This is a genomic window from Mesorhizobium sp. M0854 (assembly GCF_040319815.1).
Taxonomy (GTDB): Bacteria; Pseudomonadota; Alphaproteobacteria; order Rhizobiales; family Rhizobiaceae; genus Mesorhizobium.
Genome location: NZ_JAMYOL010000024.1, coordinates 1 through 57,671, shown reverse-complemented (window position 1 = coordinate 57,671; position 57,671 = coordinate 1). Strand labels below are relative to the sequence as shown.

Sequence of the window (57,671 nt, the reverse complement as noted above, 5' to 3'; positions counted from 1 at the left end):
GACACGGCCCTCGCTCGAGCCGAACACTTCGCTGCCACCGACCTTGTAGTACTTCCGGAGGTCTTCGATCTGGAGCACCGGCGCACCGGGTACCACCCGCTCGTTGACCTTCTTGGCGCCGGGTGGCAGCGCCTCCCAGTCGATCTCGTTGAAGCGCACACAGCGCGAGAAATGCCCGTCATGGCCTTCGACCGCGATCATCGGAATTTCGGCGGCGTTGCAGACGCCCTCGACGAAATGGTGGCAGCGCGGGCCGAAATTGCAGCCCTTCGGCCGCTCGTGCGGTAGCGGCAACTGCCCCGGGATGGATATCAGCGGCCGCGAATTCTTGTCGGCGCCCGGCAACGGGATCGAGCGGAACAGGCCTTGCGTGTAGGGATGGCGCATCCGGTCGAAGACGTCCTTGATCTTGCCGGTCTCCACCGCTTCGCCCGAATACATCACCGTGATGCGGTCGCAGGTCTCCAGGATCAGGCCGAGGTTGTGCGACACGAAGATCATCGAGGTGCCGAACTTCTCGCCCAGCCCCTTGACCAAGTCGACGATGCCGGCCTCAACCGTCACGTCGAGCGCTGTCGTCGGCTCGTCGAGCAGAAGCAGCGCCGGCTTCGACAGCAGCGCCATGGCAATGACGATGCGCTGCTGCTGACCGCCGGAAAGCTGGTGCGGGTAGGAACGCATCATGCGCTCGGGATCCGGCAGCTTCACCGCGCGCACCATTTCCAAGGCGCGTTTGTAAGCTTCGTCCTTCGACACCTTGTCGTGGATCAGTGGCACTTCCATCAGCTGCTGGCCGACCTTCATCGCCGGGTTAAGACTGGCCATCGGCTCCTGGTAGATCATCGCGATCTTGTTGCCGCGGATAGCTCGCAGTTCCTCGTCGGACAGTTCTCCCATGTCCTTGCCCTGGAATTTGATCTTTCCGCCGACGATCTTTCCGATGTTGGAGAGGTCGCGCATGATGCCCAGCGACACGGTCGACTTGCCGCAGCCGGATTCGCCGACAATACCCATCGCCTCGCCAGGCATGACCGTGCAGGAAAAATCCATGACCGCCGGGATTTCGCCCTTGCGGGTGAAGAAGGAGATCGACAGGTTCTCGATCTCGATGATCGGCCCATTGGTCGGCTTGGCGGGATTTCGAACTGCCTCGTTCATGGGTCGCTCCAATCCTTGTTCTTCAGGCATGTCGGGCCGAACCCGGCATCGATCTTCCCGGCATCAATCTTTCATAGACTGTTCACGCAACGAATCCGCCAGGAGGTTGAGGCCGAGCACGAACGACATCAATGCGATCGTCGGCGGCAGCGCCGGGTGGATGAAGGAGCGCAGCAGCCGGCTTGCATCCTTGATCGCCGTGCCCCAGTCCGGGCTTTCCGGCGCCAGTCCCAGCCCGAAATAGCCGAGCGTACCGAGCAGGATCGTGGTGTAGCCGATGCGCAGGCAGGCGTCGACGATAAGCGGCCCGCGCGCATTGGGCAATATCTCCCACAGCATGATGTACCAGGGCGATTCACCGCGCGTTTGTGCCGCCGCAACATAGTCGCGCGTTTTGATATCCATGACCAGGCCGCGCACGATGCGGAACACGCCGGGGCTGGAGGCGAACACCACCGCCACGAAGATGTTGAGCTGGTTGGGATCGATGTGGATGATCTTGAACGGATCGGCATCGAAGACAAGGCCTGCATAGATCCAGCCGCCAAGTACCAACGTCAGGCCAAGCAGGATATAGAGGCGGTCGGGGCGGTTCTTGTAGCGCGTCCAGAACAGCACACTGAAGAAGATGATCGGAAACAGGAAGAACAGCCCTGCCATCGCGTAGGGGATCGGCGTGTCCATGATACCCGGCGTCACCAGCAGGTAAAACAGGAGGATCACCGGGAAGGCCAGCACAAGGTTGGCGAGGAAGGACAGCACCGTATCGATCTTGCCGCCATAATAGCCGGCCGGCAGGCCGAGCGTAATGCCGACCATCAGCGCAAAACCGGTCGCCGCCGGCGCGATGATCAGCACGATCTGGCTGCCATAGACCATGCGGGAGAACACGTCCCGGGCGAGCTTGTCGCCGCCGAAATAGTATACAAGTTTCGACGCCGGCTCGATTGCGCCCGGCAGCGCGTCCTTCATGATCGGCACTTGGGCGAGCGGATCGAAGGGCGAGATGGTCGACGCGAAGATCGCCGTAAACAGCCAGAACAGGCAGATGCCGACGCCGACGATGCCGACGCCGCTGTCGAAAAGCTGGCCGTAAAGCCCTAGCTTCTTCTTGTAGCCGAAGCTCGCCCCCATCACCAGGGCGAGAGCGATCCAGACCGGCCAGAAGCGGGCAAGCACGCCGAGTACGACGTTGAAGGCGCTGAGATATTCGACCTGCATCCGCCCGGTCTCCTATTGAACTCTGATGCGCGGATTGAGGAACGCGTAGCCGACATCGGAGATGAGCTGTGTGATCAGGACGATAAACACCGAGACCAGCGAGCAGCCGAGCAGAAGATCGATGTCGTTGTTGCCGGCGGCCTCGACCAGGGTGTAGCCGAACCCCTGGTAGCGGAACATCACCTCGACGATGACGACGCCGGTGAGCAGCCAGGGAAACTGCAGCATGATGACCGTGAACGGTGCGATCAGGGCGTTGCGCAGAGCGTGCTTTACCACCACGCTGCCGAAGGAGAGGCCCTTCAGCCGGGCGGTGCGGATATATTGCTGTGTCATTACCTCGACCATCGACGCGCGGGTCATGCGAGCGATGTAGCCGATGCCGTATATCGCCAGCGTCATCACCGGCAAGGTGAAATTATAGAAGGTGATGCCCTGGCTGGCCGAGGCCGCCGAACCGTTCAGCACGCCGAGCCAGGAGGCAAAGATCACGGTGAAGATGACGCCCGAAACATATTCGGGCGTCGCCGTCGAGGCGATCGAAGCCACCGACAATGTGCGGTCGGTGCGTGAACCCTCGCGCATGCCGGCGAGAATACCGATCAAAAGCGAGATCGGCACCATTACGGCCAGCACGCAGAGCATCAGGATGCCGGTGGCGCTGAGCGCCGGAAAGAGTTTCGAAGCGACCGTCGTCTTGAACTTGGTCGAGCAACCGAAATCGCCTTGCAGGATGCCGGAGAATGTCGGCACGACCGGATCGTTGCAGAAGGAGAAACGCTGTGCGGGCTTGCCGGTCGCCGGGTCGGTCACCGGCTGCTTGGGCATGATGCCCAGCCATTGACCGTAGCGGATAAAGAAATTCTGCCGATAGCCATGGTTGACCAGCCAAGCCTCAAGCTGCTCGGCGGATGTGTGCATTTCGGTCTGGCTGATCGCGAGCTTCTTCAGATTAGGCCCGAGATTGACCAGGAAGAAGACGATCATCGTCAGGCACAGCATCGTCACTGCCATGGTGCCGAGACGCCTGATAACGAAAGAAAGCATGGCGGTCCCCTGCCGGTCGGGTTGGGGGGTGGAACCGGTTTGCAAGCCGTGCGCTGCCGCCAGCGGCAGAACAAGCCTTCAGACCAGTCCCAGATGCAATACCCTTTTTATTGCAGACCCAGGCCGAAGAGTCCGCAACTTTTTGCCGCGCCGACTTTCGGACCAAGGACCATGCAAAGAGCGAGGGAAAGGGGCGACACGCCCCTTTCCGGATCGTCCGGTCAGGCCTGGTCGAGCCAGACCTTGCCGTAGTCGCGCTCGAAGGTCGGGTGCATCTTGTAGTTCTGCACCGCCTTGACCGAATGGCTGTAGAGCTTGCGCCAATAAGGCTGGATGATAATGCCGGAATCCTGCAGGATCTGCTCGATATCCTTCATCATTTCCTTGCGCTTGGCGGCGTCGGCAACTGCCAGCGCAGCGTTGAGCTTGGCATCCCACTCCGGATTCGACCAGGCCGTCTCGTTCCAGGCCTCACCTGTGCGATAGCCGATCGCCAGAACCTGGACGCCGAGCGGCCGCATGTTCCAGTTGGTCATCGACAGCGGATACTTCGTCCAGTCGTTCCAGAAGGTCGAACCCGGCAGCACCGTACGCTTGACCTTGATGCCGGCGTCGCGCATCTGCGCGGCGATCGCATCCCCTGTGTTCTTGTGCCAATCCTCGTCGACCGTGATCAGCTCGTGCTCGAAATCGGCCTGGCCGGCTTCCGCCATTAGCGCCTTCGCCTTGGCCGGGTCGCGAGCAATCTTCGGCAATTCGTAGTATTCCGGATGGATCGGGGCGACATGGTGGTTTTCGGCAACCGTGCCGGCATTGCCGTAGCCGAGCTGGAGGACGACATTGTTGTCGACCGCGAGCTGCAGGGCGTTGCGAACCTTCTGGTCGCCGTAAGGCTTGTTGGTCACATTGGTACGGCAGACGATCGTCGAGGCGGTGACGATCTCCGACTTCACCAAATCCATGCCGTCGAGGATCGACACATAGTCGGCCGACGTCTCGAAGTTGGTGTGCACCTCGCCTGCCTCGAAAGCGCTGACCATCGCCGCCGGATCGGTGCCGTAGTCGATGAACTCGATGCCGTCGAGGAAGACGTCACCATCCCACCATTTGTTGTCTTCGCGGCGCTTGTAGACCACTTTCTGGCCGACATCGTAGGAGACCAACTCGAACGGGCCGGTTCCGATCGGGCAGGACTTGAAGTCGCCGCCCTTCTCGTCGAAGGTCTTGTGGACGATAAGGCCGGGATAGTCGCACACGTTGGGAATGAGGGCGATATCCGGCTTGCTGAGCGTCAGCTTGACCGTGTGATCGTCGACCTTGGTAACCGCGCTCTCATCCAGCTTGTCATCCTTGACCAGCGAACCGAGGCGACCGGGCATGGAATTGCCTTCGGCTTTCTTGTCGGCCCAACGCTTGAGGTTGAAGATGACGTCGTCTGCGGAGAACGGATCGCCGTTGTTCCAGGTGACGCCCTTGCGCACATGCAGCGTGTATTCGGTAGCGTCGTCATTCACGTCCCAGCTCTCCAGCAGATAGGGGCGGAACGTGTATTCGGTGGTGTATTTGACCAGCGGCTCGAGCGCCTGGCGCTCGGCATTGGCGATTTCCGACCAGTCGGCCTTGCGCGGATCCTTCGGATCCTTGATCCATTGCGCGACCTTCAATACGCCGCCTTTTTTGCCCTGGACCTCTTCCGCCTTGGCCGGCGTCGGGTCTGCAAGGCCAAGCATGCCATAGGCCATCGCCGTCGACGCGCCGAAGACGCTGGCGAGAGCTAGAAATTCACGACGATCCATCTTGCCTGCCTTGGCGTCTTCGGCCATGGCCAGGATGTGATCGGGAACGCGGTCGCCGTTACTCTTGTAGATCGTCATGACTTACTCCCATTGTTGGCTTTCTGCCTTTTAACATTCCGCATCCTCGCCATGATGTCAAAGACGGCAGGGATTGGGAACATGCCAAGGAATGTGCAACTTTGAAAGCAGGGCGGTTCGCGCGATAACGACAGTCTTGGCGCAAATTTGCTACTGCGCCAGGGATTTCGTCCGAAATCCCCACAGGCAATTAAACTGGGACATTCGCCGCTGCGCCACTCGTTCTCAGGCAACCAGTTGTTCTGCGCGAACGGCCGGTTTCAATATTCCCGTTCGTAGAAAACACCGCCTTTTGCTTCGCCGGCGTCGGTTGCCTCGCCACGCAGCTTGACGCCGCGCCCAACGTCGAGATCGACGGTTGCCTTGCCCGAGCCCGGCCTGTCGCCCTTCTGGATCGTCACATAGGTACGGTCGTTGAGATACTTGCCCGCCGAGACGGCGGTGCCACCCTGTTCATCGGTGATTACGTCGAGATCGTCGACGCCGATTGCGCTGCGCAGGTTCTGCAGCAGTGAGGTCGAGCCGCCGACGCCGGCCAGTTGTCCGGCAGCCTCGGCAAGCTGCGCGATCTGCAGCGGCGACAGGTTCGACATCGAACGGCCGAAGATCAGCTGCGCCAGCACCTCATCCTCCGGCAGCGCGGGTACCGAGGAGAAGGTGAATTTCGGGTTGTTCGCCTCGCCTGACACCACGATAGTCACGGTGGCGCTGGTCGTCTTCGATTGCGCCGTGAGATTGAGGTAGGGCACCAGAGAGCCGGAAAAGCCGACGGTGCCTTCCGTGAAGGTCAGCCGCTTGGCAAGGATCGTCAACCGTCCGCGCCGCAAGGTGAAGGTGCCGACCGCCTGGGGTGACGATGCCGGGCCGGTCAGCCGCAGCGAACCGCCGAGCTCGGCGTCGACACCCCTGCCCTGGATGAAGATCTGGCTCGGCGCATTGACTGTGACGTCGAGATTGAGGCCGCTGCCGCCGCCACCGCTGCTTGCAGCGGCCGGGCGCAACGCCTTGTCCTGCGCACGCACGGCTGCCGGCGCATTCTTGTGCTTGACGTTGAGCTCGGCCAGCGAGCCGGGCAGCTTTTCGGGTACGGTGATGACGGTCTTGGCCAGGTTGACCGTACCGGAAATCACCGGCGCGGAGGTGAGCGGTCCCTTGACGGTCAGGTCGCCGCCAAGATTGGCGGTGACCACCTTGCCGTCGGTATAGCGGCCATCGACGAGCTTGACCGACAGGTCGGCCGGAAAACCTTTTGCCGGATCGATGCCGACGGTGCCGCTGGCCGAAAGGCTGCCGCGTGTCGACAGCGTGCCGGTCAGGCGGTTGATCCTGGCCACGCCATTGCCGATAGCGACATCGGCAGTGATGTCGTTGATCGCAAGCCCCGATCGCGCATCGACCAGACGGGCGCCCGACGTGCGGACCGTGCCTGAGATCACCGGCGACGTCGCCGGGCCGCGCACCTGCACATCGACGTCGGCCGTGCCGCTGAGGGACAGGCCTTGCGCGGCAAGTGTCCTGGTGAGGAAGGCGAACGGCACCTTGCCGGAAAAGTTGAGATCAAGGGTGGGCGCGCCTGATGTCGTCATCGTGCCGCCGCCCTTGAGGCCGAGGCCGGCGGCATCGCTCATGTTGGCGTCGAAGGTCAGTCTGTTGCCCGAATACGTACCTGAGGATGAAACGCCAATGCCGCCGAAACCTGCACCACGGGTCTGCGACGTCTGAACGCCTGCGGCGTCGATCTTGAAGGCAACGGCCGGATTGGCCGGCGCGCCCGTCACCTTCACCGTGCCCGAGATGGAACCGGCGGCATCGAGGCCCGGCGAAAAACTGTTGGCTATCGAGATCGGGACGCGGGCCAGCGTCGCGTTGAGGTCGAACGCCTGCCCAGCCTTGCCCGTGACCGTCGCCGTGCCGCCGCCGAGGTTGAGCACCAGCCTGTCGAGGCTGGTCACTCCATTGGCGATGTTGATGGTCGAGGCCTGGGCGATGGCCGCCTTGATGCCGCGGATGGTCGCCTCGCCGGAGGCAAGTTCGACCGTCGTCGTGCCCTTGACCGCCTTGACCCGGCCGGCCGCCCTCAGCGGAATATCCTTGACGGTGGCGCCACCGGAAAAGCCGGTCCATTCGCCGTCGCGCTTGAGATCGACGTTGACGCCCCGAATAGCCGTTCCGCCGGAAGTTACGCTGTCGGCACGGATTTTGCCCGAGATCACCGGTGCCGCCAGATAGTTGGCGATCAGCGCATCGATGCTCACGGCCTTGGCCGAGACATCGCCGCGCGAGATCGAGGCCGTCGTCGCCTTGACGGCGACTTGCGGCACGGTACCCGCCTTGGAGAAGGCGATCGTGCCGCGCACATCGCCATCGGCCTTTTCCAGTGCCAGGGCCGCAAGCGGACCGATATCGGGCAGGTCGAGCGCCACGGTGCCGGCCGGAACGAAGGCATCGTCGAGCGCCAGGTCGCCGGAGATACGGTTCTTGCCGAGCGACAGCAAAAGCCCGTTGATGGCGCGTCTGCCGTCCGATGTCGCCAGCACGGCGCTGCCCTGCAGCGGTTGGCCGCCGACATTTCCGGTGAGTCGCACATTCGCAGCCGGGTTGGCGGCATCAGCCTTGCCGGTGGCAGTAAGCTTCAGACCGGTGATCTCGCGCGCCGCGACCGAAAGCCTGTCGCTGTTGACAGTCAGCGACAGATCCGGCGCGATGCTGGCGCCTTGCGCATTCAGCGCGAAAGAGATGGCGCCTTTGGCGTCCTTGGATAGCAGCGAGACGTCGCCTAGCGCGCCTTTGACGTCGGCGCTGAGCTTGTTGTCGGCAAGGCTCGCCTGGCCGTCTGCCGTCAGCGAACCGGACGACAGCCTGACGGTATTGGCGGTGACACTGCCATTGGCGTCCCGCTTCAGCGCGGCACTGAATTGCGTTCGCTCGGCGAGCACGCCACGTACCGCCCCCGGCAGTGCCGCCGAGGCGGCGTCCGCCTTGACATTGAGGTCGATGGCGCCGTCGGCCAGCGAGACCCGCCCGTTGAAGCCGCTGTTCAACGCGTCGCTGGTCACCGTGCCGCTATCGATGACGATGGCATCGGCGGCAAGGCTGCCGGCGAGTTTGGCGGTGACCTTGCCGGCGATCAGCGGCGCGATAGTCGGATTGTCGATGCCGATTTTTTCGGCAGTCACGGTGCCGGAGATCGGCCCGCTCCGGGCTTTCACGTCAAAGCGATCGGAGTGCAGCGCAAGCGTGATGCCCTCGATCATAGCTAGATTGGTGGCGGCCGATGGCAGCGTCGCGGAAATGTCGAGCTTCGGCTGGGCGCCCTGCCCGGCCGCCGTTAGCGATATCGCCTGTAGCTCGAGCTTGATCGGGCTCTCCTTGCTGGCAAGCGACAACGGCAGGCTCGGACCGGTAGAGGCCAGGTCGAGCGAAAAATCGCTGGCACCGTTCGGATTGATGGTGCCGGCTGCCTTGCCGGAGATTTTCTCGCCGGCAAGCGTCGCCTGCTCGATGGCCAGGCCGCTGGCCGACGAGAAACGGCCTGCCGCGTCGAGATCCAGCGGCCCGAGCCCAGCCTGCCGGGTCTGGCTAGTTTCGGCGCCGCTGAGCCGGGCGGTGAAGCGAATATCTGGGGCAGTCGACGATCCGGTGACCTGCGCGGTGCCGCTAAGCGCGCCCACGGCATCGAGACCCGGTGAAAAATCATTGGCAAGCGCTGCCGGCACCGCCGACAAGGTGGCAGCGAGATCAAGCGTCTGGCCGGCCGTACCCGACACGGCAACCGAACCACCGCCGACACCGAGCGCCAATTTCTCTATGCTCACCCTGCCATTGGCGATTGTCAGCGCTGATGGCTGCGCGACAGCTGCCTTGATGCCGCGGATGGTCGCCTCGCCCGAGGCAAGCTCGATGCTGGTGGTGCCGTTCGCAACCCTGACCCGCCCGGAAGCGCTGGCCGGAATGCCGGCGACCGTGGCGTCGCCGCTAAAGCCGGTCCAGTCGCCATCGCGCTTCAGGTCGACATCGATGCCGCTGATCACCGTGGTTCCGGAGGTGATCGTGTCGGCCTTGATCTTGCCGGCGATTGCCGGTGCTTTGAGATAATTGGCGACCAGCGCGTTGACGGCGATTGTCTTCGCCGCCAGTTCGCCGCGCGAAATCACGGCGCTCGTCGCATCGATCGCGACCGTCGGCGCTCCGTTGTCGTTCGCAAAGCGGATGGTGCCGCGCACGTCGCCGGCTACCGACTGGCCTGCGAGTGCGGCCAGCGGAGCAATATCGGCGGCATCGAGGGTCAACGTGCCGAGCGGCAGCAGGTTGTCGTCGAGCCCGAGGTCGCCGGAGACCTTGTTGTCGGCTAACGAGACGGCAAGTCCATTGATGGAGCGCTTGCCGTCGGTTGTGACCAGCGATGCCTTGAGGTCGAGCGGCTGGTCGTCGACCGAGCCGGTCAGCGAGACATCGGCGGCGGGACTGGCGATATCGGCCTTGCCGCTCGCGCTCAGCTTGATCTGCTTCACCGCATGGCCGGACGCCGTCAGGCTGTCGCTGTTGGCCGAAATCGAGAAATCCGGTGCGCTGCGCGCGCCGCTTGCGGTAAGCCCGAAACCGACGGCGCCGCCGACGTTGGCGCCGACCAGCGGCGACAGCACCGACACGTCGCCCAGCGTACCCTTGATATCGGCCCGGATATCGGTGCCTTGCGCACTAGCGGTGCCGCTGGCGCTAAGTGTGCCGGAGGTGAGTTGCAATGCGTTGGCGGCGAACGCACCGTCCGGGTCGCGTGTCGCGGTTGCGGAAAACTGCACGCGCTCGCCGAGAACCGAGCTGATTTGCGGCGGCAGCGCCGTCGAAGCCGCGTCGGCATTCATCTTGAGCGTCATCGACAGATCGGCAAGCGCCACTGTGGCTGTTACGGACGCATTGAGCGCGTCGCTGCGTAGCGTGCCTTCGTCGACGACAATCTGTTCTTTGCTGACGGAGCCGGCGAGACCGGCGCTGACCCTGCCCGTTATCAGCGGCGCCAAAGTCGCGACGTCGGTGTTCAGGCCGGCCGCCGTCAGCTTGATGGTGACCGCCCCGCTACGGTTCTGGATGTCGAAACCATCGGAATGCACTTGCCCGATCAGGTCGTCCACCCGCGTGCCGCCCGCCACCACCGAGACCAGCGACGCGCCGATATCCATCATCGGCGCCTTGCCATCGCCGAAAGCGCGGGCCGTGGCATCCTTGATTGCCACGGTTATCGGTTGCGCCTCGCTGCCGAGGCTGAGCACGATCGGCGGCCCCTTTGCGGCGAGCTTCACCGAAAGGTCGCTGGCGCCGTTCGGATCGACAATGCCGGCAGCGGTCGCGTGCAAGGCGCCGCTGTCGATATTGGCGCGCTCGACATCGACGCCGCCGGCCGCGGTCGCCGTGCCGGCGAGGTCGAAGGTGGTCTTGCCGGCAAACAGCGGTTTCAGGGTTTCGGGCAGGAAGCGCTCGAATTCGCCATCGCCGTTGGCCTCGACATAATGACCCTTGTCGGTGAGCTGATGGCGACCGGTAAGCTGGGTGACGATCCGGCCGTCGACAACGAAGGTCCCGATGCCATTCCAGTTGGCGAGCGGTCCGGTGCCGGAAACGACAATGTTGACCGGCGGCGCGCCCGGCAGGTTGAGCAGGTTGGCGATGATGCCGCCGGCCGGCTCGGATGCCTTAAGGTCGAGGTCGAGCTTGTTGTCGGCCGGCGCGAAATGGGCTTTGGCGTCGACCGTGCCTTGCTTGCCGTCGTGGCGAACGATGTTGAGGTTGGTCTCGATCGCCAATGGAGAGGCGTCCGCCTTGAGCGCTCCCTTGGCTGCAAGTTCGGCCACACCGCTGCCGGCCAGAGCCTGCCCGAGCGCGATTTCGGGAAGGTCGAGTTGCCTGACGTCGATGGAAACCGGCAGCGTCGTCGCTCCGCTTTGGCTCGGCTGTGTATTGGCCACCGGCAGCCTTGCCAACTCGATACGCTCGGCCCCAATGCGATCGGCGCTGAAGCTCTTCGACAGGAGTGCCAGCGGCGACCAATCGACGGCCACGTTGCGCGCCACCATCCAGGCGCCTTCGCGATCCTCCAGAACGACATGATCGACCCTCAGCGCGCCCGACCAGATGCCGTCGATGCCGACGACAGTCACCTTGCGGTCGCCGGTCGAGGCCATGGTCGAGATGATGCCGGCAAGGTTTTCGCGGCCGCGCTCGGTTTTGGTCAGCACGACGACCGCCCCCACCGCCGCTGCCACGACGATGAGCAGCGTGTAGAAAAGAATACGGAGGATGCGCCTGAATATTGCCATCAGAATGCCTGGCCGATGCCGGCATAAATGCCGAAATGAGGATCGTCAGGACCGCGGTTGAGAGGCACCGCCGCGTCGACGCGCAGCGGCCCGAACGCCGTCAGATAGCGCAAGCCTACACCCGCGCCGACCTTCATGTCCGAAAAATCGGGGACCTGCCTGGTCGACACCGTGCCGGCATCGACGAACGGCACGACGCCGATCTTGTCGGTGACGGCGATGCGCATCTCGACCGAGGTCTCGAAGAAGGAAAGCCCGCCGATCGGTTCTCCATTGCTGTCGTTCGGGCCGATGCCTTGATAGGCATACCCGCGCACCGAACCGCCGCCGCCTGAGTAGAAGCGTCGATCTGCCGGAACATCTTGAAGACTGGCGCCGATGATGGAGCCGATGGCGACACGTTCGGCGAAAACGAATTTCGAGGCCGAATCGAGTGACTGGTAGGCCGACCCCTCGCCCTTCAGCTTGACAAACGCAGCCCCGCTCAAAATGTCGTAGCTCGGCTCACCATAGGCCAGCACCCTGAAGCCCCGGGTCGGATTGAGCTTGCTGTCGCGATTGTCGTAGACATATTGCAGTGGAATGCTGGCGATCAGATAGGTGTGCTTGCCGAAAGCGTCGTGGATCCTCGAATAATCCAGCGCGACTTGCGCGGAAACCGTCTGCTTCTTGTCCAATTCGTAGGATAGGCCGGTGCTGCCCTTGACCGAGAAATGGTCGTAGGCGTCGGGGTGTTCCAGCACGGTATTGACGCTGGCAATGAATTTCGACGCCGGCCCGACCACGCCCGGCTTTTCGAACATGACGCCGGCATTGTAATTGAGCTGGGTCAAGTCGTTGCTGCCGATGCCGCTGATCTTGCCGTCGATGCGCAGCTTTTCGGCGCGGCCAAACAGATTGCGATGCCCCCAATAGCCTTCGAGGCCCAGCCCTTCGGTGTTTGAGAAGCTGCCGCCAATGCCGAAATAGCGCGGCTTGCGTTCGCTTACCTGGACACCGATCGGGATGTTGCCCTCGGCGTCGAGTGCGTCGGCTTCCTTCACCGTCACGCTGTTGAAGACCTCGAGCCCGAGCAGCCGGTCACGCGCATCGTCGATCTCATCGGGCGAATATTGGCGACCGCGCTTAAGGCCGGTCATATATTCGGTGAAGTCGCGGTCGACCTTTTCCGTGCCCTCGACAGTGGTGTCGCCATAGCCGGCGACCGGGCCGGCCGCGACGGCAAGCGTCACGTCGAGCGTCGAACCGGCGTGCTCGGCGACGATCTCGCGGCCCGTCACCTTGGCCAGCGGCCTGCCTTCTTGCTTGAGTGCCCGCACGATCGCCGCCTCGGCCTTGAGCACGGCGCCCGAACTGGCGTCACCGCCGGCGATCAGACCGAAATCGGCACTTGCCAGCCCCGCCGCATCGCCTTCCAGTCTGATGTTGCCAAGCGTGAATTTCGGCCCGGCTGCTATGCTTATCACCACCGGTATCGGCTGCGGACCCGAAAACTCGGCATCGGGCGGCAGATCGTCGAGCGGCTTGCCCTGAATAGTGATGGTGACGACACCCTCGTAGCGGGCGTCACTGTAGAGTGCGGCAACAAGTTGCTCACGGTCGCTGCGCGCCTTGGCCAGCAGGCCGAGAGAACCGGATACCGGGTGTTCCTCATCGGCCTTCAGCGCCGAGGCGTTTTCGAGCTTCTCGGCGAGATCCTTGTCGGCGTCCGGCGCCTCGATCGTCACCGCATAGCGCAGCGGGTCGACGATATCGGCATCTTCGTCTTTGGATCCCCACAGCTTGATGCCGAAAATCTCGAAGGCCGCCGCACTTCCGGTTTCGGCAACAAGTGCCGTAGAGCACAACAATGCGAAAAGCAGGGCGCGCGAAAGCGCGCGCCGTGGCGCGGTTCCTCCCGACATCTGCCTTTCATACGCCGGCATTACGCTCCTAGCCTAGCTCGCAAACCTAAAATTGGAATGAAGTTCTGAAGCACTCGTAAAGGGGCCACAATCCAATTGCTGAAATAGACAGGGCTTGGAACTCACACCTTCTGCGTCGCCGCAAGAAAGCGTGATCCCCTGTCCTATGGAGCTACTACCGGTCACCGGCCGGAAAGCAAACCGTTGGCAGGCGGATCCTGCCGCGTCCCGATGTTGACAAGCGCGACTGAAGCTTGAAGATTTCTGGACGTAAGCACTTGTCTGGAGGGGTTTATGGCAATGCGCGCGGCTCGTGGTCTATCGATTCTTTTCCTTCTCTTTTTTGCCTGGAGCGGTGTCGCGCAAGCGGCCGAAGCCCGGCGGGTGGTGACATCGGACAATTCCGACTATTTCGGTTTCGATCTCAGATCCGACCAGAATGTCAGCCTCGACCAGTGCAAGACCACCTGCCTCGGCGACCCGGCCTGCCGCGCCTTCACCTACAACCTCAAGGCCAAATGGTGCTTCCTTAAATCCGATTACAATTCGTTGAAACCCTTCGGTGGCGCCGTCGCCGGCAAGGTCGTCAACATCGATGGCGATCCCGACATCGGCGCGCCACCCGAACTCGCCTTCTTCCCCAACTGGATGGCCGACCAGGCCCAGCAATACCGCAACAACCTCACTGGCCCGACCTACACCAAGCCGACCGAGGGGCTGACGGCGCTGAGGGCCGCCGCCGAACGGTCGGCGCTGACGGGCGACCATCGCTCGGCCATGCACAAATACGAAGCGGCGGTTTCGGTGCTGCCGGATGATGGCCAGCTCTGGCTCGAGCTGGCGCGCGAAACGCTTGCCGTCCATCCGACCGCCAACAGCTCGGAGCCGTCGACCCTGCCGGCGAACGCCACTTCCGCCGCCTTCAACGCCTACAAATTGCTGCGCACCACCAAGACGCGCGCCGACGTGCTGGCGCTGCTCGGGGATGGCCTTGATCGCCGCGATCTCTACAGGCCGGCTCTGCAGGCCTACGAGGCGAGCCTCGCTCTCGTCAATTCGCCGGCAGTCAGGGCCGCCTATCAGGATCTCAAGGCTCGCAAGGGCTTCCGCGTCATCGATCATACCGTCGATGCCGACACCAGCGCGCCACGCATCTGCGCGCAGTTCTCCGAGGAACTGGTCAAGACCGGCGTCGACTACTCGCAGTTCGTTACTGTCGACAACGCCGCTCCCAAGGGCGTCGAAGCCAAGGACAAGCAGATCTGCGTCGAAGGACTCGAGCACGGGCAACATTACGACGTGACCTTCCGCGCCGGCTTGCCGGCCGCCATTGGCGAAGTCACCGCGGCACCGGTGGTTCTGTCGATCTACGTGCAGGACCGCGCGCCTTCGGCCCGCTTCACCGGCGACAGCTTCGTGCTGCCCGCAGGCGCACGCCGCGGCATACCGGTCGTCACCGTCAACATGAATGCCGCCGAAATGAAGCTCTTCCGCATCGGCGACCGCTCGCTGGCCCAGCTTCTGTCGGGATATCAGTTCCTGCGCCAGCTTGACGGCTACGACATTTCGAACATCTCCGAACAGATGGGCGAGCCGGTCTGGCAAGGCCAGCTCGACATCGCCAACGACCTCAACAAGGAAGTCACCACCTCCTTCCCAATCGACGAGGCTTTGCCGAAGCGCAAGCCCGGCGTCTATGTGCTGACCGCACAAGCCGTCGACGATCGCAGCGACGACTATGATTCGCACGCCACGCAATGGTTCGTCGTCTCCGATATCGGCCTGTCGACCTATACCGGACAGGATGGGCTGAACGTCTTTGCCCGTTCGCTCGCAACCGCCAAGCCGATCGCCGGCGCCGAGCTGACGCTGCTGGCCAGGAACAATGAAATCCTCGGCACCGCGACCACCGACGCGGAAGGGCGGGCGGTGTTCAATCCCGGCCTGACGCGCGGCGACAGCGGCATGGCGCCGGCCGTGCTGATGGCCAAACAGGGCGACGACGATTTCGTCTTCCTCGATATGGGCCGCGCCGGCTTCGACCTGTCCGACCGTGGCGTCGCCGGACGGCCGGCACCTGGCGCGCTCGACGTCTATGCCTGGACCGAGCGCGGCATCTACCGCGCCGGCGAAGATGTCCATGTCGCGGCCCTTGCCCGCGACAGTGCCGCCAAGGCGGTCGAGAACCTGCCGCTGACCTTCATCTTTTCGCGGCCCGACGGCGTCGAGGACCGCCGCATCGTCAGCGATGGCGCATCGGCCGGCGGTCACGCAGTCGACCTGCCGCTGGAACCCAACGCCATGCGCGGCACCTGGACGGTGGCGATCCATACCGATCCCAAGCAGGCGGCGGTCGCCAGCCAGATGTTCCTGGTCGAGGACTTCGTACCGGACCGCATCGAGTTCGACCTGTCCTCCGACAAGCAGGAGATCGCCCAGGGCGAGACCGCCAACATTACCGTCGACGGCCGCTTTCTCTACGGCGCGCCGGCCGCGGGCCTCGCGCTCGAAGGCGAATTGACGCTGTCGACCGCCAGCGATTGGGACCGCTTCAAAGGCTATTCCTTCGGTCTGGCCGACGAACAGTCGGCTGAACCGACTGTGACGCCCTTCACCGGCCTGCCGGTGGTCGGCGAGCACGGCAAGGCGACCTTCCCGGTCTCCGTCGATCAATTGCCATCCACCACCAAGCTGGTCGATGCAAAGGTCACTGTCAGGATGCGTGAAACCGGCGGCCGTGCCGTCGAGCGCTCGCTGAATATCGGCATCCGCCCGCAGGGCCACATGATCGGCATCCGCCCGGATTTCGACGACGACGAGGTGCCGCAAGGCGGCACGGCCAAGTTCAGCCTGATCGCTGTCGACCCAGACGGCAAGCGTGAGGCGCTGAAGGGCGCGCAGTGGTCGCTGGTCAAGGTCGAGCGCAGCTACCAGTGGTACCGCTCGAGCAACTCCTGGAACTATGAGCCGGTCACCTTCACCAAGGCGGTGGCCAACGGCCAGGTCGACCTGAGCGCCGATGGCGAGGCGACGGTGTCGCTGCCGGTCGACTGGGGCCGCTACCGGCTCGAGATCGAGACAGCGGATCCGGAAGGCCCGGCCACCAGCTACGAGTTCGACGCCGGCTGGTATGTCAGTTCCACCACCACCGAAACGCCCGACGGCCTAGAGATCGCCCTCGACAAGGATACCTATGCGGCGGGTGAAGTGGCCAAGCTCAAAGTGTCGCCGCACTTTGCCGGCGAGCTGCTCGTCACCATCGGCGCCGACAAGCTCCTGAAGACCGTCACCGCCAGCGTGCCGGCCGGCGGCAGCACCGTCGACATCCCGGTCGGCGACGACTGGGGTGCCGGCGCCTACGTCACGGCAACGCTGTTCAGGCCGGGCGATGCGCAAGAGACGCGTATGCCGGCGCGCGCCATCGGCGTCAAATGGCTGAAGCTCGATCCCGGCTCGCGGAAGCTTGCCGTCAGCTTGGCGCCGCCGGACAAGACCATGCCGCGCCAGCAGCTGTCGATCCCGGTGGCCGTAGCCGGCGTGCAGCCCGGCACCAACGCCTATGTCATGGTCGCGGCCGTCGACGTCGGCATCCTCAACCTGACCAACTACAAGGTACCGGATCCGGAGAACTGGTTCTTTGGCCACCGCATGCTCGGTCTCGAGGTTCGCGACATCTATGGCCGGCTGATCGACGGCTCGCTGGGCACAACCGGTAAGCTGCGCACCGGCGGCGACGGCGCCAACATGCAATCGCAAGGCAGTCCGCCGACCGAAAAGCTGGTCGCCTTCTTCTCCGGCCCGGTCCAGCTCGACTCCGACGGCAAGGCGCGGATCGACTTCGACATACCGCAGTTCAACGGCACCGTGCGCGTCATGGCCGTCGCCTGGACAAAGGAAGCAGTCGGCCATGCCCAGTCCGACGTCATCGTTCGCGATCCGGTGGTGATCACCGCCGGCCTGCCGCGATTCCTGGCGCCCGGCGATTCCGCCGTCATGCGGCTCGATGTCGCCGACACCGACGGCCCTGCTGGCGACTACAAGCTGACCATTGACACGACGGGCGACCTGTCTACCGGGAGTGCCGCCTTGCCTGAAAAGCTGACGCTGGCCAAAGGCAAGCGGCAGACGCTGACCGTGCCGTTGATTACGCGGACCGCGGGCAACGCCTCGATCACCATCAAGCTTGCGCATGCCGACGGCACCGCCGTCGAGCAGACGCTCTATGTGCCGGTGCGCCCAGCGCAACTGCCGGTGACCACCCGCATGGTCGTCGACCTCAAGGGCAATGGCGGCGCGCTGCGCGTCGACAAGGAACTGCTGGCGGCAAGCCTGCTCGATGGCGCTTCGGTCAGCGTCGGCGTTTCGCAGGCGGCTGCCTTCGATGTACCGTCGCTGCTGATGACGCTCGACCGCTATCCCTATGGTTGCGCCGAACAGACCACCAGCCGCGCCATGCCGCTTCTCTACGTCAACGAGATGGCTTCCGGCATCGGCATGGCCAGCGACCCCGATCTGCATGGCCGCGTCCAGGACGCTATCTACAAGGTGCTGAGCTACCAGGCATCGGCCGGCAGCTTCGGCCTGTGGGGTCCGGGTTCCGGCGATCTGTGGCTCGACGCCTATGTCACCGATTTCCTGACCCGGGCGCGCGAGCAGAAATACGACGTGCCGGCTTTGGCGATGAACCAGGCGCTGAGCAATCTGCAGAACGCGATCGGCTACGATCAGGACGTCCAGGATCGCGGCAGCGAGATCGCCTATGCGCTCTATGTGCTTGCCCGCAACAAGAAGGCCTCGGTCGGCGATCTGCGTTATTATGCCGACACCCAGCTCGAAGCCTTTACCAGCCCGATGGCCGTCGCCCAATTGGCGGCGTCTCTCGCGCTCTACGGTGACACCCAGCGCTCGGAGGCAACCTTCCAGGCCGCGCTGCAGCTGGCCAAGTCGACGCCCGAATATGACTATTACCGGTCCGACTATGGCTCGCCACTGCGCGACGGCGCGGCGATCCTGGCGCTTGCCGCGGAAAGCAAGCCGGCGCCGACCATCGTGCCGGCGCTGATCCAACTAGTGACCAGGGAACGCGCCGACGCCAGGTGGACCAGCACACAGGACGAGTCCTGGATGCTGCTGGCGGCCCGCGCGCTGAAGGCCGGCAATGATTCGATCGCGCTGACCGTCAACGGCGCACCGCATGCCGGCGGCTATTCGGACCAGATCGCCGGTGGCGACCTGGCCGACAGTCCGCTCACCATCGTCAACACCGGCAGAAATCCGCTGCAGGCGGTCGTCACCACCGTGGCCTCGCCGATCCAGCCTCTGCCGGCCGGCGGCAACGGCTTTACCATCAGCCGTACCTACTACAAGCTAGACGGCACAGAGGCCAACGTGACGGAGGTCAAGCAGAACGAACGCTATGTCGTCGTGCTCAAGGTTTACGAGCAGAACACCTGGCCTTCGCGACTGCTGATCACCGACCTGTTGCCGGCCGGCTTCGAGATCGACAATCCGGGCCTGGTCTCCAGCGCCCAATTGACGAACTTCTCCTGGCTGGCGCAGACCGATGCCGCTCATCTCGAATTCCGCGACGACCGTTTCGTCGCGGCTTTCAATCCCAACGACGGCGACGGCGACCGCAACATCACGCTCGCCTACGTCGTGCGCGCGGTGACGCCGGGCACCTACGCCCACCCGGCGGCAACGATCGAGGACATGTACCGGCCGCAATATTCGGCCCGCACCGCCACCGGCATGATGGAGGTCAAGGCGCCGTAAGGATAGGAATATGGCGATGGCGCTGCCCCTCATTGCCCTGCCGGGCATTTCTCCCCGTATAGAGACGGGGAGAAAGAGCCATGCGCCGAAGTTTTCGCCGAACTTTAACGTCGCAGAAAAGGCGCCAAGGGTCGCGACAGCCCCCTTCTCCCCGTCACTAAACGGGGAGAAGGTGCCGGCAGGCGGATGAGGGGCGGCGCCATGCTCTCCAGAAAATTCCTGCGCCGAGCGGCCATCACGGGCATTTCCTTGGCCGGTCTCGCGGCAATCACCGCCGTCGCCCTCTGGCAGCTCGACCGCGCATTTCCGCCGCCGCTGCCGGCTGCTTTGACGGTCTCGACCGAGGTGCAGGACCGAGACGGCCAGTTGCTGCGCGCCTTCGCTACGCCGGATGGCTACTGGCGGCTCGCTACCAGCCTGGACCAGGTCGACAAGCAGTTCGTCGACATGCTGGTCACCTATGAGGACAAGCGTTTCTGGGATCATCAAGGCGTCGACGTGCTGGCACTGGCGCGTGCCGCCGGCCAGTTCGCGACCAGCGGCCATATCGTCTCCGGTGGTTCGACGCTGCCGATGCAACTCGCCCGGCTGATCGAACCGCGCGACAGCCGCAGCCTCGGCTCGAAGATCAAGCAGATGCTGCGCGCCCTCCAGATCGAACGGCGGCTTTCCAAGCGCGAGATCCTCGAACGCTATCTGACGCTGGCGCCCTATGGCGGCAATCTCGAAGGTGTGCGCGCCGCTTCGCTTGCCTATTTCGGCAAGGAGCCGAAACGGCTGACGGTCTCGGAGGCGGCCCTGCTCGTCGCTTTGCCGCAATTGCCGGAAAAGCGGCGCCCTGACCGCAACCTCGACGTCGCCCATGCCGCCCGCGACCGCGTGCTGACCCGCATGGTCTCGGCAGGCCTGCTCGGCGAACGTGAGGCCGCGCGTGCCGCGCTTGACGATGTGTCGGGGCTGCGGCGGACCTTGCCGGCGCTCGCTGCCCATGCGGCCTATACGATGCTGTCCAAGGCCATTCCCGGCCAGAAGCTGCAACTGACGATCCGCAAGAGTGTCCAGGAAGGGCTGGAGCAGGTGGCCAAGGATGCGGCCGCCAGGCTCGGCCCTCGCCTCTCGGTGGCCATGGTACTGGCCGATGCCCGTACCGGCGATATTCTTGGTGAGGTCGGCTCTGCCGATTTCTTCGATGCCAGCCGTTCGGGCTGGATCGACATGACCAAGGTCGTTCGCTCGCCTGGCTCGACGCTGAAGCCGTTCATCTACGGCCTCGCCTTCGAACAAGGCCTGGTGGCGCAGGAGATGCTGATCGAGGACAGCCCAGCCGATTTCTCCGGGTATCGACCGAAGAACTTCGACATGGGCTATCAGGGCGATGTCAGCATCAGGCAGGCGCTGCAATTGTCGCTCAACGTGCCGGCGATCCGCGTGCTCGACGCGGTCGGCCCGGCCCGGCTGATGGCACGCTTTCGCCAGGCCGATGTGACCCCTATCCTGCCCGTCAACGAAGCGCCCGGCCTGGCGATCGGCCTCGGCGGCGTCGGGGTGACCCTGCGCGACCTGGTCCAACTCTATGCCGGCCTTGCCAATGGCGGCAAGGCACACACGCTGCATGACGGCACCGAGCCGGCGAATGCGGAACGCTCGACCACCACCATCCTCGACGGGCAGGCGACCTGGCAGATCACCGACATCCTGTCAGGCGTCAAGCCTCCCCAGGGTGCCGCCCAACGCGGCATTGCCTACAAGACCGGCACCTCCTACGGCTATCGGGACGCCTGGTCGGTCGGCTTCGACGGCCGCTACGTGCTCGGCGTCTGGGTCGGCCGCCCCGACGCCGGTGCTGTGCCCGGCCTGTCCGGCTATGTCTCGGCTGCGCCCATCCTGTTCGAAGGCTTTGTCCGTTCCGGCCTGGCCGCCGTACCACTGCCGAGCCAGCCGTCCGGCGTCCGGCGTCCGAAACGCGAGGAGCTGCCGGTGACGCTGACGCGCTTCGGCGCCGGCACCGATGGGCTGGTGCAGGCGACGCCGAGCGAACCTGCACCAACCATCATCTTTCCGCCCGACGGCGCTCGCGTCGATCTCGGCACTTCCTCGGCCGACGCCTCGCCGCTGGTGCTCAAGCTGCAGGGCGGCCGCGCACCATTCCGCTGGCTGGCCAACGGCAAGCCGCTGGTCGGCATCGACCGGCGGCGCACCACGACTTGGCAGCCGGACGGCGCCGGCTATTCGACCCTGACCGTGATCGACGCGGCGGGACGCGCGGCCAGTGTGAAGGTTTTCGTCGAGTGAAAGTTTCCCTTGAATAATTTCCGGCAGGTGATTCAGGGGATTGGGTTTTACGTCTTGCTTTCGGGCGCCGGTATTTCCTCGGCCTTTGCTGACACCCTCCCCGCCAGCTTTGTTCGGCTAGCCGACATCGATCCCAAAATCCGGCAGGATATCCGCTATGCCGGCCTCGAAAATTTCCTGCATCGCAAGGTAAGCGGCTACGATGCGCCGGTATGCGTCCTCACCAGGCAAACGGCGCAAGCGCTTTCGGAAGTGCAGAAAGCGATTGCCGCCGAAGGACTGACGCTGGTCGTGTTCGACTGCTATCGCCCTGCGCGGGCTGTCTCCGACATGCGTGACTGGACAAAAGAGAGTGGACCACCGGACCCGCAATGGTACCCAAAGGTCAAGCGCAAGGATCTCATCGCCAAGGGCTATATCGGCGAACTGTCCACCCATTCGCGCGGATCGACGGTCGATGTCGCGATCGCGCGAGCCGACCGCAAGAGCGCTCCGAAACCGGCCTGCGGCGCGACCGATGCCGACACGCTCGATTTCGGCACGGGTTTCGACTGTTTCGATCCAGCGAGCGAAACGGCTCACCGACCGATAGCCAGTGAAGCGGCGGCTAACCGCAAAAGACTTGTCGAGGCGATGCGTGCCCGCGGCTTCAAGAATTACGCCCGCGAATGGTGGCACTTCACGCTGGAGAACGAGCCGTTTCCAAAAGAGCGCTTCAACTTTCCCGTTACCGCCGAATAGCCGGCCGCAACCTTCGGGCGCGACACAGCCATTGCCGAAGAGCTAGCCGTCTCTAGATAATCGCGTCGGGAGCGCAATCATGGTCCATACGGGGAAAATAGTTTCTCGCATCGCCGAAACTAGGCGAAAAATTGCTTCAATAGGCCAAAAAAGGCAACATTGAATGCATCTAAATTCTATCAATTCGGTAGATTGGCGCGAGTTCAACGGAGGCGGAAATGACCAAACCTCATTTCAGGAAACTGCTCGGCGCACTGGTCGCCACATCTGTCCAGTTCGGCACGCTCGGTTTCGCGTTTGCCGACACCACCATTCTCAACGTGTCCTATGACCCGACGCGTGAGCTCTACAAGCAATTCGATGAGGCCTTTGTCGCCCACTGGAAGACCGAGACAGGCGAGACCGTCACCGTCCAGCAGTCGCATGGCGGATCCGGCGCCCAGGCGCGCGCCGTGATCGACGGGCTCGACGCCGACGTGGTGACGCTGGCGCTCGAAGGCGATATCAACGCCATTGCCTCGAAAACGAAGAAGATCAATCCCGACTGGCGGACGAAATTCGAAAACAATTCGGCGCCCTACACCTCGACGATCATCTTCCTCGTCCGCAAAGGAAACCCCAAGGGCATTCATGATTGGGGCGATCTGGTCAAGGACGACGTCCAGGTGATCACGCCCAATCCGAAGACCTCCGGCGGCGCGCGCTGGAACTATCTTGCCGCCTGGGCCTATGCCAGCGCCAAGGATGGCGGCGACGAGGCCAAGACCAAGGAATTCGTCGGCAATCTCTATGCGCATGTCCCGGTTCTCGACACCGGTGCGCGCGGCGCTACCGTGACCTTCGCGCAAAAAGGGCTGGGCGACGTGCTGCTCGCCTGGGAAAACGAGGCCTATCTGGCGCTCGACGAGTTCGGCGCCGACAATTTCGATATCGTCTACCCGCCGACCTCGATCCTGGCCGAGCCGCCGGTCGCCGTGGTCGACGCCAATGTCGACGCCAAAGGCACGCGCAAAGTTGCCGAAGCCTATCTGAGCTACCTCTATTCCAAGGAAGGCCAGACGCTCATCGCCAAAAACCATTATCGCCCTTCGAAGCCCGAACTGGTGCCGGCGGAGGACTTGGCCAAGCTGCCTGAGATCAAGCTGGTCACCATCGACGACCCGCTTTTTGGCGGCTGGAAGAAAGCACAGCCTTATCATTTCGGCGATGGTGGTATATTCGACCAGATCTACAAGCCGGCCCAGTAGCATTTAGATCAGGACGACATGACCACAGCACCCGCCAAGGCGGGGTGGCGATTCAGGCAGCCGAGCGTCATTCCGGGTTTCGGATTGACGCTCGGCTTCTCGCTTGCCTACCTCACCCTCATCATCCTCATTCCCCTGTCCGGGCTGATCTGGCGCTCGGCGGCGCTCGGCTGGACCGACTTCTGGGCGATCGTCACCGACCGCCGCACCATCAACGCGCTTGAAATCAGCTTCGGCACCGCCTTCATTGCCGCCGCCGTCAACGTCGTCTTCGGCACGATCGTCGCGTGGGTGCTGGTGCGCTACAGCTTTCCAGGCCGCCGCATCGCCGATGCCATGGTCGACCTGCCCTTCGCGCTGCCGACGGCGGTTGCCGGCATCGCTTTGACCACGCTTTACGCACCGAATGGCTGGATCGGAAGCCTGCTGACGCCGCTCGGCATCAAGGTCGCGTATACGCCGCTCGGCATCGTCATCGCGCTGATCTTCATCGGGCTGCCCTTCGTCGTGCGCACTGTGCAGCCGATCATGGAGGAAATCGACAAAGAGGTAGAGGAAGTGGCCGCCACGCTCGGCGCCAATCGCTTCCAGATCATCAGCCGTGTTCTGCTTCCCGGACTGGCACCGGCCATCGTCACCGGTTTCGCGCTGGCCTTCGCGCGCGGCGTCGGCGAGTACGGCTCGGTTATCTTCATCGCCGGCAACCTGCCCTACAAATCCGAGATCGCACCGCTTCTGATCGTCATCCGGCTCGAGGAATATAATTATGCCGCGGCGACCGCGATCGCGGCGATCATGCTGGCGCTGTCCTTCGTGATGCTGCTGGTCATCAACCTGGTGCAGACCTGGAGCCGCAAGCGCTATGGCTGACCCGGAGATCAAATCCTACGCGCCGCACCACGAAAGCCGCTCGGCGGCGGTAACCGAAAGCCGCCCTGCGCAAGCCGTGCTGATGGCGGTAACGTTTGCGTTCCTCGCCATCTTCCTGCTCTTGCCGCTGATCATCGTCTTCAAGGAAGCTTTCGCCAAGGGCATCGAGGCCTACACACAGGCGCTAGGCGAACCGGATACGCGCTCAGCGATCCGCCTGACGCTTCTGGTCGCGGCGATCTCAGTGCCGCTCAACATCGTCTTCGGCATTTCCGCCGCCTGGGCGATCGCCAAGTTCGAGTTCAAGGGCAAGGCGTTCCTGACCACACTCATCGACCTGCCCTTTTCCGTCTCGCCGGTCATTTCGGGGCTTGTCTACGTGCTCTTGTTCGGCGCGCAAGGCCTGCTCGGCGCCTGGCTGAAAGCACATGGCATCGTTATCCTGTTTGCCGTGCCGGGCATCGTGCTGGCCACCGTCTTCGTCACCTTCCCCTTCGTCGCCCGCGAATTGATCCCGCTGATGCAGGAACAAGGCAATGGCGACGAGGAGGCTGCCCTGTCGCTTGGAGCCAATGGCTGGCAGGCGTTCTGGTACGTGACGTTGCCCAACGTCAAATGGGGATTGCTCTACGGCGTGCTGTTGTGCAATGCCCGCGCGATGGGTGAGTTCGGCGCCGTCTCGGTCGTGTCGGGCCACATACGCGGGCTGACCAACACCATGCCGCTGCATGTCGAAATCCTTTATAACGAGTACAATGCCGCCGCCGCCTTTGCCGTCGCTTCGCTGCTTGCCGGCCTGGCGCTCGTCACGCTGGTCTTGAAAACACTTCTCGAGATGCGCTACGGCGCCGAGATCGCCGCGACGCGCGGACACTGACAAATGCATGTCGCCCAAAAGTGTGTAGCGGTTTTTGGACAACGACATGCATAAAACAAAGATTTGATGTCGCCCAAAAGTGGGAACCGGTTTTGGGATAACGGCATGCATCAACTACAAAAGGGATTTGCATGGAAGTTCGCGTTGCCAACGTGCGCAAGGAGTTTGAGCGGTTTCCGGCCCTCCACGACGTTTCGCTCGACATCAAGTCGGGAGAACTGATCGCCCTGCTGGGACCGTCCGGTTCCGGCAAGACGACGCTGCTCAGGCTGATTGCCGGATTGGAGCGGCCGACCCGCGGAAAGATCTTCTTCGGCGAAGAGGATGCCTCCCAAAAGTCGATTCAGGAGCGCAATGTCGGCTTCGTCTTCCAGCACTACGCGCTGTTTCGCCATATGACGGTCGCCGACAATATCGGCTTCGGACTCAAGGTCCGGCACGGGCCGTCACGCCCGTCGGCGAAGGAAATCCGACGCCGCGCCTCGGAACTCCTCAACCTCGTTCAGCTTTCCGGTCTGGAAAAACGCTATCCGGCACAGCTTTCGGGCGGCCAGCGCCAGCGCGTGGCGCTGGCCCGCGCCATGGCGATCGAACCGGCCGTGCTTTTGCTCGACGAGCCGTTCGGCGCGCTCGATGCGCAGGTGCGCCGCGAACTGCGCCGCTGGCTGCGCGACATCCACGACGCCACCGGCCACACCACGGTCTTCGTCACCCATGACCAGGAAGAGGCGCTGGAGCTTGCCGACCGTGTCGTGGTGATGAGCCAGGGCCGCATCGAGCAGGTCGGCACCGCCGACGAGATCTACGACACGCCGAACTCTCCCTTCGTCTACGGCTTCATCGGCGAATCGAGTTCGCTTCCGGTCAAGGTCGAGGACGGCCAGGTCTGGATCGCCGACCGGCCGATCGGGCTTTCCGCGCCGCACGCACCGCAAGGCGAAGCGACGCTGTTCTTCCGCCCGCACGATGTCGATCTGGTGGAAGAATGCAACGGCTGCATCGCCGGCACGGTCGCCGCCAGCCGCCGCGTCGCCGGCACCAGGCGGGTCGAGCTCGAAATCGGCGGCGAACGTCAGCGGGTCGAGATCGAATTGCCCGTCGATCATCCGGCGGCGCAGAAAAGTCGCGTGGCTTTCAGGCCGCGGCGCTGGAAGCTTTTTCCGGCTGCTTGATCCTCTATCAGGCGCTACACCAGCCAGTTCTCGACCTTCAGGCCTTTGATCCGGTTGAACTCCCCGGTGTTGGCGGTCACCAGGGTAGTTCCAAGCGCACGGGCGTGGGCAGCAATAAAAAGGTCATTTTGGCCGATGGTCTGGCCCCTGCCTTCCAGTTCTGCGCGAATCGCGCCGTACTCGGCATCCACGGGCACATCGAGCGGCAAGACGGGAATCTCAGCCAGCAATTCCTCGACCTTCTTGTGCAACTTGGCTGATCTTTTCTTGACGCAGCCATATCGCAGTTCCGACGCGACGACGATGCTGGTACACACGGCGGCGTCTCCCACGCGCAGGACAGCGCTTGCGGCTTTCCCGGCCGGATTTCGGATCATGTCGCTGACAATGTTCGTGTCCAGCATGAACCGCATCAAAAAAATTCCTCGGATTTGACAGGCATATCCTCGACTTCGGGAAAGTCTTCTTCGGCACCGGGCGGCGGCTCTTTCGCCCATTGCGCGAGCAGTGCGGTGAGGCCAGGTTTGCGGACCGGCTCGATGATCAGGCGGTCGCCTTCACGGCTGATCAAGACCTTTTCGCCGGGAAGTTCGAACTCGACGGGAATGCGCACCGCCTGGCTGCGATTGTTACGAAACAGCTTCGCCTCCTTCGGCGGGGTTGTTGAATGGCGGTGTTGAGACATGACAACAGCTCCCTTGTATATACTATTTGTATATGCCAGACGGGGCGGTGATGCAATCGCCTTGCACCGCGTTGGCCGGCCGGGAACCATCGTGCACGCCGACGGCATCGGCGCCGCTGCCAAGCTGTCCTGAGACTCTGCTTGAAAGAAAAAACCAGAAATCGCCCACAGCGGGAATATTTCTTCTATCGACAACGTGGAGCGGCCGCTCTGCGTGCCTCGTCGCGCACGATGCCTTGCCGCTATGGTCCGGCATTAAGCTCATGGCATTGGAGCCTGTTTTCATGAAGCGATTTTTGCTTGGCATCGCCACGTTGGCCGGCCTCTTCCTCGCATCCTCCCAAGCCTGGTCGGCCGACAAATTGCTCAATGCTTCCTATGATGTCGGGCGCGAACTGTTTGCGCAGGTCAACAAGGCGTTCGTCGCCGGCCACCCCGGCGTCACCATCGATCAGTCGCATGCCGGAACCTCGGCACAAGCACGCGCCATCGCCGAAGGCCTCGGCGCCGACGTGGTCACGTTCAACCAGGTCATCGACATCGACTTCCTGGTCAAGAAGGGCCTCATCTCCGCCGACTGGCAGAAGGACTTTCCGGACAACGCCTCGCCTTTCTATTCGCTGCCCTCCTTCCTGGTGCGCGCCGGCAATCCAAAGCACATCAAGGATTGGAACGATCTCGTGCGCGACGACGTCCAGGTGATCTTCCCTAATCCGAAAACATCGGGCAATGCGCGCTACACCTATCTCGCGGCCACCGCCTACGCCAAGGAAGCCTTCAAGGGCGAGGATGCCAAGGTGAAGGAGTTCGTGACAAAGCTGTTCAACAACGTGCCGGTGTTCGACAGCGGCGGGCGCGCCGCGACCACCACTTTCGTGCAGCGCGAAATCGGCGACGTACTCATCACCTTCGAGTCGGAAACGCGCGGCGTCCGCAAGGAGTATGGCGAGGACAAGTTCGAGCAGGTAACGCCTTCGGTCAGCCTGTTGGCGGAATTTCCGGTGGCGATCGTCGACACGGTTGCAGACGAGCATGGCACGCGCGATCTCGCCAAGACCTATCTCGACTTCCTCTATACACCGGAGGGCCAGGACATCGCCGCCCGCAACGGCCTGCGGGCCCGGGACGCGGCGGTCGCTGCCAAATATAAGGCTGAGTTTCCCGATGTCCGCCTGCTGACGGTGGAGGAGGTCTTCGGCGGCTGGGCCAAGGTCCAGGCCGAGCACTTTGCAGCGGGCGGCCTGCTCGACCAGACTTATGGCAGCCGCTGAGGCGATCCTCCAACTTTGACAGAAGCCGGCTTTGCCGGCTTCTTTGCTTTCGCGCCGCGAAAGGTGATTTCTGGCACTTTCCGGGCGCATTCCGTCCAAAAGGTTACAAAGAATCAACGCGTTTGTGCCTACCGTGAGAACGGACGGCTTGTTTTCGCGAACGGCTTCGCGTGATCAAACCGTCATGATTTGCACACAAACAGCCGCCAGACGCAGGTGGTTGGGGCTTCATGGGTTGACTCGGGGCATGCTTACCAAAAAAGGCAAATACGGCCTCAAGGCCCTCGTGCATCTGTCGGGCCTGCCGGTCGGCCAGCTCGCATTCGTCAACGACATTGCGGTCGCCAATAACATCCCCAAGAAATTCCTGGATGCCATCCTGGGCGAGTTGCGTAACGCCGGCTTCGTCCAGAGCCGCAAGGGCAAGGAAGGCGGTTACCGCCTTGCCCGGCCGGCTTCCGAGATCAAGATCGGCCATGTCGTGCGTGTCCTCGACGGGCCGCTGGCGCCGATCCCCTGCGCCAGCCGCACGCAATACCAGCGCTGCGAGGATTGCGACGAGGCGACCTGCCAGGTCCGGCACATGATGCTGGAGGTCCGGCAGGCGATCGCCGAGGTGCTGGACAACCGCAGCCTCGCGGCCATGCGCGACGCCGACAATGACGATTTCCCGGTCGAACTGACGTCGCAAATCTAGCGCGCGAGCAGGCTCAAGGCGGTCGCGACGGTGTCGGCGACCGGACGCGTGCCATCCAGGGTCATTGCCGCCTCGTCCGCCGCTGGCGCCTCAAGCGTGGCGAACTGGCTGTCGACCAGGCTTGCCGGCATGAAATGACCCTTGCGATTGCCGACGCGCTGTTTTGCTGTTGCCGGGTCGATCTCCAGGTGAACGAAAACGATATCCGCGCAAAAGCCGCGCAGGCGATCACGATAGCTGCGTTTCAGCGCTGAGCAGGCGGCGACCACACCTTGTCCGCTTGCGACCGACGCGGCCATCCGCTGGCCGATCGCGTCGAGCCAGCCTTCGCGCAACGCGTCGGTGAGCGGCTGGCCGCTCGCCATGCGCGCGACGTTTTCGGGCGGATGCAGCCTGTCGCCTTCGATAAAGACGGCGCCCAATGCCGCTGCAAGCGCTTCGCCGACAACCGACTTGCCGCAGCCGGCAACCCCCATCACCACGATGGCGGGTATCGTTCGAACAGTGCTCGGCGGCTTATATGCCACGTCTTTGCCGGTCATGCAGGTCAGCGGCTTGCCGGCGCGCGGCCATAGAGCAGCAGCATGGCGACGATGACGACGCCGTAGATAATCTGCCGTCCCGCCTCCGGCATCTGCATGACAGAGAGAATGGACTGCAGAAGCGTGATCAGGATTACCCCGGCGACTGTGCCGAGATAGGAGCCGCGCCCACCGAGGATCGACGTGCCGCCGAGCACAACCGCGGCGATCGACGGCAGCAGATAGGCGTCGCCCATCGACTGTGCCGCCTTGGAGGCATAGCCGGCCAACAGCACGCCGCCGAAGGCGGAGAGCCCGCCCGAAACCGCAAAGGCGATCATCACTACGCGCCTTGTATCGATGCCGGAAAGATAGGCTGCGCGCTCGCGATTGCCGATGCCATAGACGGTGCGGCCGAAGCCGGTGCGGGTCAGCACGAACACCATTGCGGCGCCGATCAGCGCCCAGATGAGGACGGCGTTGGGCACGGCAGGAACGGCAAAGCCGGTCGCCAGATAGCGCATCGCACCGGTCGCCGAATCCTGCGGCGAGAAACCGCCCGTGTAGACCACCATCAGCCCCTGCGCGACGGCGTTGGTGGCAAGCGTGATGATCATCGAGGGAATGCGCAGATAGGCGACGCCGATGCCGTTGACGATGCCGATCAGAACACCGCAGAAGATGCCGAACGGAATGGCAAGCGCCACGCCGACCGGGCCGTATGCGGCCGCGGCACAGGCCATCATCGCGCCGGCCGCCACCGACCAGGGCACCGACAGGTCGATCTGGCCGAGCAGGATGACCAGCATCATGCCGGTCGCGATGACGCCGAGAAACGACGCCACCTTGAGCTGCTGCAAAAGGTATTCAGGCGACAGGAAGCTGCGCGAATAGAGGCTGCCGAGGAACAGCAGCAGCACGATACAGGCGAACGCCGTCAGCACCGCCGGGTCGGCGCGGCGGAGGAATTTCGGCATGCGGCCGGCGAGACCACTCACAGTCGTTTCGCTCACAGGAACCACTCCAGCCGGTTGCGGACCCGAAACAGGGCGAAGGCGCCGAGGCTGACCGCGATCAGCAGAATGACGCCCTGGAACAGGGGCTGCCAGAGCGGATCGAAATCGAAGACGAACAGCAGGTCGCCGATGGTGCGGAAGGCAAGCGCGCCGAAGATCGCGCCGATGGCGCTGCCCTTGCCGCCGAACAGCGACACGCCGCCAAGCACGACCGCGGCGATCGAAAACAGCGTATAGGCGTTGCCGCTGGCATAGGCCGCATCGCCGGTATAGGTGAAGAACGTCAGGAACAGCCCGCCGATCGCGGCAAGCAGACCGGCAAGCGCATAGGCGGCGAACTTTCCACGCCGGATCGGCACGCCGGACATGTAGGCCGCCATCTCCGAGGAGCCGGCTGCATAAGCGGCGCGGCCTAGCACCGACCGGCTGAACGGCACCCAGACCACGAGCACGACCGCCAGCAGCGTCACCAGACTCGCTGGCACAAAACCAAACAGGCGCCCGGTCAGCGCATCGGCGAGCCCTTCATTGACCGAGCCGCCGGGAAACGGCCGAAGCAGCAGCGCGATGCCGAAATAGACCGCGCCGGTGGCGATGGTGGCGACGATCGGCTGCAGGCGTCCATAGATAACGATCGCACCGTTGATTGCCCCGCACAGCAGCCCGGTGCCGAGCACGGCGAGGACGCCGAAGGCGGTCTCGATGCCGGTGCCGACGACCAGCCACGAGGCCAGGCAGTTGGTCAGCGTGAAGATCATACCGACCGAAAGATCGATGCCGGCGGTGATCACCACCAGCGTTTGCGCCATGGCGACGAAGGCGAGCAGCACGCCCTTGTTCGAGGCCGTTTGTACGACGTTGGCGGTGAAGCCCGCCGGATGGTTCGAGGTGTAGATGACGAACATGACAACGAAGATGCCGAACGCCAGCAACGTTCCGCGCTGTTCGGCAAGCCAGTAGCGCCAATCCTTCACGCGTCCGCTCCTTGCTTTGGCATCTCTTCGTGAATGTTGAGCGCGCTGGCGATCAGCGCCCGCTCGGTGATTTCGGCGCCGACCAGTTCGCGCTTGACGGCGCCGTCATAGAGCACCAGCACGCGGTCGCAGCAGCCGATCAGCTCGTCATAGTCGGTCGAATAGAAGAGGATCGCCGCACCCTGGTCGGCAAGCTTGCGCATCAACTGGTAAAGCTCCTGCTTGGTGCCGACGTCGATGCCGCGCGTCGGATCGTTGAGCAGGATGATGCGCGGCTGCCGCATCAGCCATTTGGCGATGACGACCTTCTGCTGGTTGCCGCCGGACAGTGCGCCGACCGGAATGTCGAGGCCGGCCGTCTTGATCGCCAGAAGACCGACCATGTCGTCGATCAGCCGCTGCTCGGCGGCGCGATCGATGATGCCGGCCCTGGACAGCCGGTCAAGCGCGGCGAAGGAGAGGTTTTCGCGCACCGTCATCGGCAGCATCAACCCTTCCGTCTTGCGGTCCTCCGGGATCAGCGCCATGCCGATCCGGTCATCGCGCGCGGCGGCCGGGCTGGCGATCGCCACCGGCCTGCCGTCGATCAGGATCTGGCCCGACAGGCCACGCAGCACACCGAAGAAGGCGAGCAGCAATTCGCGCTGGCCCTGGCCGTCGAGGCCGCCAAGCCCGACCACCTCGCCCGCCCCGACCGATAGCGAGACATCGTGCAGCCGATCCGTCCAGGACAGGCTGCGCGCCTCCAGAACCGGCGTGGCTGCGGCAGCCGCCCGCGCGGGCTTGGGCGGAAAGATGTGGCTGTATTCGCGCCCGATCATCAATTCGACGACCTCGTTGTCGCTTTTTGTACCGGCCGCGTAGCTGGCGACATTGCGGCCATTGCGGAATACCGTGCACTGGTCGGCCAGCTCGGCGATCTCGTTCATGCGGTGCGATATATAGAGCAGCGCCAGCCCTTCCGAACGCAGCCGCTTCAACACGGCGAAAACTCTGGCGACGTCGGCCGCAGTCAGCGCCGAGGTCGCCTCGTCGAGGATCAGGATGCGTGGCTTGCGCGCCAGTGCCTTGGCGATCTCGACCATCTGCCTTCTTGAAAGGGGAAGATCCTTGACCAGAGCCAGCGGATGGATATCGGAAGCGCCGGCGCGAGCAAGGGCTTCTTCGGCGATGCGGCGCTGCGCCTTGCGGTCGATCATGCCGAAACGCTTCGGCGGATCGGAAATGACGATGTTGTCGGCAACGCTGAGTTCGGGGACGAGCGACAGTTCCTGGAAGATGCAGACGATGCCGGCCTGATTGGCAGCGGCCGGCGAAGCGAAGGTAGCTTCGCTTCCGTCCAGCATCATGCGGCCCTCGTCGGGCGCAACGACCCCCGCCATGACCTTGATCAGCGTCGATTTGCCGGCGCCGTTCTCGCCGAGGATGGCGTGGATGCTGCCTGGAGTGACCGACAGTTCGGCCTTCTCCAGCGCCCGCACGCCGCCATAGCGCTTGGATATGCCTTCCATGCGGAAGAGCGGAACCGCACCGTCCATCGGCCCTCCCCAGGCGCTTGGCAATCAGGATGTCGGGCTGTCGGAGTTTACTGGTTTTCCTTGCTCTGGCCCATGATTTCCTGCGCCGTGAAATTGATGCCGCAGGTCGGGAAGGAATTGCCGACGAAGAAATTGTCGGATTGGTCGGGGAAGTAGTCCTGGCCTGCCTTGAAGTTCGGATCCTCGACGATCGCCAGCGGCAGCTTGACCGCTTGCGGCACGACCTGGCCTTCAAGTGCTGCAATCGCCGTCTTGATGGCAACCGCAACCTGCGCCGGGCCGGTGCCGGCCGACGAGCATTTCAGGCCGTCAGCGGCGAACTTGGCGCAGAATTTGCGGAAGCCGTTCTCCGTCTCGCCGCCGAACGGCACGAACGGATGCTTGGCATCGATCATCGCCTGCACGATGCCGGTATCGCCGCCCTGTCCGGTAATGCCGTCGAAGGGGCCGTTGGTGGCGATGGCATCGGCCGTAGCCTTTTGCGCAACGCCGTCATCCCACTTGCCGACGACCTCGGTGACATCCCATTTCTTACCGGAGGCGTCGAGAACCTCGTGGATGCCGTTATGGCGGTCGGTATCGACGGACGTGCCGGCTACGCCGCGCACTTCCAGCACCTTGCCGCCGTTCGGCACGTGCTTGACCAGCCAGTTGCCCCACAATTCGCCAAGGCCTTTCTGGTCGACATTGACGTTGATGGCATCCTTGGTGTCGAGGATGTTGTCGAAGGCGACCAGCACCACGCCGGCTTCCTTGGCCCGCTTGATGACAGGACCGAATGCGGTCGGGTTCTGGGCGTTGACGACAATCGCGTCATAGCCGGAATCGATGAAATTGTTGATCGCCGAAATCTGGGCCGGCACGTCTTCGCCGGTCGAGACCACCTTGAATTCCTTGAGCTTGGCCGCGACGTCCGGCTGCGCTGCATAGGCCTTTGCCGTCTGCACCATCTGGATGCGCCATGTGTTGGCGATATAGCCGTTGGCCAGAGCGATGCGGTACGGGCCGTCTTTCTTGGGGAACTTGAAGAACTGCGTATCGGCCGACCAGGGCGCGAAGCAGTCAGGCTCGGCCGATGGCCCCTTGACGATTTCAGGATCGGCGATCGCCGACGAGCTCAGCATGACGAAAGCAGTGGCGGCAACGATACCGCCAACGAGTGACTTGATCATCGATATTCCTCCCAGTTGCAGTTTTGTTTATTGTTACGCCGATGAATTTGCGCGTTTCCGGCCCGGCACCTCCCGCCGTGCCCGTCGCGCGTTCAGGTGGCCGAATGCCGACCCGATCCCCTCCTTTGCTGCCCGGCTAGTCCCGCAAAAACTATCATATTATGCATAATAAACAAGCATGAGCTGTCGCTTATGTATAATAAACAGCCCCCCATCTTCTGAGCGAAGTACCGCCCGGCGATAACTGGTAGCGCTACCATGACGTAGTGTAAAGCGCCATTGCGTTGAAGCGCGCTTCAGCGCGCCGTGCTTTCACGCCGCTTAAGTTCGAAGCCGAGGTCGACGACCCGCTGTTCCGGCCTGTTGCCCTCGATCGCCGCAAGCGCCATGGCGACCGCCCGCCGGCCGATCTCGTAACGATAGGTCCGAACGCTGGTGACCGACGGAAACGCCACCTCCATCATGTCGAGATCGTTGAAGCCGACGATGCCGATCGTCTTCGGCACGGCGATCGAAGCGCGATGGCATTCGAACAGCACCCCGAGGGCGATATCGTCATTGTTGCAGAACACCCCATCGAGGCTCGGCACCTTGGCCAGCGCGTCGCGGAACAATTCGCGACCGAGGGTGACGCTGGAGGGCACCGGCGTCGTGGTGGTGAGCCTCGGATCGAACAGGCCGGCCGCCTCCATCGCCGCGCGATAGCCGGCCAAGCGCCGCTGCGAACGCGGATCCATGCGCGCGCCGATGAAGCCTATCCGGCGATAGCCTGCCTCGATCAGATGTTCCGCAGCCGCCCTGCCGCCCTCGAAATGTGAGAAACCAACCATCATGTCGACCGGATCGGGCCCGGTTTCCATCACCTGCACCACCGGACAGCCCGCCGTTTCCAGCAGTTTTCGCGAGGCCGGCGTCTGGTCGATGCCGGCCACGATCAGCGCCGCCGGGCGTTGCGGGCCAAACACCTGCAGCAGCCGCTCTTCCTCGAGGCCGGAATAGTGGGTGTTGCCAAGCTGGATCCGGAAAGGGCCGTCCGACAGGCTGTCGTAGATGCCGCGCACCACTTCGGCAAAGACGTTGTTGGTAAGCGACGGCACCAGAACGCCAAAGACCTCGGCGCGCGCCGAAGCCAGCGCCCGCGCATTCGGGTCGGGCACATAGCCGAGCTCGTTCACGGCCGACTCGATCTGGCGGCGCAGATCTTCCGAGACACGCCCCGGCTCGCGCAGGGCGCGCGATACGGTAATGGCGCCGACGCCGGCCTTGCGGGCGACATCGGCGATGGTCGGGCGGCCGCCGCCGCGGCGCGTGCGCGGCTTGATCACCATACTGGTCCCGAGGCCGGGCAACCGCCCAGACGCGACCGTGAGACGATGTTCAGGGTCTTTGCCACTGCTGCCTTGCCAACCTGGCCCGTTGCCACACCTTGTCTGGCGTCGCGCAGCCTTCGGCTATTGTCAAGCGACGGCGGAGAGACTGTATCCGTACCGCTGTGCTTCAGGCCGCCACAGCAGCGCTGCGCCGGGCCTTCCACAGCAGCAGCACCATGGCCAAAATATTCAGAAGGTTCCAGGCAATGCCGTTGAGGAACGCGGCGGCATAGGAGCCGGTCAGATCGTAAATCCAGCCCGACATCCAGCCGCCGATCGCCATGCCGAAGATGGTCGCCATCATGACGATGCCGACGCGCTGGCCAGCCTCCTTGGCTGGCATATATTCGCGCACGATGATCGCATAACAGGGCACGATGCCGCCTTGGGACAGGCCGAAAACCAGCGAGACGACATAAAGCGAGGCAAGCCCGTCGAACGGGATATAGAACAACAGCGACAGGCATTGCAGCACCGAGCCGATCAGCAGGGTTTTCACACCGCCGATGCGATCGGCAAGGAAACCCGAGCCAAGCCGGCTGACGACGCCCGCCGCCAGCATGATCGACAGCATATCGGCGCCGTGCGCCACGCCGTAGCCGAGATCCATGCAATAGGCGACGATATGGACTTGCGGCATCGACATCGCCACGCAGCAGCCGAGCCCGGCCACGATGAGCAGCGCCTGCAAGGCCGCCGGCGACAGGGAGATCGGCTGGACCACGCGGCTGCCCGGCGATCCCGGAGCCGCCTGGGGCGGTGCGCCGCGCCGGAGCAGCAGGATCAGCGGCACCATGGTGACCAGGCAGACGGCGCCGATCGCGGCATAGGTGAAGCGCCAGCCTTGCGCCTGCATGACATAGGGCATCGCCGTCGGCCAGATCGCTCCGGCGAGATAGTTGCCGGATGCGGCAGCCGTCACCGCGACGCCGCGGCGCCGGTTGAACCAGTGCGAGACGTCGGCGATCAGCGGCCCGAAGATCGCCGACGAGCCAACGCCGATCAACAGGCCCTGGACGAGGGTGAACTGCAGGATCGAACTGGTCAGCGACGCCAGCAGGAAGCCGGCGCCAAGTGTAATCGCGGCAATCAGCGCCGGGATCCAATACCCCATACGGTCGATGGCGCGGCCGAACAGCACATTACCGGCGGCAAAGCCGACCATGGTCGCGGTGTAGGGCATCGAGGCAGCGGCGCGGTCGACGCCGAATTCTGCCTGCACGGCAGGCAGCACCACGACCACCGCCCACATGCCGACCCCGCCGATCGTTGCCAGCAGCATCGAGATGCCCAGCCGTATCCAGGCATAGGCACTGTCGATGCCGGAACTTCCTGCCTGGCTTGAGACGATTGGGGTCAAGAGCGTTTCCTGTCCGCAGTTCTTGAATCGGCGGTTCTGACCACTATCGGCGCATTCGCATCGCCGAGCAGCGCCACGACAGGCAAATCCGTGGCTCCAGGGATCCGGGCCGAAGTGGAACAGGGGTGCGCCATAAGGCGTTTTCCCGGCAACGACCTAGTGGAAGGAGTTTGCCATGACCGCGCAACGGAAATGGTCCGCCGACGTCACCGGGCATAGCGACGCGCTGGACCTCGAGGAACACATCTTCGAATCCCACGATCCCAAGAAGATCGCCGCCTCGTTGAAGCGCTCGGCCGAGCACAGCGACCGGCGCAAGGCAGGGCCGTTTCAATCCGCCATGTCGATGCTGAATTTCTACATCAACCGCGCCGGCAAGAACCTGCCGGCGGCGCAGAAGAAAGTGCTGGAGGACGCAAAGGACGAACTGCGCGCCCTTTTTGGCCGCCCAAAGGAAGACTAGAATCGGTCACCATTAATTGGTTCTGCCAGATTCGGCTGAACTGGACCTAGTGACAGGGCCTCTTTGTCGCCAGTTTGCAGGCTCGGCTTGTATTCCCAAGCCCGCAAAAGCCTGGCGTCATGACGGTCAAGATCGGCATCAATCCCATCACCTGGAGCAATGACGACGTTCCGGCGCTTGGCGGGGATACGTCCTTGGACACCTGCCTGTCGGAAACCGCGCTGGCCGGCTACCGCGGCGCCGAACTCGGCGGCAAATTTCCGCGCCAGGCTGAAGTGCTTGGGCCGCTCCTGTCTTCCTATGGCCTGGAACTCGTCTCCGGCTGGTATGATGGCCGCATTCTCGACCGCACGGTCGACGAGGAATTCGCGGCGATCACCCCACATCTTCAGCTGTTGCGCGACCTTGGCGCCAGGATCGTCGTCTACGCCGACACCTCGCGCGGTCGCCATGACGGCATTTTCGCACCGATCTCCGAGCGTCCGCGCCTCGCCGACAGGGACTGGCCGTCCTATGGCGAGAAACTGACCGCCCTCGCCGACCGCATGGCCGCATTCGGGGTCGGCATGGCCTTCCACCACCACATGGGCACCATCGTCGAGACGGACGATGAAGTCGACAGGCTGATGGCGGCGACGGGCCGAAGCGTAGGCCTTTTGTTCGATACCGGCCACTGCCTGTTTTCGGGCGGCGACCCGCAATCGCTGCTGCAACGGCATCTCGACCGTATCGTGCATTTCCATTGCAAGGATGTTCGCAGGGCGATGCTGAAACGGGCACGCCGCGAGGACATGAGCTTCATGGCGGCGGTAATGGACGGCATTTTTACCGTGCCCGGCGACGGCTCGGTCGATTTCCTGTCATTGCTGAAGCCCCTCGCCGCGCGCGGCTATGAAGGTTGGCTCGTTGTCGAGGCCGAGCAGGATCCGGCCAAGGCGCATCCGCTGACCTATGCCAGCAAGGGCTATTTCTCGCTGCTCGCCACCGCCCGCGAGGCCGGCTTCGAAGTGGCGACGCGGCAGGCAAACTGACCGGCCCGCATTTGCGAGCCGGGGGACACGATGAGCGCGCGCCGCGATGGGGTTAGCGACGCGAAAGCGCCCGGCGATCCGCGCCGCCTTGCTCCCTGCGCGGCGCGGATCGCAGAATCCCGGCTCTGGATTGCAAACCCCGACTTTCAAGCTTGAGGCCGACCGGAAGCCGTGCCTTGATGCAACCGAGGAGGAGCGATATGGCTTTCGAAGCTGCGCTTGGCATGGAACGGCTTTGCACCATCCGCGAGATTGCCGAGAAGGCGGAACTTGGCGCCGCCACCGTGCATCGCGCGCTGAAGAACAGCCGCGAGATCCGTCCCGAAACCAGGCGGCTGGTGCTCGACACCGTCTGCCGGCTCAACGAGGAAAAGATCGCCCGCGCCGCCCGGTTCGTCGGGGGATAGTGCCTTGCCCGACCACATGCGCCTTTCCCTCGACATCATGTCGGTCGACCGCGCTTCGGAAGAACCGATGCATCGTCAGATCTACGGCGCCTTGCGACGCTTCATTCTTGACGGCCAGATCCCGCAGAACACGCTGCTGCCGTCGACGCGCTCGCTGGCCGAAGATCTGAAGGTCGGGCGCAACACGGTCATCGCCGCCTATGACCAGCTCCTTGCCGAAGGTTTTATCGAGGCGCGTGCCGGATCGGGCACCTGGGTGGCGCCGATCCAGCAGAACCGCCCCTTGGCATCCCTGCGCGCCGGACTGGCAGCGCCGCAAAAGCTGTCGCGGCGCGGTCAGACCATCGTCAACGGCCCGCAACCGCCGCGTAATGCCGGCGTCATCAATTTCCATCCCGGCGTGCCTGAAACGGCATCGTTTCCGTTCACCATCTGGTCAAGCCTTCTGGTGCGCAATGCACGCAGCCGCGACGATAGTCTGCTTGGTTATCTCTCCTTTGCCGGTCACCCCGGCCTGCGCCAGGCCATTGCCTCGACCATCGGCCTGTCGCGCGGCATCAGTTGCACCGCCGACCAGGTGATCATCGTCACCGGTGCGCAGGCAGCGCTCGATCTGGTCTCGCGCGTGCTGATGGACGAAGGCGACCATGTCTGGATGGAAGAGCCCGGCTATCTCGGCGCCAAAAGCGCCTTTCTCGCCAGCGGCGCCAAGCTGGCACCGTTGAAGGTCGACCGGCGCGGCTGGCATCTTGCCGATCCGGAGCTGCCGCCGCCGCGGCTAATCTATGTGACGCCATCCTGCCAATGGCCGTTCGGCACCATCATGCGCATCGAGGAGCGGCTGCAACTGCTCGACATCGCCGAACGCAACGGCGCCTGGATCGTCGAGGATGACTATGACGGCGAATACCGGTTCCGCGGCCGGCCGGTGCCGGCGCTGCGCGGGCTCGACCATGCCGACCGCGTCGTCTATATCGGCAGCTTCGGCAAGACGCTGATTCCGGCGCTGCGCATCGGTTATCTGATCGTGCCGCGCGAATTGTCGGTTCCGTTCGACCGGGCGGTGAGCATCACCGGCCAGTTCGCGCCGCTGATCCTGCAGGCAACGGTCAACGACTTCATCATGCAGGGCTATTTCGCCACGCACCTCAAGCGCATGCGCCGGCTCTACGCGCGCCGGCAGGCGAACTTCGTCAAGCTGTGCCAGGAGCATCTGGCCGAATGGCTGATCGTCACGGAAAACGATTCCGGCATGCAGCTGCTGGCGAGCTTCGTCAGGCCCTATAAGGACAGCGACGTGGTCGCCGCCGCCCTCAAGGAGGGGCTCGACGTTCAGGGCATCTCCATCAACTATCATTCCACTGAGCCCGAGCACGGCCTGCTGCTCGGCTATGCGGCGATGGACGAACGTCAGATCCTGCGCGCCGTTCTGGCGTTGCGCGCCGCGTTCCTAAGATTGGATAGAAGCTAGAGCCAGGCTCTCCATCTCGTTCACCGCGGGGTTGAGTCGGTCGCCCGCAGTGATTAGGAATATAGGGCGTCGGTCCTTGTTTTCGGCGTTCGCGCAAAGCGCGCTTCCCAAGGCCGAACCTCCCCGAAAACCAGAAGCATGCCCACCGCCGGTATTGGCGGGCAACGCATTCATCTGAACCATGAGGATTGCCATGAGAACCGCATCCTGTGCCTGCGGGCAACTGAGGATCTCCTGTAACGGAGAGCCGCAGCTGGTCGCACAGTGCCACTGCCTCGACTGCCAGAAACGGACCGGCAGCACATACGGCGTCGCCGCCTTCTTTGCGCGCGACAAGGTAGAAGCCGAAGGCGACGCCAGTACCTACAGGCGATCAGCTCGGAGCGGCCACCATGTCACTTTCCATTTCTGCCCGGGCTGCGGCTCGAGCGTCTTCTGGGAGCCCGAGCGAAAGCCTGAATGGATCGCCGTCGCGGTCGGCTGCTTCGCCGATCCCGCCTTTCCGGCCCCGGCGCATGTTGGGTGGGAAGACCGGCGTCATCCCTGGGTTTCCGGTTAGCGACGCCAACCCGCCAGCGCAGCGCTTTACCTTACTGGTTGATCTCGGGTTCAACGAGCTTCGCCAGATTTCGCAGCGACTCCTGCCAGCCGAGATAGCAGGCCTCAACCGGGATGGCGTCTGGGATACCTGCCTGCGTGATATTCACTTCGGTGCCGACCGACACTTTCTTCAATGTCACGGTCACCTCGATCTCGCCGGCCAGGTTGGGGTCGTCGAACCGGTCGGTGTAACGCAGTCGCTCATTGGGCACGAGCTCGACATATTCGCCGCCGAACGAGTGGCTGTCGCCGGTGGTGAAGTTGCGGAAGGACATTTTGAACGCACCGCCGACTTTCGCCTCGAAGTGATGAACCGTGCAGGTGAAGCCGTTCGGCGGAAGCCATTTCGCAAGTGCATCCGCTTCAAGGAACGCGCGGTAGACTTTCTCCGAGCTGGTTGTCAGAACGCGGTGCAGCCGTACGGTGCCGGGCATATCGTTAATCCTCCGTGTTGGTGATCGATGCCCCCTAGGACGAGCGGAGCCCGGCCTATCCGACACGGGCCTGCGGATTTTTTGGCGGCCGGTTATGCCGGCCGGAATCCTCGGCCGGCCACCGGGCAAGGAACTCGACCGCAGGGTAGCAAACCGCGCCGGATCTGGTCTAGTTCACACTGTCGAACTTCTGCAGATCAACCGGTGCCGCCTTGCGCAATTCGATATCATCGAGCGAAGCATTCTCCAGCGCCACCCGCGCCGCCGCGTCGATGTTGTGGATCATGTCCTGAATGTCGGTATCGCTGTGCGCCGGGTTCATGGCGACCATCACGGTGCGGTTGAGGATGTCGAGAGAGCGCTTGCCGAGGGCGTCGGAATAATCCAGCCGCAGGCCCTGGTTCTCGGGCAGTGCGTAAGGATTGAGCGCCGGATGATGCGCGCCTTCATGCATCAGCACCTGGTCCCACTGGGTGAAATTGTGACGGCCGGTCTTGCCGGCAACGACGCTCGGAATGGTCTTCGAAAAAGTCTGCGCCGCCTGCTCGCTCGGCAGCAGGTACATCACCTGTGCGGCACAATCGTCGTCCGCGCTGTTCATCGGCGACGGCGTCAGCCCAAGATTGCTAAGGTGGCGGGTACCGGCCAGCACCGTCTTCTTCTCGACCCGCATCGCCTCGATGATGCCGTCCAGCCGGTCGAGTTGGACGTTGAGCATCGCCCCCATCAGTTCGGAAGCACGCGCGCCGATGCCGGCGAAGGGTTTGATGCTGTCGCTTCTGCCCTGCCAGTAGAAATGGCAAGGGTCGATGGCGCAGCGCGCCCGCTCCGCCACTTTCGGGTCGCTGGTGGCGATACCGCCGCCCTCGCCCGAGGTCATGTTCTTGAAGTAGTTGAAGGAATAGGCGCCGGCATGGCCGATCGAGCCGAGCTTGCGGCCCTCATAGCCGCCGCCGATGCCTTGGCAGACATCCTCCAGCACCAGCAAGCCGCGCTTGGCAGCAATGTCCATGATCGCATTCATGTTGCAGGCCGCGCCCCACATATGCACCGGGATGACCGCCCTGGTGCGCGGCCCGATGGCATCGCGCAGGGCGATGGGATCGATGGTCAGGCTCTCGTCGATGTCGACGATGACGGGAATGGCCCCGACCGACAGCACCGCGGTCGCTGTCGCCATATAGGTGTGCGCCGGCACCAGCACTTCGTCCCCCGGGCCGATGCCGAGGCCGATCAGGCCGGCGGCGAGCCCATAGGTGCCGCTGGCGGCCAGCGCGAAATGCTCGACGCCAAGATGCTGCGCATAGCGGGCCTCGAAGCGGTCGCATTCGCTGTCCTTGCCGTAACGAAACAGCGCGCCCGAGCGGATCACCCTGGCAATGGCTTCGATTTCCTCTTCGCCGGCGGTGTACATGACAGGCCTCCAGTCACTTGATAATGTGGGTCACTTGATAATGTGGTCGCTTGATGGTGTGGACAGCTGTAGGCTTGTCGGCACGGTTTGAAAGAACCACTCCGCCGCTATTCGACCAAGCCATCTGCGCCCGGAAGACGGTTCCTATGACTGGTTTTGAACCGTGATTGGGGAAATCGGCAGCTAAGTGTCTCAGCCGGCAGGCAAATCGTACCCATCCGAATTCGCCAAAGTGGCCCTGTCGGAAAGGCAGGTTTCGGCGTTCCATTCCGGCCAGTTGGGCAAACGGTTGGTTCCATGAAATACGGGACACACTTTGGAAGACCCTGGAAACCGGCGTGCCGGCGGAAAGGCGGCCGTTCGTGAACGCCGCCGGCTCCAGCAAACGGATCGTACTCCACGAGGACGATGTCGGCATGTGCCACGGCGCCAACAGCGCCTTCCTCGAATTGAGCGGGCTGGGTGTCTGCAGTTCCGGCGCGGTGATGGTGCCGTGCCCGTGGTTCCTCGAAATGGCCGAAAGCGCCGCCGCCAACCCTGGCCTCGACCTCGGCGTCCACCTTACGCTGAACAGCGAGAAGCAGCACTACAAATGGCGGCCGTTGACCGCGCCGTCGCGGGCGGCCGGCTTGACCGACGAGTTCGGCTTCTTGTGGCCGGATGTGGCGACCACGCGCCGCAAGGCGGTGCCGCAGGCGGTCGAGGCCGAGCTTCGCGCCCAGATCGACACCGCCTATCGCGCCGGCATCGACGTCACCCATCTCGACGCGCATATGGGAGCGGCATTGTCGCCGGAATTCTGCAACATCTACATCAAGCTCGGGCTCGAATATCAACTGCCCGTGCTGCTGACCAAGACGCTGTCCGCCTATTCCCCCAACGACAATCTGGTCGGCGTCACCGAGGAGGCGTTCCAGCGCGGCGTGGCGCTGGCCCGCGCTGGCGGCTTTGCCATTTTCGACGCCGCCATCCAGACGACCTGGGGCCGGCCGCGTTCCAGGCCGATCGAGCCGGCTTACAAGGCGCTCATCGAGGGTGTGCGCGAGGGCCTGACCTTCTTTTGCCTGCATTGCAACGCGCCCGGTGAACTCGAGCTGATCGAGCCGCGCTCCGCCTATATTCGCACCGAAGAGTACGAGCTGTTCCGAGACCAGGGCTTTCGCGACTGGCTCGCCGCACAGCCGATCGACGTCATCGGCATGAAGCCGTTGCGCGAGGAGCTTCGCGCAGCGCTCTCGGCCGGGCGATCATCAACAACAGCCCGCGGCAACAACGCGGGCGAACAGCGATCGGCGTCGGCAAAGGCCCGCAAAGCGGCCACCCGATCCGCAACGTGAGCCGATCGTCGTGGCCGGAAAACGGCGCCAGAGGGATTGGAACTGCAACGACAAATGGGAGAATAGGATGAAAACTCTTCTGAAAGTGGCATTGGGCGCCTTCGTTTCGGCGGGCCTGATGACAGGTATCGCGCATGCCGCGGGCCTGAAGGATCCGAAGGACGTCCGCATCACCTTCGTAGTGCATGGGTCGGCGTCCGATCCGTATTGGTCGGTGGTCAAGCGCGGCGTCGATGACGCGGCCGCCCTTACCGGCGCCAAGGTCGAATATTACGCGCCGCAGGTCTTCGACGTGGTCGAGCAGGCCCGGCTTCTCGACGCCGCCATCGCCACCAAGCCGGATGGTATCGCCGTCTCCATCGCCGACGCCAATGCGCTCGGCAAATCGGTCAAATCCGGGCTTGCCGCCAATATTCCGATGGTGGTTCTGGATTCCGGTGAAAAGGAAGGCGCCGAGCTCGGCACGACGCTCTATGTCGGCACCGTTTCCGAATATGATTCCGGCAAGAAGGCCGGCGAGCGGCTGGCCAAGGAAGGCACGCTCAAGGTCGTCTGCATCAACCACGAGGTCGGCAATGTCAGCCTCGACCAGCGCTGCCAGGGCCTCAATGACGGGCTGAAGCCCTCCGGCGGCGGCACCGAGGTTCTGGCAGTGGCGCCGGATCCGGCCGACATCCAGCGCCGCACCGAGGCCTATCTGTCGGCGCATCCCGACACGCAGGCCGTCTTTGCGCTTGGCGCCACCGCCGCCAACCCGCTGATCCCGATGTTCCGCGACAAGGAACTGTTCGGCAAGCTCAAGCTCTACACATTCGACATCAGCCCGGAGGTCCTCGATTCTGTCGTGGCCGGCGAAATGGGCTTCGGCATGGACGCCCAGCAATATCTGATGGGCTATCTGCCGGTGATCTATCTGGTCGAGCAAGCGACGCACGGCTTTTGGCCGCAGAACAACGCCTATACCGGACCGCTGTTCATCGACTCGCCGGAAAAAGCCAAGGCGATCCTGGCGCTCGCCAAAGAGGGCATCCGCTAAGCAAGCGCTTCGACGGAACGGGAGAATGCCAAGCGCACTCCCGATCCGTTCGAAGATTGCGAATTGAGCGATTGGAGAGCCTAATGGCGGTCGTGGAAGACAAGGCTATATCTCCGGGCGAACTGAAGGCGACCGACCGCTTCGGCATGACGTCGAAGCGGGCTGCCGGCGCCGACGAACGGCTGGCCAGCACCGGCAAGCTGACCCAGTGGCTGCGCCGGCCGGAAGCCGGTGCTGCCGGCGGATTGCTTGCGACGATCATCATCTTTGCGCTGCTGCCGGGCGCGGCAAACCTCTATTCGCTGCAGGGATCGATGACATTCCTGACGCTGTCGGCGGAGCTCGGCATCGTCGCCACCGCGGCAGCACTCCTCATCATCGCCGGCGAGTTCGACCTTTCGGTCGGCTCCATGGTCGGCTTTGCCGGTGTCGTCATCGGGCTGACGGTGAAGTACTGGGGCCTGCCGCTATGGGGTGGCATCGCCTGTGCCTTCGCCGTTGCCATCCTCACCGGCTATCTCAACGGCCTGATCGTGGTGAAGACGCGCCTGCCCTCCTTCATCGTCACGCTCGCCACGCTCTATATCCTGCGCGGATTGTCGATCGGCATCACCCGCGCCGTCACCGGCCGCACCCAGATCCCCTACATACTCGAAGGCGCACCGGATCCGGCGACGGCCGGCATTTTCAACGGCCATCTGCTCACCGGCCTGTTCCACTGGATGGGCGCGCAAGGCTGGATCGCCACCCGCAGCGACGGCATTCCCTTCGTCGCCGGCATTCCGATGTCGATCGTCTGGTGGCTCGGCCTGACGGCGCTGGCCGGCTACGTGCTCACCCAGACGAAATACGGCAACTGGATCTTCGCCACCGGCGGCGATCTGATCGCAGCCCGCAACGTCGGCGTGCCGGTCGATCGCGTCAAAATCAGCCTGTTCGTCTACACCGCCTGCGCGGCGACGCTGCTTGCCACCATCCAGGTGATGGAGGCGGGCTCCGCCGACACCACGCGCGGCCTGCTCAAGGAATTCGAGGCGATCATCGCCGCCGTCATCGGCGGCGTGCTGCTCACCGGCGGCTACGGCACCGTCTATGGCGTGCTGTTCGGCGCGCTGATCTTCGGGCTGGTGCAGATGGGCATCTTCTACACCGGCATCGACACCGACTGGTTCAAGGTCTTCCTCGGCATCGTCATCCTGATGGCCGTGCTGGTCAACAACTACATCAGGCTGAAGGCGCTCGGCCGCGGAGGTGGCAAATGACCGAGCCGGCCCAAATGACCGAACCGGCCCAAATGACCGAACCGGCAATGGAACTGCGCGGCGTCAGCGTTAATTTCGGCTCGGTGCGCGCCCTCCAGGACATCGACATCAAGGTCTATCCGGGCGAGGTCCACTGCCTGCTCGGCGACAACGGCGCCGGCAAGTCGACGCTGATCAAGGTCCTGTCCGGCGTCTATCGGCCGAGCAAGGGCGAAATCCTGGTCGACGGCAAGCCGGTCACCTTCCGCAGCCCGCGCGACGCGCAGGAGCTCGGCGTGGCAACGGTGTTCCAGGACCTCGGCATGATCTCGCTAATGTCGATCACCCGCAACTTCTTCCTCGGCCGCGAGCCGACCAAAAGCAGCCTGCCCTTCTCACGCATCGACAAGGAGCGCGCCAACACCATCGCCAGGCAGGCGATGGCCGATATCGGCATTGACGTGCGCGATCCGACGCAGGCCGTCGGCACGCTGTCGGGCGGCGAGCGCCAGTCGGTGGCGATCGCCCGCGCCGTGCATTTTGGTGCGCGCGTGCTGATCCTCGACGAGCCGACTTCCGCACTCGGCGTCCACCAGGCGGCGATGGTGCTGAAATTCATCATCGAAGCACGCATGCGGGGTTTGGCCGTCATCTTCATCAGCCACAACATCCACCACGCCTATCCGGTCGGCGACACCTTCACCCTGCTCAACCGCGGCCGCAATCGCGGCACCTATGCCAAATCGGAAATCTCGCGCGACGAGGTCATCTCGATCATGTCGGGCGGCGAGGATCTGAAAGCGGTCGAGGCGGAGATTGCCGGCCTGCTCGCCCAGATCGGCAACCGGCCGCCTGCGGCGCCTTGAGCTGACAATCGGACATTGCGGGGAATGATCCAATGAGCAGGATACGCGTCGGGGTCGTCGGCGCCGGCATGATCTCGCAGGTCGAGCACATCCCCAATCTGCTGCGCCTCGGTGAATTGTTCGAGCTGGTCGGCGTCGCCGATCCCTCGAGGATTTCGCGGCAGTTCGTCACCGACACCCATGGCATTGCCAATTTCGAAACAATCGACCAGCTCTTCGACCAACACCTCGACGCGGTGGTGATCGGCTCGCCGGACCCGCTGCATCACGAACAAGTGCTGGCGGCGCTGGCGCGCGGCCTGCACGTCTTTTGCGAAAAACCACTCTGCTATCCGCTGGCGGAAATCGCCGGGATCATCGCCGCGCGCGATGCCGCCAGGAAAATCGTTCAGGTCGGCTATATGAAGCGCTTTGATCCGAATTACCGGCTGGCGCTCGCTTCGCTGCCTGGAACATCGAGCACGCTGCGCGCGGTCTCGGTGGAGGTAAACGATCCCGACGCCTGGCCGTTCATTGCCCATCAGCCCTACAGGCGCGGTACCGATATCCCACAAGACATGGTCGCCACTGTCGCCGCAAAGCAGAAGCGCCAGGTCGAAGAGGCCGTCGGCGTGCATCTGACCGATCTCGCTTTCCGTGGATTTACCGGCGCTTACAGCTCGGCCTTGATTCACGATGTCAACGCCGTCCATGGTCTGCTCGATGCGCTCGGCGTGCCGGACGGCGAGGTCGTCGGCGCGCAGATCTTTGCCAATGGCGACGGCGGCCACGGCGCCGTCAAGTTGCTGGACGGGCAGGCGCTGTGGACCATGACGCATCTCACCGTGCCCAAGCTCGCCGACTACAAGGAGCGGATCACGCTGTTCTTCGACGATGCCAGCCTCGAGCTCGAATTCCCCTCGCCCTGGCTCAACCATCATCCGACCCGGCTGACGGTGACGACCTCGGACGGTCACACGCTGTCGAAGAAAGATTTGCGGGCCGGTTACGCCGAAGCCTTCGTCGAGGAGATGCGTGGCTTCTGGGCGGCGATCGTCAATGGCGATGCCGTCGTCAACCCGCCCGAACACGCCGCCCGCGACCAGGCGCTGCTGATCGGGCTGACCCGGCGGCATCTGGCCTCATAAGATCGTCGGCTTTCAGATCTTGGCGGCGCGCAGTTCATCACGCATGCCGCGCATGCCGATCACTTCGATGTCGAACTCGCTGATCCACGCCTTGACGCGCGCCGTCTTGAACAACGCGTATTCCTCGGTCCGCAGATGGGCATCCGGAGGATTGATCGCCTCGAAATCGCCTACCGTGTTGAAATGCAGCGACAGGAAACTCAACCCCTCCGGGATTCTGGCAAACATCGCGTGGTAGGCCGTCTGCGCATCCGTCTTGCGCGCCCAGGGCGTTTCCAGAACGATGTCGAACACCGGTTCGCCTGCCGCTTGCGCCGTTACGATTTCGGCATCGTAGCGGGCAATGTCCAGCTCACCGGCATAGCTCGCCGGGTTGTAGCCCGACAGGTCCTTCACCAGCAGCGCCGGCAGCCGGTATTCCCGGCCGAGCTTGCGATAGATGGCGATGAATTCCGGCATCTGCGCCGTGCCCATGTGAGCGTCGAGATGGGTGATGTCGATGCCGGCAGCGATGGCGCATTCGATCTGCGCACGCAGTTCCGCTTCCACCGCATCGGGATGGGCTTTGCGCGCCTGCGGTACGGTCGTGCCAGAAATAGCCGAACTCGTCAGTCATCGCAGCCGATTTGGGCGGGTTGGTCAGCGGACGCCAGCGATACGGCTTCTGCTCGCTGGTCAGCGTCAAGTGCACGCCGAGGTCGAAATCGGGATTGGCGACGGCGATCTGAGCGGCTTCCGGGAACCACGGGCATGGCGCCATCACCGAACCGGAACTGCATGTGCCGAACTTCGACAGTTCGAAAAACGCGACATTTGCGCCATGGCTCATGCCGACGTCGTCCTCGTGGATGACGACACGCTTCCTTGCGGTCTTTACGGTCATTTCCTGCTCCTGAACTGCTGCATTGTCATCTCACCCGACACGGGCAACGAGGTCGGTCAATTCGTCGAGCTCGATCTCGTCACGCCGGAACCGGCCCGCCACGCGCCCCTGCGCCAGAACCACCAGATCGTCGGCCACCGAGAGCGCGTGACGGAAATTGTGGGTGATCAGGATGACCGCCTGGCCCTGCTCGCGTGCCCTGAGAATGTGCTCGAGCACCCGGCCTGCCTGACGCACGGCCAGAGCCGACGTAGGCTCATCCAGCACAAGCAGCGACGATCCGAAGAACATGGCTCTTGCGATTGCCAGGGACTGGCGTTCGCCGCCGGAAATGTTGACGCCGCGTTCGTCGAGACCGCGTTCCCAGCGCACCCCGAGCTGATGCAGCGCCGAGCGCGCCATGTCGTCGGCGCGTTTCATGTCGAGCCATTTGAACGGCCCGAAACCTTTCAGCGGTTCGCGGCCGAGCACGACATTGCGTGTGACCGACAGCAATTCGCAGACGGCAAGGTCCTGGAACACCGTGGCAATGCCGCGTTCGCGCGCCTGAGCCGGGTTGGCGAAAGCCACCTTCTCGCCGTTGAAGCGCAATTCTCCCCTGTCCGGCGGGAAGACGCCGGACAGGATCTTGATCAAGGTCGATTTGCCGGCGCCGTTGTCGCCGAGCAGCGCCAGGATGCGTCCGGCATAGGCGCTTAGCGACACGTCGACCAGCGCGGTGGTGGCGCCGAACCCTTTCGACAGGTTGACAGCCTCGATCACCGGCACCGCGCCGGCAGCGACCGGCTCGACCGGAGGGCGGCGAAGGGTCAGGTCGTCGGAGCCGCTGCCGGCCGGCAGCCGGGCCCCGCGCTGGGCATCCAGGCCAGACGGCTCGCTCATCGCGTCTTCTCCTTCGCCGCCGTTGCGGCGTTGCCGGCAATCGCCGCGTCGGCAGCACTGCTGTCGCGCTTGAAGCCGCCCATCGGCCTGGATTTGGCGATTCGGCGCGCCACCGAGGTATTGAGGATGACCGCGCCGACCACAATGACGCCGGTGAGCGTGCGGAAGAAATGGCCGGGAGCGCCTGCCAGCACCAGGCCGACCTGGATCATGCCGAAGGTGACGGCTCCGAGAATGGTGCCGATGACGCTGCCGTAGCCGCCGGCCAGCAGCGTCCCGCCGATAACTGTAACGGCTACCGCCTGCAGTTCGATGCCCTCGCCGCGCAACGCGTCGACGGAGGAAAAGCGGGCAACCTGGATGACGCCGGCGATGGCTGCCAGCGCGGATGTGATCATGAACAGGATGACGGTGACGCGGTCCACCGGTACGCCGAGATTGCGCGCCGCCTGTTCGTTCTGGCCACGTGCCTGGATCCAGTTGCCGAACCTGGTGCGCGCCAGCAGGAAGGTGCCTGCCAGCCCGATTGCCAGGAACCACAGCATCGACATACGAAAGCCGGCAAGCAGCGGACCCGCCATTATGGCCTTGAATCCAGGCGGAATGGCGACCGTCATCGGAAAGCCGCCGGTCAGCGCGATCAGTATGCCGCGCCAGATCAGCATGGTGCCGAGCGTCACGACGAAGGAATGGATGCGGAACCTGACCACGATCATGCCGTTGGCCCAGCCAAGCGCGGCTCCGACGGCCACCGCGACCGGCGCGGCGACGATCGGTGGCAGGCCGAAGTCGCGCATCAGCACCACGCAGACGAACGAGGTGAGTCCGAGCACCGCGCCCACCGACAAGTCGAAGTGACCGCCGATCATCAGCAGCGTGACGCCGACGCTGACGATACCGAGTTCGGCCGCGACGGCCATGATGCTGATGTAGGACAGCCTGGTGGGGAAAAGCTGCGGGCTGAGCGCGGTGAAGACCAGGAACAGGATGACGACGGCCGCGATCGACGTCGCCTCCGGCCGCAGCATCAGCCGTCTCAGCGCCTCGCCGGCGACCACACGGGAGGAAGGCTTGTTGGCCGCATTCGGCCCGGGCTGTTCGTTCATGCCGTCACCCCGATACAAGAGTGGCCACGAAGATGGCGAACGGGCGGCTTGGCCGCCCGTCCTGGACGCGTGCTAGGTTTTTGCTGTCGTCCAAAAACCACTGATGGACTTTTGGGCGGCGTGCATCAGCGATAGCCCTCCTTCACCAATGCCGAGACGCGCTCCACATTGTCCTTGTCGACGACCGTCGGACCGGTCAGGAAGTAATTACCTTCGATCAGGCCGTATTTCAGGTAGTGGGTCAGGAGCAGCACAGGCATGTAGCCGCGCCAGAACTGCTGCTGGTCGATGGTGAACGCCTGCCGGCCATCCTTTATCGCATCGAGCGATTGCGCGACGATGTCGTAGCCGGTGAGCACCAGGTCGTCCCGGCCGCTATCTGCCTTGGCGGAGAGGAAACCATCGATCACGTCGCATGTGCTCGTGGCCGCGGCCGTATCGGGGTGCACGCGCAGGTAATTTGACAGCGCTTCCGCCTGCTGGCCCGGATCCATGGTCAGTTCGAGGAAGTCGGCCTCGATGCCGGCCTTCTTGAGCTCATCGATCTGCGACGTCGCCCTGAGCTGGCAGCTCGCGTCGCCCGGCTGTTGATTGGCGACCACGACGCGGCCCTTGACGCCCATCGAGACCAGTCGCTGCGCCGTCAACTTGCCCGCCGCCGCTTCATCAGATCCGGTGCGGAACAGGAAGAAATCGTTGGGATCGCGCACTTGCGAGCCGGACGGCGGCGCGGCGGCGCTGCCGAAGGCAATGCCGGCTTCCTTGGCGCGCGCGGCGACATCGGCATAGGACGAATCCTCGGCGAAGGCGCAGATGGCGATGCCGTTGGCCTGGGCGGCGATCGCCTCCTCGATCTTCTGCACCTGGTTTGGAATGGTAAGCTGATCCGGGAAAATATAGGTGACCTTCACGCCGAGGTTTTTGCCGGCCTCCTCGGCGCCGCGTGCCAGATAGCCATGAAAGCCCGTCGGTGCGGCACAGCCGACAAAATAGATCGAGATATCCTTGTCCTGCGCCATGGCCGCTGCGCCGAAGACCGGCAGCAAGGCCACCGCCGAAATGGCGACAACCCGGCTGACGTGGAAGCCAATTTTCGATAGCCCATTTTTCATGCTCATGCCGATTTCCCCTATGCTTGTTGTTAAGGTCGACCCAAGCGACTTGCGCATCTGGAAGCTAATCGGCAGCCGGTTCGTCAAACAGACCCATTTCGTATCGATTGACGGGAACCATTCGTGCCGAAACCTCGCCGGCAAACATTGGTCAAGCGCGCACCATCGGCGGCCGCACCGACACAATCCGACTGTTTGAATGTGTGGCGGCGGCTACCTGGACTTGATGACGCTGTCGGTATTGGCCAGCAGCTTGCGCACCGCATTGCGCGCCGCGTCCGGCCGCTGCAGGCGGATGCTCTTCTCGATTGCCTCATGCAGCCTCTGCGCATGCTGCAAATCGTCGAGTTCCCGCGTGGTATAAGCGAACAGATGATCGAATGCCGATTCGATCAGCACGCCGAGCGGCACCAGCAGATCGTTGCCCGAGGCGCGCAGGATGGCGAGATGAAAACGCGTGTCGGCGCGCGTCCGCTCCTGCAGGTTGGTCGCCTCGCCCATCTCGCGGCAGGCCTGGCTGATCTCGGCCATCTGCTCGTCGGTGCGTCGCATGGCGGCAAAGGCGCTGGCCTCCGGCTCGATGATGTGGCGGAATTCCTGCACGGTCCTGAGGAACACCTCGCGGTCCGGCGAGGTCGCGTACCAGGCCAGCACGTCGCGATCGAGCAGGTTCCAGCGTTCCTTAGGCTCGACCCAGCTGCCGATTTTGGGACGTGACGACAGCAGGCTCTTCGCCATCAGCATTTTGATGGCTTCGCGCACCGCCGAGCGGCTGACGTCGAAAGTCTCGGACCATTTGGCTTCGTTGGGCAGGATGGTTCCCGGCGGATAATCGCCGCGCACGATCCTCAGCCCGATTTCGTTGGCCAGCGAGGCATGCACGCTCGACCCCGGTATGCGCGCCGCATCGACCCGGCGAATACCGCTCGTGCGTTCGGCGAACGCCTCGGCCGCTGTCTTTCCCTTATTCGGCTTCGCGTCCTGCATAGCTCCACAAAGTCCGGATTTGGAGGCGTGTCAAGGAGATGAAATCGCCGGCAATATCCTAGCTTGATTTTCCGCATCCGTCCCCTCGCCGACACCGCGCTTTGCCGGGCGTTCACGCCGGGGAGGCACGAACGGCTTCTCTTTGTCCCGGCTGAATTCCTCGATCAGGAAATCAAGGAAGACGCGGATTTTCGGGGCAAGATGCTGGCGTGCCGGATAGACCGCGTAGAGCGTGGTTTCAACCTTGTCCCAGTCATCCAGAGCCGATTGCAGCCGGCCTGCTTTCAGGTCGCTCTCGACATAGGGATAGGGGATCAGGCTGACGCCGAAGCCGGCACGCAGCGCATCGCGCACGGCAAGGCTTGACGAGACCGTATATCGTCCGTCGATGGCGATCCGCTCGGCGCGGCCGTCCTTGCGGAATTCCCATATGTCCGCATGCCCCGAGAGGCTGAACCGGATGCAATTGGCCGCCTTCAAATCGGCAGGCGTCTTGGGCCGGCCATGCTCCTCGAAGTAGGACGGAGCTGCGCAAAGCACGTGCGGCATGACCGCAAGCTTTCTGGCGACCAGGCTGGAATCCTCGAGATTGTCGCTGCCGCGAATGGCAAGGTCAAATCCCTCCCGCACGATATCGACGCGCCTGTCGTCAAGGTGCAGATCGAGCTTCAAATCGGGATAGCGCGATAGAAACGCGGGGATGGCAGCCGAAAGCCGCGTCAACGTGACAGTCATCGGCGCGCTGACCCGCAACGTGCCGCTCGGCGCCGTCTTGATCGGGCCGAGCACCTGGTCGGCCCTGGCCAGCGCATCGAGCCCCTGCGTGACATGCTCCAGGTAGATCCTGCCCTCTTCGGTCAGCGCCATGCGCCGCGTTGTCCGGTTGATGAGCCGCACCCCCAGATGCGCCTCCAGCTCGGCGATGTTCTTGCTGATAGCGGGAGGCGAGAGACCGAGCCGCCGTCCGGCTTCGGCAAAGCTGTTCAGTTCCGCCACCTGGCGGAAAACCTGCAACGCCGTCAGGCGATCCATCGCACCATTCTCTTCCAGTAAATAATGTCTTGCAATTGTTGCATATTATCGCTCCTTGGTAAATTCTCTATCTGCTTCCCGAACGACTTTCTCAGTTTCGGAATGACATGATGACCAACCCCGCAATTTTCCTTATCGAGCGCCGCATGTCGGCCAATCGGTTCGATGCCTCGCACGAATTGACGGATGCCGAGATCGAGGAACTGGCACGTCTCGCAACGCGCGCGCCAAGCGCCTACAACCTTCAGAATTGGCGGTTCATCGCGGTGCGGACGCCGGAAGCAAAGGCACGATTGCGCAGCCTCGCCCATGGCCAGGCCAAGGTGCAGGACGCCGCCGTCACCTTCATAATCTGCGGCGTACTGCCCGACCACGCTGCCCTCAATGCCAGGCTGCGTCCTTTCGTCGAAGCCGGCTTCATGCCGGTGGATATGGCTTCGGGCTGGCGGGAGGGCGCCCGCGCCCAATATGCCGATCCTCTAGCGGCCCGCGACGAAGCGGTGCGCTCGGCAACGCTTGGCGCGGCAACGCTGATCTTCGCGGCCGAAGCGCTGGGGCTGGTCTCCGGTCCGATGGCAGGCTTCGATGCCGACGGCGTGGCGCGCGAGTTTGGCCTTGCGCGGAATGAAGTGCCGGTGATGCTCATCGCGGTCGGCCGCGCCGCGCCCGGAAACTGGCCGCAAAAGCCGCGCCGCCCTCTTGCCGAAGTTCTGGAAATCTTATGAAAACGCACCGTTCCGATCTGCTGCTTACAGCCATCGCACCCGCAATATGGGGCAGCACCTATATCGTCACCACGCAGTTCCTGCCGAACTTCTCGCCGATGACGGTCGCAATGCTGCGAGCCCTGCCCGCCGGATTGCTGCTGCTGGCGATCGTCCGGCAATTGCCGACGGGCATCTGGTGGCTGCGCAGTTTCGTCCTCGGAGCCCTCAACATCTCGATCTTCCTGAGCATGTTGTTTGTCGCCGCCTACCGGCTTCCGGGCGGGGTCGCGGCGACCGTGCTGTCGGTCCAGCCGTTGATTGTGATTTTCCTCGCTGCTGCCCTGCTTGCCAGCCCTGTCCGCCGGTTGGCGATCGTCGCCGCCCTTGTCGGGATCGCCGGTGTCGCGTTGCTGGTGCTGACCCCGAATGCGACGCTCGATGCGGCCGGCGTTGCCGCCGGCCTCGCCGGGGCGGCCTCAATGGCCTTCGGAAGCGTATTGAGCCGCAAGTGGCAGCCGCCAGCATCGCTGCTCGCCTTTACGGCATGGCAACTGACTGCCGGCGGTCTCCTTCTCGTTCCCGTGGTCCTGCTTTTCGAACCACCCATCCCGTTCCCGACCGCGGCCAACCTGCTTGGACTGGTATGGCTCGGCCTGATCGGTGCGGCGCTGACCTATGTCCTCTGGTTCCGGGGCATTGCGCGACTCGAATCTTCGGTGGTGTCATCGCTGCTTTTCCTCAGCCCGGTGACCGCCGTGCTGCTCGGATGGGTAATCCTGGATCAGACGCTGACCTTGCCTCAAATCGCCGGCGTCGTTTTCGTCATCGGCAGCATCTGGCTGGCTCAACGCCCCAGTCGCAACGAGGCATGATGCATGTCGCGCACAAGTGTGCAGCGGTTTTGCGATAACGACATGCATCAAAACAAGAACCGAAAGCGCGTCGCATGAGGCCGGTCGAACGCGCGCGTTTTAGGCCGCCGACTTGTGTCGGCGGATTGTTCGGCACTATGGTCAAGCGGCGGAGGGTCTGCCGATGCCACAACGCCCTTATGATGAGCGCCTGCTCCGACAGGCGTTCGAAGTCGCACGCAAGGCCCGCGATGCCGGCGAGCATCCCTTTGGTTCGCTGCTCGCCGACAAAGACGGCAATGTGTTGCGCGAGCAGCCCAACGCTTACAAAGCCCACGGGGGCGACCGCACCGCTCATGCCGAAAGGCTGCTGGCCTCGTGGGCGGCGATGAATGTCAGTCTCGAAAAGCTGGCCTCCTGCACCCTTTACACGTCGGCCGAACCTTGCGCGATGTGCTCCGGCACAATCTATTGGGCGGGCATCGGACGGGTCGTCTTTGGGCAGAGCGAACATGACCTCAAGCGGCTGACGGGTGCACATGTCGAGAATCCCACGCTCGACCTGCCCTGCAGGATCGTCTTCGAAGCCGGGCAGCGTCCGACTGAAGTCGTCGGCCCGCTGCTTGCCGATGAAGCGGCGCAACTCCAGGCCGAATTCTGGAAGGACAAGTAGGGTCAGGACTCGTTGATTCAGAGGCAGAAGCGACTGCCGAGGTGGACTACGACCTAGCGTCCGGACCCACAAGGGAGATGGCGTTGGCAGCGGTTTTCGTGATTCACGGTCTCCAAAGGGAGACCAATGACGAATCGCGATACTGGCTATGCGAGCCCGCCGATCATTCACAACGCCTTCCTCATCCGCAACAGTGGCACGCCCGCTCCGCCTCTGTTGTCGACGACTTCTTCAACCGCCTCAAAGCCGCAGGCCCGATAGAGCGGTTCGCCGGCCCTCGTTCCCATAAGCTCGACACTTGTGAAGCCCTCGCCGCGGGCAGCGTCCTCGCACAGCGTGAGGATTAGACGCCCCACGCCTCGGCGGATGAAGCTGGGATGCGTATACATGGCACGCACGCGCGCAGCGTCTTTCGTCGGGTCAAGCAGAGCTGTATCGCGCCCGGGTGAACGGTCGCCGCCGTAGAGGGTTGCGCGCCGACTCCATCCGCCGCAACCGGCCAAGACGCCATTCTGCTCCACAATGAAATATGTTCCATCATCAACGAGTTGCGTATCGAGCCCCATGATTGCTCGGCTCGAAGCGATCTGCTCCTCGGTGAGGAACGGCTTCTGAAGCTCGCCGATGGCTGCATTCATCAGCACAGCCAGCGTCGGCATATCGGCACGTGTCGCCAACCGATGGTCCAGGCTGATCCTCGGCATTCTTCCGCAGGTCCAGTGCAATCCGCTTTGAAGTTAGCACAAGATCGTCATGATGATGGGACAAACCTAAGGCACGGCCGGGGATAGTGTCTCAGTTTGAAATTTAGGCCTTTGCCAAAAGGTCGCGCATGACCTTGCCCCTCTTATCTAATCCGGTTTGAAGTTCGTTCTGGCCCATCGAGAGGACCAGGACATGAAACGTAGCCGCTTCTCT

The 57,671-nt window shown here is 63.4% G+C and carries 46 protein-coding genes and 1 pseudogene (1 of these 47 running past the window's edge); 22 read left to right on the top strand and 25 right to left on the bottom strand.

Annotated features, from left to right (window positions below):
* From NKH99_RS25855 to NKH99_RS25830, 6 genes are all read right to left on the bottom strand, one after another.
* A protein-coding gene (locus tag NKH99_RS25855) for a dipeptide ABC transporter ATP-binding protein (protein ID WP_352750231.1) crosses the window boundary here: on the bottom strand, positions 1-1,158 show its 5' end (the start). The gene continues 1,251 nt to the left of window position 1, outside the view; 1,158 of the gene's 2,409 nt are visible here — the first part of the coding sequence; its start codon is at positions 1,156-1,158; the stop codon falls past the left edge of the window.
* Positions 1,159-1,221: 63 nt separating this feature from the next.
* Positions 1,222-2,379 (bottom strand): ABC transporter permease, encoded by a 1,158-nt coding sequence (locus NKH99_RS25850; RefSeq protein ID WP_352473527.1) that lies wholly within the window; start codon positions 2,377-2,379, stop codon positions 1,222-1,224.
* 12 nt (positions 2,380-2,391) lie between these two features.
* Positions 2,392-3,426, bottom strand: coding sequence for an ABC transporter permease (locus NKH99_RS25845; protein WP_352473525.1), 1,035 nt, complete (start codon positions 3,424-3,426; stop codon positions 2,392-2,394).
* Positions 3,427-3,647: 221 nt separating this feature from the next.
* Positions 3,648-5,300, bottom strand: a complete 1,653-nt coding sequence (locus NKH99_RS25840) for an ABC transporter substrate-binding protein (RefSeq protein ID WP_352473524.1) — start codon at positions 5,298-5,300, stop codon at positions 3,648-3,650.
* A gap of 260 nt (positions 5,301-5,560) precedes the next feature.
* Positions 5,561-11,611, bottom strand: a complete 6,051-nt coding sequence (locus tag NKH99_RS25835) for a translocation/assembly module TamB domain-containing protein (protein WP_353016336.1) — start codon at positions 11,609-11,611, stop codon at positions 5,561-5,563.
* Positions 11,611-13,536 (bottom strand): autotransporter assembly complex protein TamA, encoded by a 1,926-nt coding sequence (locus NKH99_RS25830; RefSeq protein WP_353016334.1) that lies wholly within the window; start codon positions 13,534-13,536, stop codon positions 11,611-11,613. Before NKH99_RS25830 ends, NKH99_RS25835 begins: the two co-directional genes overlap by 1 nt.
* A 273-nt stretch (positions 13,537-13,809) precedes the next feature.
* Between NKH99_RS25830 and NKH99_RS25825 the strand changes: the two genes are divergently transcribed.
* The 7 genes from NKH99_RS25825 (at position 13,810) to NKH99_RS25795 (ending at position 26,489) form a co-directional block, all read left to right on the top strand.
* Positions 13,810-19,290, top strand: coding sequence for an alpha-2-macroglobulin family protein (locus NKH99_RS25825; RefSeq protein ID WP_353016333.1), 5,481 nt, complete (start codon positions 13,810-13,812; stop codon positions 19,288-19,290).
* Between the two features lie 201 nt (positions 19,291-19,491).
* A complete protein-coding gene (gene pbpC / locus NKH99_RS25820) occupies positions 19,492-21,582 on the top strand; it encodes a penicillin-binding protein 1C (protein ID WP_353016330.1) in 2,091 nt (696 codons plus the stop codon).
* Between the two features lie 54 nt (positions 21,583-21,636).
* Positions 21,637-22,323, top strand: coding sequence for a M15 family metallopeptidase (locus tag NKH99_RS25815; RefSeq protein WP_353016328.1), 687 nt, complete (start codon positions 21,637-21,639; stop codon positions 22,321-22,323).
* Positions 22,324-22,541: 218 nt separating this feature from the next.
* Positions 22,542-23,570: a sulfate ABC transporter substrate-binding protein gene (locus NKH99_RS25810; protein WP_353016325.1), complete on the top strand. Its 1,029-nt coding sequence runs from the start codon at positions 22,542-22,544 to the stop codon at positions 23,568-23,570.
* A gap of 18 nt (positions 23,571-23,588) precedes the next feature.
* Positions 23,589-24,440, top strand: coding sequence for a sulfate ABC transporter permease subunit CysT (gene cysT, locus NKH99_RS25805; RefSeq protein WP_352771332.1), 852 nt, complete (start codon positions 23,589-23,591; stop codon positions 24,438-24,440).
* The gene (gene cysW, locus NKH99_RS25800) at positions 24,433-25,317 is read left to right on the top strand and encodes a sulfate ABC transporter permease subunit CysW (protein ID WP_352473513.1); all 885 of its coding nucleotides are present in this window, start codon (positions 24,433-24,435) and stop codon (positions 25,315-25,317) included. Before cysT ends, cysW begins: the two co-directional genes overlap by 8 nt.
* Positions 25,318-25,448: 131 nt before the next feature.
* Positions 25,449-26,489, top strand: a complete 1,041-nt coding sequence (locus tag NKH99_RS25795) for a sulfate/molybdate ABC transporter ATP-binding protein (RefSeq protein WP_352465240.1) — start codon at positions 25,449-25,451, stop codon at positions 26,487-26,489.
* Positions 26,490-26,503: 14 nt separating this feature from the next.
* Here NKH99_RS25795 and NKH99_RS25790 read toward each other — a convergent pair whose 3' ends face one another.
* Together NKH99_RS25790 and NKH99_RS25785 are read right to left on the bottom strand one after the other, a co-directional pair.
* Entirely contained in the window at positions 26,504-26,902 is a 399-nt protein-coding gene (locus NKH99_RS25790; protein ID WP_352771334.1) for a type II toxin-antitoxin system VapC family toxin, read from the bottom strand.
* Complete coding sequence (locus NKH99_RS25785; RefSeq protein ID WP_352473543.1) at positions 26,902-27,174, bottom strand: antitoxin; 273 nt, start codon at positions 27,172-27,174, stop codon at positions 26,902-26,904. The genes NKH99_RS25790 and NKH99_RS25785 overlap by 1 nt, the downstream gene beginning before the upstream one ends.
* Positions 27,175-27,458: 284 nt before the next feature.
* Between NKH99_RS25785 and NKH99_RS25780 the strand changes: the two genes are divergently transcribed.
* On the top strand, positions 27,459-28,445 hold the full coding sequence (locus tag NKH99_RS25780) for a sulfate ABC transporter substrate-binding protein (protein ID WP_353016323.1): 987 nt from the start codon (positions 27,459-27,461) through the stop codon (positions 28,443-28,445).
* Between the two features lie 247 nt (positions 28,446-28,692).
* Positions 28,693-29,142: an RrF2 family transcriptional regulator gene (locus tag NKH99_RS25775; protein ID WP_006202816.1), complete on the top strand. Its 450-nt coding sequence runs from the start codon at positions 28,693-28,695 to the stop codon at positions 29,140-29,142.
* On the opposite strand, the gene NKH99_RS25770 is transcribed toward NKH99_RS25775, so the two are convergent.
* The 7 genes from NKH99_RS25770 to NKH99_RS25740 form a co-directional block, all read right to left on the bottom strand.
* The gene (locus NKH99_RS25770) at positions 29,139-29,684 is read right to left on the bottom strand and encodes a gluconokinase (RefSeq protein ID WP_352873278.1); all 546 of its coding nucleotides are present in this window, start codon (positions 29,682-29,684) and stop codon (positions 29,139-29,141) included. The genes NKH99_RS25775 and NKH99_RS25770 overlap by 4 nt on opposite strands.
* Positions 29,685-29,689: 5 nt before the next feature.
* A complete protein-coding gene (locus NKH99_RS25765; RefSeq protein WP_352465244.1) occupies positions 29,690-30,676 on the bottom strand; it encodes an ABC transporter permease in 987 nt (328 codons plus the stop codon).
* The gene (locus NKH99_RS25760) at positions 30,673-31,653 is read right to left on the bottom strand and encodes an ABC transporter permease (RefSeq protein WP_023675830.1); all 981 of its coding nucleotides are present in this window, start codon (positions 31,651-31,653) and stop codon (positions 30,673-30,675) included. Before NKH99_RS25760 ends, NKH99_RS25765 begins: the two co-directional genes overlap by 4 nt.
* Positions 31,650-33,191, bottom strand: coding sequence for a sugar ABC transporter ATP-binding protein (locus tag NKH99_RS25755; RefSeq protein ID WP_353016319.1), 1,542 nt, complete (start codon positions 33,189-33,191; stop codon positions 31,650-31,652). Before NKH99_RS25755 ends, NKH99_RS25760 begins: the two co-directional genes overlap by 4 nt.
* A gap of 47 nt (positions 33,192-33,238) precedes the next feature.
* Positions 33,239-34,363: a sugar ABC transporter substrate-binding protein gene (locus NKH99_RS25750; protein ID WP_352473506.1), complete on the bottom strand. Its 1,125-nt coding sequence runs from the start codon at positions 34,361-34,363 to the stop codon at positions 33,239-33,241.
* Between the two features lie 296 nt (positions 34,364-34,659).
* Positions 34,660-35,691 (bottom strand): HTH-type transcriptional regulator GntR, encoded by a 1,032-nt coding sequence (gene gntR / locus NKH99_RS25745; RefSeq protein WP_353016316.1) that lies wholly within the window; start codon positions 35,689-35,691, stop codon positions 34,660-34,662.
* 169 nt (positions 35,692-35,860) lie between these two features.
* Positions 35,861-37,093 (bottom strand): MFS transporter, encoded by a 1,233-nt coding sequence (locus NKH99_RS25740; RefSeq protein ID WP_353016313.1) that lies wholly within the window; start codon positions 37,091-37,093, stop codon positions 35,861-35,863.
* Positions 37,094-37,268: 175 nt separating this feature from the next.
* Between NKH99_RS25740 and NKH99_RS25735 the strand changes: the two genes are divergently transcribed.
* The 5 genes from NKH99_RS25735 (at position 37,269) to NKH99_RS25715 (ending at position 41,024) form a co-directional block, all read left to right on the top strand.
* Positions 37,269-37,556: a DUF3175 domain-containing protein gene (locus NKH99_RS25735; RefSeq protein ID WP_352473504.1), complete on the top strand. Its 288-nt coding sequence runs from the start codon at positions 37,269-37,271 to the stop codon at positions 37,554-37,556.
* 119 nt (positions 37,557-37,675) lie between these two features.
* Complete coding sequence (gene iolE / locus NKH99_RS25730) at positions 37,676-38,587, top strand: myo-inosose-2 dehydratase (protein ID WP_353016310.1); 912 nt, start codon at positions 37,676-37,678, stop codon at positions 38,585-38,587.
* A 200-nt stretch (positions 38,588-38,787) separates the two neighbouring features.
* Positions 38,788-38,994: a LacI family DNA-binding transcriptional regulator gene (locus NKH99_RS25725; RefSeq protein WP_352453276.1), complete on the top strand. Its 207-nt coding sequence runs from the start codon at positions 38,788-38,790 to the stop codon at positions 38,992-38,994.
* Positions 38,995-38,998: 4 nt separating this feature from the next.
* Entirely contained in the window at positions 38,999-40,465 is a 1,467-nt protein-coding gene (mocR, locus tag NKH99_RS25720; RefSeq protein ID WP_352740684.1) for a rhizopine catabolism transcriptional regulator MocR, read from the top strand.
* A 193-nt stretch (positions 40,466-40,658) separates the two neighbouring features.
* On the top strand, positions 40,659-41,024 hold the full coding sequence (locus NKH99_RS25715) for a GFA family protein (RefSeq protein WP_352465253.1): 366 nt from the start codon (positions 40,659-40,661) through the stop codon (positions 41,022-41,024).
* A 31-nt stretch (positions 41,025-41,055) separates the two neighbouring features.
* Here NKH99_RS25715 and NKH99_RS25710 read toward each other — a convergent pair whose 3' ends face one another.
* Together NKH99_RS25710 and NKH99_RS25705 are read right to left on the bottom strand one after the other, a co-directional pair.
* A complete protein-coding gene (locus tag NKH99_RS25710) occupies positions 41,056-41,499 on the bottom strand; it encodes an SRPBCC family protein (RefSeq protein ID WP_352465254.1) in 444 nt (147 codons plus the stop codon).
* A gap of 169 nt (positions 41,500-41,668) precedes the next feature.
* Positions 41,669-42,913, bottom strand: coding sequence for a DegT/DnrJ/EryC1/StrS family aminotransferase (locus tag NKH99_RS25705; RefSeq protein WP_353016307.1), 1,245 nt, complete (start codon positions 42,911-42,913; stop codon positions 41,669-41,671).
* A gap of 362 nt (positions 42,914-43,275) precedes the next feature.
* Between NKH99_RS25705 and NKH99_RS25700 the strand changes: the two genes are divergently transcribed.
* The 5 genes from NKH99_RS25700 (at position 43,276) to NKH99_RS25680 (ending at position 48,520) form a co-directional block, all read left to right on the top strand.
* Complete coding sequence (locus NKH99_RS25700; protein ID WP_352503164.1) at positions 43,276-44,250, top strand: polysaccharide deacetylase family protein; 975 nt, start codon at positions 43,276-43,278, stop codon at positions 44,248-44,250.
* Between the two features lie 67 nt (positions 44,251-44,317).
* A complete protein-coding gene (locus NKH99_RS25695) occupies positions 44,318-45,286 on the top strand; it encodes a rhizopine catabolism ABC transporter substrate-binding protein (protein WP_023675817.1) in 969 nt (322 codons plus the stop codon).
* A 146-nt stretch (positions 45,287-45,432) separates the two neighbouring features.
* Entirely contained in the window at positions 45,433-46,548 is a 1,116-nt protein-coding gene (locus tag NKH99_RS25690; RefSeq protein WP_352456268.1) for an ABC transporter permease, read from the top strand.
* A gap of 32 nt (positions 46,549-46,580) precedes the next feature.
* A complete protein-coding gene (locus NKH99_RS25685) occupies positions 46,581-47,393 on the top strand; it encodes an ATP-binding cassette domain-containing protein (protein ID WP_023675815.1) in 813 nt (270 codons plus the stop codon).
* 32 nt (positions 47,394-47,425) lie between these two features.
* Positions 47,426-48,520: a Gfo/Idh/MocA family protein gene (locus tag NKH99_RS25680; protein WP_352542455.1), complete on the top strand. Its 1,095-nt coding sequence runs from the start codon at positions 47,426-47,428 to the stop codon at positions 48,518-48,520.
* A gap of 12 nt (positions 48,521-48,532) precedes the next feature.
* Here the strand turns inward: NKH99_RS25680 and NKH99_RS25675 are convergent, their stop codons facing one another.
* From NKH99_RS25675 to NKH99_RS25645, 7 genes and pseudogenes are all read right to left on the bottom strand, one after another.
* Positions 48,533-49,117 carry a ChbG/HpnK family deacetylase gene (locus tag NKH99_RS25675; protein WP_353016347.1) on the bottom strand — a complete coding sequence of 195 codons (585 nt, stop codon included), beginning with the start codon at positions 49,115-49,117 and terminating at the stop codon, positions 48,533-48,535.
* Positions 49,110-49,403: pseudogene (locus NKH99_RS25670) on the bottom strand (ChbG/HpnK family deacetylase); the annotation flags it as partial. The gene NKH99_RS25675 and the pseudogene NKH99_RS25670, both read right to left, overlap by 8 nt.
* 30 nt (positions 49,404-49,433) lie before the next feature.
* The gene (locus NKH99_RS25665) at positions 49,434-50,285 is read right to left on the bottom strand and encodes an ATP-binding cassette domain-containing protein (RefSeq protein ID WP_352542457.1); all 852 of its coding nucleotides are present in this window, start codon (positions 50,283-50,285) and stop codon (positions 49,434-49,436) included.
* Positions 50,282-51,391, bottom strand: coding sequence for an ABC transporter permease (locus tag NKH99_RS25660; protein WP_353016304.1), 1,110 nt, complete (start codon positions 51,389-51,391; stop codon positions 50,282-50,284). Before NKH99_RS25660 ends, NKH99_RS25665 begins: the two co-directional genes overlap by 4 nt.
* Before the next feature lie 125 nt (positions 51,392-51,516).
* A complete protein-coding gene (locus NKH99_RS25655; protein ID WP_352542459.1) occupies positions 51,517-52,509 on the bottom strand; it encodes a substrate-binding domain-containing protein in 993 nt (330 codons plus the stop codon).
* A gap of 207 nt (positions 52,510-52,716) precedes the next feature.
* The gene (locus NKH99_RS25650) at positions 52,717-53,490 is read right to left on the bottom strand and encodes a FadR/GntR family transcriptional regulator (RefSeq protein WP_352850458.1); all 774 of its coding nucleotides are present in this window, start codon (positions 53,488-53,490) and stop codon (positions 52,717-52,719) included.
* A 30-nt stretch (positions 53,491-53,520) separates the two neighbouring features.
* Positions 53,521-54,522, bottom strand: a complete 1,002-nt coding sequence (locus NKH99_RS25645) for a LysR family transcriptional regulator (protein WP_352475060.1) — start codon at positions 54,520-54,522, stop codon at positions 53,521-53,523.
* A gap of 110 nt (positions 54,523-54,632) precedes the next feature.
* On the opposite strand from NKH99_RS25645, the gene NKH99_RS25640 reads away from it, so the two are divergent.
* The 3 genes from NKH99_RS25640 (at position 54,633) to NKH99_RS25630 (ending at position 56,753) form a co-directional block, all read left to right on the top strand.
* Positions 54,633-55,247, top strand: a complete 615-nt coding sequence (locus tag NKH99_RS25640) for a nitroreductase family protein (protein ID WP_352542919.1) — start codon at positions 54,633-54,635, stop codon at positions 55,245-55,247.
* Entirely contained in the window at positions 55,244-56,101 is an 858-nt protein-coding gene (locus NKH99_RS25635) for an EamA family transporter (RefSeq protein WP_353016300.1), read from the top strand. The genes NKH99_RS25640 and NKH99_RS25635 overlap by 4 nt, the downstream gene beginning before the upstream one ends.
* Before the next feature lie 163 nt (positions 56,102-56,264).
* Entirely contained in the window at positions 56,265-56,753 is a 489-nt protein-coding gene (locus NKH99_RS25630; RefSeq protein ID WP_023675810.1) for a nucleoside deaminase, read from the top strand.
* 167 nt (positions 56,754-56,920) lie between these two features.
* On the opposite strand, the gene NKH99_RS25625 is transcribed toward NKH99_RS25630, so the two are convergent.
* Complete coding sequence (locus NKH99_RS25625) at positions 56,921-57,412, bottom strand: GNAT family N-acetyltransferase (RefSeq protein ID WP_353016297.1); 492 nt, start codon at positions 57,410-57,412, stop codon at positions 56,921-56,923.
* Positions 57,413-57,671 lie beyond the last annotated feature (259 nt).

Bases quoted from the DNA above. Each gene is read 5' to 3' on its own strand.
- NKH99_RS25850 (WP_352473527.1), bottom strand. From the start codon at position 2,379: ATGCAGGTCGAATATCTCAGCGCCTTCAACGTCGTACTCGGCGTGCTT.
- NKH99_RS25845 (WP_352473525.1), bottom strand. From the start codon at position 3,426: ATGCTTTCTTTCGTTATCAGGCGTCTCGGCACCATGGCAGTGACGATG.
- NKH99_RS25840 (WP_352473524.1), bottom strand. From the start codon at position 5,300: ATGACGATCTACAAGAGTAACGGCGACCGCGTTCCCGATCACATCCTG.
- NKH99_RS25835 (WP_353016336.1), bottom strand. From the start codon at position 11,611: ATGGCAATATTCAGGCGCATCCTCCGTATTCTTTTCTACACGCTGCTC.
- NKH99_RS25830 (WP_353016334.1), bottom strand. From the start codon at position 13,536: ATGCCGGCGTATGAAAGGCAGATGTCGGGAGGAACCGCGCCACGGCGC.
- NKH99_RS25825 (WP_353016333.1), top strand. From the start codon at position 13,810: ATGGCAATGCGCGCGGCTCGTGGTCTATCGATTCTTTTCCTTCTCTTT.
- pbpC (WP_353016330.1), top strand. From the start codon at position 19,492: ATGCTCTCCAGAAAATTCCTGCGCCGAGCGGCCATCACGGGCATTTCC.
- NKH99_RS25810 (WP_353016325.1), top strand. From the start codon at position 22,542: ATGACCAAACCTCATTTCAGGAAACTGCTCGGCGCACTGGTCGCCACA.
- cysT (WP_352771332.1), top strand. From the start codon at position 23,589: ATGACCACAGCACCCGCCAAGGCGGGGTGGCGATTCAGGCAGCCGAGC.
- cysW (WP_352473513.1), top strand. From the start codon at position 24,433: ATGGCTGACCCGGAGATCAAATCCTACGCGCCGCACCACGAAAGCCGC.
- NKH99_RS25795 (WP_352465240.1), top strand. From the start codon at position 25,449: ATGGAAGTTCGCGTTGCCAACGTGCGCAAGGAGTTTGAGCGGTTTCCG.
- NKH99_RS25790 (WP_352771334.1), bottom strand. From the start codon at position 26,902: ATGCGGTTCATGCTGGACACGAACATTGTCAGCGACATGATCCGAAAT.
- NKH99_RS25785 (WP_352473543.1), bottom strand. From the start codon at position 27,174: ATGTCTCAACACCGCCATTCAACAACCCCGCCGAAGGAGGCGAAGCTG.
- NKH99_RS25780 (WP_353016323.1), top strand. From the start codon at position 27,459: ATGAAGCGATTTTTGCTTGGCATCGCCACGTTGGCCGGCCTCTTCCTC.
- NKH99_RS25775 (WP_006202816.1), top strand. From the start codon at position 28,693: ATGCTTACCAAAAAAGGCAAATACGGCCTCAAGGCCCTCGTGCATCTG.
- NKH99_RS25770 (WP_352873278.1), bottom strand. From the start codon at position 29,684: ATGACCGGCAAAGACGTGGCATATAAGCCGCCGAGCACTGTTCGAACG.
- NKH99_RS25755 (WP_353016319.1), bottom strand. From the start codon at position 33,191: ATGGACGGTGCGGTTCCGCTCTTCCGCATGGAAGGCATATCCAAGCGC.
- NKH99_RS25750 (WP_352473506.1), bottom strand. From the start codon at position 34,363: ATGATCAAGTCACTCGTTGGCGGTATCGTTGCCGCCACTGCTTTCGTC.
- gntR (WP_353016316.1), bottom strand. From the start codon at position 35,691: ATGGTGATCAAGCCGCGCACGCGCCGCGGCGGCGGCCGCCCGACCATC.
- NKH99_RS25735 (WP_352473504.1), top strand. From the start codon at position 37,269: ATGACCGCGCAACGGAAATGGTCCGCCGACGTCACCGGGCATAGCGAC.
- iolE (WP_353016310.1), top strand. From the start codon at position 37,676: ATGACGGTCAAGATCGGCATCAATCCCATCACCTGGAGCAATGACGAC.
- NKH99_RS25725 (WP_352453276.1), top strand. From the start codon at position 38,788: ATGGCTTTCGAAGCTGCGCTTGGCATGGAACGGCTTTGCACCATCCGC.
- NKH99_RS25715 (WP_352465253.1), top strand. From the start codon at position 40,659: ATGAGAACCGCATCCTGTGCCTGCGGGCAACTGAGGATCTCCTGTAAC.
- NKH99_RS25710 (WP_352465254.1), bottom strand. From the start codon at position 41,499: ATGCCCGGCACCGTACGGCTGCACCGCGTTCTGACAACCAGCTCGGAG.
- NKH99_RS25705 (WP_353016307.1), bottom strand. From the start codon at position 42,913: ATGTACACCGCCGGCGAAGAGGAAATCGAAGCCATTGCCAGGGTGATC.
- NKH99_RS25695 (WP_023675817.1), top strand. From the start codon at position 44,318: ATGAAAACTCTTCTGAAAGTGGCATTGGGCGCCTTCGTTTCGGCGGGC.
- NKH99_RS25690 (WP_352456268.1), top strand. From the start codon at position 45,433: ATGACGTCGAAGCGGGCTGCCGGCGCCGACGAACGGCTGGCCAGCACC.
- NKH99_RS25685 (WP_023675815.1), top strand. From the start codon at position 46,581: ATGACCGAACCGGCAATGGAACTGCGCGGCGTCAGCGTTAATTTCGGC.
- NKH99_RS25680 (WP_352542455.1), top strand. From the start codon at position 47,426: ATGAGCAGGATACGCGTCGGGGTCGTCGGCGCCGGCATGATCTCGCAG.
- NKH99_RS25665 (WP_352542457.1), bottom strand. From the start codon at position 50,285: ATGAGCGAGCCGTCTGGCCTGGATGCCCAGCGCGGGGCCCGGCTGCCG.
- NKH99_RS25660 (WP_353016304.1), bottom strand. From the start codon at position 51,391: ATGAACGAACAGCCCGGGCCGAATGCGGCCAACAAGCCTTCCTCCCGT.
- NKH99_RS25655 (WP_352542459.1), bottom strand. From the start codon at position 52,509: ATGAGCATGAAAAATGGGCTATCGAAAATTGGCTTCCACGTCAGCCGG.
- NKH99_RS25650 (WP_352850458.1), bottom strand. From the start codon at position 53,490: ATGCAGGACGCGAAGCCGAATAAGGGAAAGACAGCGGCCGAGGCGTTC.
- NKH99_RS25645 (WP_352475060.1), bottom strand. From the start codon at position 54,522: ATGGATCGCCTGACGGCGTTGCAGGTTTTCCGCCAGGTGGCGGAACTG.
- NKH99_RS25640 (WP_352542919.1), top strand. From the start codon at position 54,633: ATGACCAACCCCGCAATTTTCCTTATCGAGCGCCGCATGTCGGCCAAT.
- NKH99_RS25635 (WP_353016300.1), top strand. From the start codon at position 55,244: ATGAAAACGCACCGTTCCGATCTGCTGCTTACAGCCATCGCACCCGCA.
- NKH99_RS25630 (WP_023675810.1), top strand. From the start codon at position 56,265: ATGCCACAACGCCCTTATGATGAGCGCCTGCTCCGACAGGCGTTCGAA.
- NKH99_RS25625 (WP_353016297.1), bottom strand. From the start codon at position 57,412: ATGCCGACGCTGGCTGTGCTGATGAATGCAGCCATCGGCGAGCTTCAG.